Raw genomic sequence first — 55,288 nt, 5'->3', positions numbered from 1 at the left:
ATCAAGCTCAATGTCTCCAAGGGCTCGGCCTACGACTTCCGCGTTTCCACCTGCCCGACCCTGTGGGGCGAGAAGATCGTGCTGCGTATCCTGGATTCCTCGGGCGCCTTCCTGGGACCGGAAAAGCTGGGTTTCGAGCAAAAACAGCAGGACGACTACCTTGCGGCCATTTCCAAGCCCTACGGCATGGTGCTGGTCACCGGCCCGACAGGTTCGGGCAAGACGGTCACCCTTTACACTGCCCTGGGAATCCTCAACGACGAGGGCCGCAACATCTCCACGGTGGAAGACCCGGTGGAAATCCGCATGAAGGGCGTCAACCAGGTCCAGCAGAACGTCAAGCAGGGCCTGACCTTCGCCGCGGCACTGCGCTCGTTCCTGCGCCAGGATCCCGACATCATCATGGTCGGGGAAATCCGCGACCTGGAGACGGCAGAAATCGCCATCAAGGCCGCCCAGACCGGTCACCTGGTGCTTTCGACCCTGCATACCAACGATGCGCCGGCTTCCGTGGCCCGACTGATGAACATGGGGGTGCCCAGCTACAACATCGTCTCGACCGTGCACCTGGTGCTGGCCCAGCGCCTGGCGCGCACGCTGCACTCCTGCAAGAAGCCCGAGGAAGTGCCCGACGACGCCCTGCTCAAGCTCGGCTTTACAGAAGAAGAGGTCGGCGAAGGCATCAAGGTGTACCAGGCCGGCGGCTGCGACCAGTGCACCGGCGGCTACAAGGGCCGTTCGGGGGTTTTCCAGGTGATGCCCATCTCGGAAGAAATGGAACAGATCATCCTCGAAGGCGGCGGTTCGCTGGAACTCGAGAAGCAGTCCGCCGAGGACGGGGTGATCGACCTGCGCCGAGCGGCGCTTAACAAGGTCAAGGGCGGCAAGATCAGCCTGGCCGAGATGAACCGCGTAACCAAGGACTGAGGGTGCCGGGAGCTTGGGCTCTGGTATAGTCTACGGTTAGGGTGGCCGGGCCGAGGGGGACGGCAGCCAGCCCAATTGGAGAGATTGAAGGGGCCAACCGAAACCGAGGGATCGGCGCCGTGTGGGGATACGAGTACGAAGAACAGAAGAAAAAAAAGCGCAGGAAGGCGATTCTCTCGCTGATCCCGACGCTGATTGTCGTCGGTCTGGTGGCCTGGGGCATATCCATCTATTTCAGTATCAGCCTCGACGAACGCCAGCTTTTCTCGGCGGCGGAAAGCGGCGAGGTCGGCGAAATCTATGAAGCACTTGATGCCGGCGCCGATCCGAACGTGCAGAAGCGAAACGGACAAACGCCGCTACATGTCGCCGCATGGCACGACCAGACCGCCGTTGCAAGGGCCCTGATTTCAGCCGGGGCTGATCCGAACATCCGCGACGAGTCGGCGGGAGAAACCCCACTGCACACAGCGGTGCGCGCCAATAATCCGGAGATGGTGATCCTGCTGATGTCCGGCGGCGCGAGAACCAGCCTGCGAACTTTTGCCGAAAGCGAGCCGGATGTGCGCGGGAACGTGCACCTGCCCGGTAGCACGCCCTATCAGATGGCCGAAGCATCGGATTTCAGAGAGGTAACCCGTATTTTCCGAGGCGGCTAGGTTAACGACATCGCCTGCCGGCCTGCTTGAATTTGGCGCATAAACTGCGCAAAATCACCCGAGTACAAACCATTCTGCACGTTGAGCTTGATTACCACGGTGCAGGTCAACATCCAGGAGCGCGGCCAGATGGCAACAACCCAGGAACAGATGCAAACCTTCCTCTGGGAAGGCAAGGATCGGCGGGGCAAGAAGCTCAAGGGCGAGCGAGTCGGCCGCAACGAGATGATCGTCAAGGCCGAGTTGCGGCAGCAGGGCATCGTTCCCGGCCGGGTCAAGCGCAAGCCCAAGCCCCTGTTCGGCAGCACCGGCAAGCGCATCAAGCCGAAGGATATCGCGGTCTTCACCCGCCAGCTGGCAACGATGCTGTATTCCGGCATCCCGCTGGTTCAGGCTTTCGGCATCATCGGTCAGGCGGCCGAGAATCCGCGCCTGAAGAAGCTGATCAACGATGTTAAGACCGACGTGGAATCGGGCAGCACCCTGGCCGAAGCGTTGGACAAGCATCACTACTATTTCGACGATCTCTACGTCAACCTGGTCGAGGCCGGGGAGTCGGCCGGTGTGCTGGACAAGGTGCTGGACTCCATTGCGAGCTACAAGGAGCGCATCGAGACCATCAAGGGCAAGATCAAGAAGGCCCTGTTCTATCCGGCCGCCGTGATCACCGTGGCGATCGGCGTGACCGCACTACTGCTTGTGCTCGTCATCCCACAGTTTGAACAAGTGTTCCAGAGCTTCGGTGCGGATCTGCCGGCGTTTACCCGTTTGGTGGTCAGTATGTCGGAGTTCATGCGAGACCAGGGCTGGCTGATTCTGGTTGCCTTCATCGGCGCCATCGTCGGCATCATCCAGTTGCGCAAGCGCAATCAGAAGTTCGCGCACTTCATGGATCGAATGTCGCTCAAGCTGCCCGTGATCGGCATGGTACTGGAAAAGTCGGCCCTGGCCCGCTTTGCCAGCACGCTGTCGACCACTTTTGCCGCCGGCGTGCCGCTGGTCGAGGCGCTCAAGACCGTGTCCGGCGCGACGGGCAACGTCGTCTTCGAAGACGCCACGCTGCAGATCCGGGAAGACGTGGCTACCGGGCACTCGCTACAGCTGGCCATGCAACAGACGGGCCTGTTCCCGCCCATGATGATCCAGATGACGGCCATCGGTGAGGAAGCCGGTTCGCTCGATGCCATGCTCGACAAGGTGGCCAGCTTCTATGAAGAAGAGGTCAACAACACGGTCGATGCACTCTCCAGCCTGCTCGAGCCGGTCATCATCGTGTTCGTCGGCGTTGTTGTCGGCGGGCTCGTTGTCGCAATGTACCTGCCGATCTTCCAGATGGGTGCAGTAATTTAAAACCTTAGTGCTAAGTTTGAAGTGTTAAGTGTGAAGGTTTCGGGCGCCGGGGCGTTTGCTCCGGTGGCCAGTGATAGAGGGTGATTTGGGTGGAATTTCTTGAATCTTTGAATGCTCTGCCGCCGGCGGTCCTTGCGACCGCCGTTTTCGTTTTCGGGCTGGTTGTGGGCAGCTTTCTCAACGTCGTGATTCTGCGCCTGCCGGCGCGGCTGTTTCACGACTGGCGCTGTCAATGCCGCGAGCTGCTCGAGATCGACCAGGCCGAGCCGGCGCCGCCCGGGCTGGTGGTCCAGCGCTCGCACTGCCCGAAATGCGAGAAGGGCATTGCCTGGTACGACAATATTCCTGTCTTGAGCTGGCTGGTGCTGGGGCGCAAGTGCCGGCACTGCGGCGAGGCGATTTCCTGGCGTTATCCGCTGGGCGAGCTGGTCACGGCCGTTCTCTCGGCGGCGGTGATCCTGCATTTCGGCGCCACGCCCGAGGGGCTGGCCGCGCTGGTGTTCACCTGGATGCTGATCGTGGCCACCGGCATCGACTTCGACTACCAGTTGCTGCCCGATCAGATCACCCTGCCCCTGATGTGGCTGGGCCTGGGGCTGAACCTGTGGCTGGGGCTGTTCGCCAGCCTGGAGGACGCCGTGATCGGCGCGATTGCCGGTTACCTGTCGCTGTGGGCGGTGTTTCACCTGTTCAGGCTGCTCACCGGCAAGGAAGGCATGGGCTACGGCGATTTCAAGCTGCTGGCGGCCGTGGGCGCCTGGATGGGCTGGCAGGTGTTGCCGGTGGTCATCCTGCTGGCGTCGTTGGTAGGCGCGATCTCCGGCATCGCCATCATGATCGCCACGCGCCGGGGCAAGGAAGTGCCGATCGCCTTCGGGCCGTACCTGGCGGCCGCGGGGTGGATCGCCTTGCTTTGGGGAGAGCCGATTGTGGAGTTTTGGTTGTATCCCTGACGGGTTGGCTGGTTGGCTGGTTGGCTTGTTTGATGCGTTACGGCTTCGCCTTCATGCATCCTGCGGCACTGTGGGGAAAGCCGATTGTGGCGACTGGAAATGGGCGATAACATAGGCTCACCATCAAGATCCGGAGGTCCCATGGCCACAGAACCACTTCATCGATTACGTTCCGAGGTTCTGGCGCTTTCCGAAGCCGATAGGGCAGAGTTGGCTCATGAGTTACTTCAAAGCCTGGATGCGCCCCGAGACAACGATGTCGAAGACGCTTGGGATCGAGAGATCATGCTTCGCATCAATGAAATCGAGGAGGGGCAGGCTGAATTGATTGACCGGGCTGAGTTCCGACGACGGCTACAAGCCAAAATCGAGAGCGCTTAGTGCCAAGAGTCCGTGTTCTCAGGGAGGCCAGCGAAGAAGCAGAGGCAGCTGCTGCCTGGTACGAAACTGAACGACGCGGCCTGGGAACCGATTTCATCGACGCTGTTAATGCTGGGCTTTACTTAATTGAGGAGGGGATTGTCCCACTCTCCCCCATGCCGGGTCATGCCGGTTCGAAAGGTGCGAGACGACTAATTCTTCGGCGCTTTCCGTTCGACATTGTTGTCGTTGAAAGCGCTCAAGAAATTATTGTAGTTGCATTTGCGCACCACTCCAGAAAGCCGGGCTATTGGCGCAACCGGGTCAAGCCCTGAACTCAGACAGCGCCGTAGGATGGGTGGAGCGCAAGCGCAACGCATCTTTCCGGTTCTTCATTGAGGATCGCTCGGAGCGAGGGGATCAACTTCGAGGACAGCGGAGGGCCTCCCACTCATCTTGCGCAACCGAACTGAGGGGTTCCGAATAGATCACGACTGTATTACTCAGCCTTACGAGCGGCGCGGTTGCGCTGAATGCATGGTCCATATCGACCCGCTTTGTGGCTTTCTTTCCACCCCGGTTAACCTTCTCGGTAACTTCTCGATTGTCTGAGCGCATGCTATGTCCTGCCAAGCCAATATTGTGGATGTCGCCGCTGGTGTGCGACAGCCAGAATTTCAAACCCGTTCAACTGCTCTCGATAAATGATTGAAACGGGAAATCGTCGCAAGGGTGCGCTGCGAATATCTGGACGAAGTTCGACTTGCCAGGCCTTGGGTGACTCAGCAATCAGATTGGCAAGAGCCTCGAATTCCGCAATGAAAGCGGCACCCAAACCAAAGGCCCTGGATTCGTAGTAGCTAACTGCGTCCAGAAACTCAGCCTCTGCCGAGGGGTGAAACCTGTAGCTCATTCAGTCAATGAGCGTGCTTTCGTCAAGACCTCATCAGCCGGTACAGGCTTTACTGAGCCACGATCCAGTTCTTCGGCCCGGCGTTGAGCCTCTTCCAGCCATTCCGCACGCAACTCATCCGAAGACGGATCATCCAGGCTCAGGAGCAAGCGTTGAGCCAGTTTTGCCCGCTCCTGTCGTGGTAGGTGGAGAGCTTCGTCCTCAATTTTCTGTCGACTCATAAGAGCACCTCTCTGGAGCACATTTCCATTTTGGCACTTTGCCTGGACTGGTGCCACTCTGGCCGCAGTTCCTCCCTGTCATCCCGGCCTTGAGCCGGGATCTCACACCTATGCTGTTGCCGCTCAGTGGGGCCGTGCCCGCGGGTGCGTGCGGGGTCCCGGATATTTGCTGGCGCAAATTCCGGGACGACAGGGGTGGTTTAGACGTTGAAGCGGAAGTGCATGACGTCGCCTTCCTGGACGATGTATTCCTTGCCTTCCAGGCGGAGTTTGCCGGCGGCCTTGGCGCCGGCTTCGCCGTTGCAGGCGATGTAGTCGTCGTAGGCGGTGACTTCGGCGCGGATGAAGCCTTTTTCGAAGTCGGTGTGGATGCGCCCGGCGGCCTGCGGGGCCGTGGAGCCCTTCTTGACCGTCCAGGCGCGTACTTCCTTCGGGCCCGCCGTGAAGAAGGTGAGCAGGTCCAGTAGCGCGTAGCCGGTGCGGATCAGGCGATGCAGGCCCGGCTCGTCCTGGCCCAGGTCGGCCAGGAACTCGGCCTGTTCGTCCTCGTCGAGCTCGGCCAGTTCGGCTTCCATGGCCGCGCACAGCACGACCACCTCGGCATTTTCGGCCGCGGCATGCTCGCGTACCGCCCGGACGTGGTCGTTGTCCTCGCTCGCGCTGTCGTCGACGTTGGCCACGTAGAGCACCGGCTTGCGGGTGATGAACTGCCAGGTGCGCAGCATCTTGCGATCTTCGTCGTCCATCTCGAAGCTGCGCAGGGGCCTGCCCTCGCCCAGGTGGGCGACGACGCGCTCGAGCAGTTTCGCCTGGCGGATGGCTTCCTTGTCGCCGGACTTGGTCTGGCGGCTGACCTTGTCGAGCGCCTTTTCGGCAACGTCGAGGTCGGCCAGGCACAGTTCGGTGTCGATGGTCTCGATGTCGGAGACCGGGTCGACGCGGCCAGAAACGTGCGTGACGTCGTCGTCCTCGAAGCAGCGCACGATATGGGCGATGGCATCGGTCTCGCGGATGTGGGCCAGGAACTGGTTGCCCAGGCCCTCCCCCTTCGAGGCGCCGGCGACCAGCCCGGCGATGTCGACGAACTGCATCATCGTCGGGATGACCTTCTCGGGCTTGACGATGGCCGCCAGTTCATCCAGGCGCGGGTCGGGCACGGGCACCATGCCGACATTGGGCTCGATGGTGCAGAACGGATAGTTCTCGGCCTGGATGCCGGCTTTGGTCAGGCAGTTGAAGAGCGTCGATTTGCCCACGTTGGGGAGGCCGACGATGCCGCATTTGAAGCCCATGGGTTTTCTCGCGTTGCTCGATTGGTTGGTATTGATGATGCGTTACGGCCTGCGGCCTTCACGCATCCTACGACGACTTTCGTTGGAAAGCATTGTCGTCCCGGAAACGCCGCAGGCGTTATCCGGGATCTCGCACTTTTACGGCGGCAGTGAGCCAAATCGTGCCGCAATCCGGCGTGCGAGGTCCCGGCTCAAGGCCGGGACGACATATGTTCTTGCCGTGTTTCAGGTCCCGGCTCAAGAGCCTGCCCGGACCTGATCCGGGGCCGGGACGACACATCATTGTTGCCGGATTTCGGCGTGCGAGGTCCCGGATATTTGCTCGCGCAAATTCCGGGACGACAGAATCACGGCTTTGTATGCAACCTTTTCATGGCCTCGCCCGGGTTGCCCTCCAGCAGGTCCGGCAAGGCGTCTGCAGCGCGCTCTGCGGCGTTCTGGATGGCTTTTTCGTCCTCGGCTCCGGCGCGACTGAGCACCCACGGCGTTACGGCTTCCTTGATGCCGGGATGGCCGATGCCGATTCGCACGCGCCAGAAGTTCGGGCTGCCCAGGTGGCTGAAAGTGCTTCTCAGACCGTTGTGACCGCCATGGCCACCGCCCTGCTTGAGCTTGACGGTGCCGGGCGGCAGATCGAGATCGTCATAGGCCACGACCACGCGCTCGGGCACCACGTCGAAGTAGTCGGCCGCCGCACGCACTGCCCGGCCCGACTCGTTCATGAATGTGTCCGGGCGCAGGAACACGCAATCAGCCCCGGCAAATGGTGTCTTGGCCGCCTCGCCGTGGAGTTTCTTGTTGGGCTTGAGGCCCAGCGGCTGCTTGCGTTCGAGGGCGTCGAGAAACCAGAACCCGGCGTTGTGCCGGGTTCTTTCGTACTTGCTGCCCGGGTTACCCAGGCCGACGATCAGCCAGCGATCGCTCACTAGTGGTCCTTCAACTAGTGGTCCTTCTTGGACTCGTCGTCGTCCTCGGACTTCTCGCCTTCGGCTTCCTCGCCTTCCTCGCCTTCGGCTTCTTCGCCCTCGGCGGCTTCGGCTTCCTCTTCCTCGCCGATGGTCTCGACTTCGCCGGCTTCACCCATGGCGGCATCGGCCTCGGCGGCCATTTCGCCGGTACCCTGGCCGGCACGGATGTAGAGCGCGGAGACGAGGGAGTAGTCGTGCTCTTCGCCTTCGTACTCGAGTACCGGGAGGATCACGCCCTCGGGCAGCTTGATGTCGCTGAGCATCACGCTCTCGCCCGGCTCGAGCTTCGACAGGTCGACCTCGATGTACTCGGGCAGGTTCTGCGGCAGCGCCTCGACTTCGACTTCGACCACCTGGTGAGAGATGACCACACCGCCTTCCTTGCCGGCCGGCGACTGCTCTTCGTTGGTGAAGTGCAGCGGGATTTGCATGCGGATCTCGTGGTCTTCGGACACGCGCAGGAAGTCGGCGTGGGTCAGCAGCGGCTTGAAGGGATGGCGCTGCAGGTCACGCAGGACGACCTTCTCCTTCTTCTTGCCGACGCTGATTTCCAGGATGGAGGAATGGAACGCCTCTTCATGGGCCTCGTGCAGCAGGAAGTCGTGATCGACGGTAATGCTGGCAGGCTCGCGATCGCCGCCGTAAACCACGGCGGGGATCCGACCCGCACGGCGCAGGCGGCGGCTCGCACCTTTCCCCACGTCCGTACGCTTTTCTGCCGGAATCTTGTATTGCTTCGACATGACAGTTGTCTCTTTTCAGGGTTGACGAACCGGCAGCCCGCGACCAGGCCGCCGGAGCAAGCCCGCCATTGTAGCCGGTTTCACGTTCGCGGAAAAGTCCGATAGCACGCTGCCTGGCGGCCAGGATTTGTTGGCTGGTGGCAAGGCAATGTTGGCTGGTTTGCTTGTTGGCTTGTTGGCTGGTTCGGCGCGTCTGGGTGTGTTGCTAATCGGTATTCAGGTAGCGCTGAAATGCGCTGATCCGGCGCGCGGTTCCAATTGCCTGTTTTTGCAGGAATTCGAACTGTTCGGTTTCGATTTGACCCGTATCCAGTGCGGCGTACAAGTGGGATTGCACCTCGGCACACGATCCGCGTGCGACACGGAGGAAATGTCTGAATTCATTGGGATTCTTTCGCTCGAAGCCCTCGGCGATGTTGGCCATCACCGAAACCGCCGATCGCTGGAGCTGATCCCGCAGTCCGAAATCTCGGCTCAGAGCGGTGTTCCGACAGCAGCGATAGACGTGCTGTACCAACACCCGAGCCTCCTTCCAGGCCTCGATATCCTCGAACCGAGAAATCGTCCCCATACCAAGAGCTTACAGCCAATTTCGCCTTCAGTTTAGCAGCGGTATCCGACTGATCGCCACTCCGCGCGGCCGCCGAACCAGCCAACCAGCGAACAAGCTAACCAGCCAACCCGTTCCGTTGAAACCTTCCTGCTAGAATCACGGTCAGAATAGGCAGTTCACACACCACAACCTTGAGGATCAACGCCCACAATGAGCGAGAACCTTCGTGCACAGACAATCAGTCGCGGCCAGTCCGTCGAGATGGACGACAATGCGCGCCGCGTGCTGCGCAATACCTGGAACCTGCTGGCCCTGACGCTGCTGTTCAGCGCCGGAACGGCCGCCTTGTCGATGGTCAACAACTGGCCGCATCCCGGCCTGATCATCACCCTGGTCGGCTATTTCGGGCTGCTGTTCGCCACCCAGGCCCTGCGCAATTCCGCCTGGGGCATCGTCACCACGTTTGCCCTGACCGGCTTCATGGGCCTGACGATCGGCCCGATCATCAACGCCTACACCACGATGTTCAGCAACGGCAGCGAGATCGTGATGGCCGCCATGGGCACCACCGGCGTGGCCTTCATCGGCCTGTCGGGCTTCGCCATGGTGACGAAGAAGGACTTCAGCTTCATGGGCCCGATGCTGTTCGCCGGCATCCTGGTGGCGTTCATAGCCGGCCTGGCGGCCTACATCTTCAGCATGCCGGCCCTAAGCCTGGCGGTGAGCGGCATGTTCGCCCTGCTGATGTGCGGGCTGATCCTGTACCAGACCCAGCAGATCGTCCGGGGCGGTGAGACCAACTACATCATGGCCACGGTCACCCTGTTCGTGTCCATCTACAACCTGTTCCTGAGCCTGCTGCACCTGCTCGGCTTCTTCTTCGGCGAGGAGTAAGGCAGGCGGACGGATCATCTGGCAGTGGGCATCAGATATGCCTTGCCCGTTGATCGGTGCGGGGTCCCGGATATCGCCTGCGGCGATTCCGGGACGACATCGAGTTAGGATGCGTGAAGGCCGTCAGGCCGTAACGCATCATCCCGAACCGAAACCCCGGCCACCCGCCGGGGTTTTTGTATGTCGTCCCGGAATTCGCGCAAGCGAATATCCGGGACCCCGCACGACTCGGCAGGCACGGCCCTTCTCAATGCTGATGCCGGGCGCGAGATCCCGGCTCTTCGCTTTGCTCCGGCCGGGATGACACTCCGATCGACTTCTACCGAGAAACGACGCGCTCGACCAGTCGTTTCGCGAAGGAATCGGACTGATCCAGCGCTTCCCTCAACGGCCCGATTGACTCCACCACCCGGTTCAGATTGGCGGCATTCACTTCGGGCGCGTCGGGGTATTCGTGAGTCATCTTGTTGCGGATGGCACGCAGTTCGCTCCATTGCTGTGCCGACGGAATGGCGCCCAGCTTTTCCAGCAGATCGAGCCGATCTATGAACGTCTGATCTTCCCGCCAATCTCCACCCAGCATCAGTATGGCCGGAAAGAGCCGCTGCCCCTTGGCGTCCTGCAGTTTGTCATATCGGAACAGGAGCTGGTCGATGTCCGCCACGGTCTCATCGTCCAGAGATTCCCAGCCGGAGGCCGACAGCGGCAGTTGGTTGGCGAGTTGCGCTTGGGCGTAGGCCAATCGCCGTTCGTGCAGCCGGCATTCACGCAAAGCCGGTTCCAGATTGAGTTCAACGATTTCGCTGCTATTCATAGACGCACGCCCGAACTGCGAGCCTGGCGATCGATGGGTCGAACAGGCGCCCCGTGCGGATGTGTGACGATGTCGATCTTGCGCTCGCCCAGCAAACGCTGGAGTTTCGCCCAGAACCTGGCCTCGAGCCGGGTGCGTTCCCCACTACTGATTCGGCCGAGTTCGACATAAAGGTCGATATCACCACCCCGACGCGAGTCGTCGGCGCGCGAGCCGAACAGCCACACTTCAGCATCCGGACCGAACACTTCCGCCGCTGCGGCTTTTATGGCTTCAACTTGTTCCGGCGTCAATCGCATGGGCCGATTGTACAACGCGCGAGTGTCGCCTTTTCCGACAGCTCGCAACCTCAATTAGCCAGCCAGTTCTCGACGTCCAGACCGGGTACACGGTGGAATTCCCGCTCGTTGTCGGTAACCAGCACGGCGCCCAGGTCCAGGGCGTGAGCGGCAATCCAGAAGTCATTCGCCCCGATCGGGGTACCCTTCGATTCGAGGAAAGCGCGAACCTGGCCGTATCGGACGGCAACTTCAGGGCCCAACTCGACAATCCGCAACCCTTCCAGGACCGTCAGCAACCGCTTTCGGTTGGCGGATTTCCTTTGGCTTTTCTCGACCCCGGTGAGCAGTTCACCCAGAACGATGGGAGAAATCAGGATATTGGAGGCATCGATCGTTTCAAGCCGTTCGCGCACCGGGGAACGACCCTTGACCGCCGCAATCAACATGTTGGTGTCGAGCAGGTAAACCGCCATGCTCAGTCATCCCAGGTCGGCACGGGCTCCGGCGTCCGGTCCTCCGGCGATTCGATATCGAGCGGCTCATCCCAAAGCGGTGCCAACACATCGGCTGCCTTGAGTGGTTTCTGAGAGGAGAGCCGAGCAACCGCCCGGCCGCGACGGGTAATGACGATTTCCTCGCCGGCCTCCACGGACTTGAGCAGCTCGGAAAAGTGGGCCTTGGCTTCGGCGGCGGGTACCGTACGCATGGCAGGCTCCTGAAATGACTAATTGGTCATATAATGCCATACTCCCGCGTTTCGGTCATTCGAAAATTCGGATTTCGAATTTGTTTCGGATTTGGTGCTTCGAATTTCGAATTTGGCCCGGCGCACGCCGGGCTCACTCGTGATGATGAATGCGGCGGCCGGGGAGCAGGCTGTCGAGAAGCAGGAGGATGACGCCCACCACGATCGCCGAGTCGGCCACGTTGAAGGCGGGCCAGTGCCAGTCGGCGTAGTGGATGTCGATGAAGTCGACGACGTAGCCGAAGCGGATGCGGTCGACCAGGTTGCCGATGGCACCGCCGATGACCAGCGCCAGCGCGCTCGGCAGCAGGCGGGCGCGGTGCGGCAGGCGCCACAGCCACACCAGCAGCACGGCGACGATGATGACCGCCACCACCGACAGGAACCAGCGCTGCCAGCCGCTGCCGCCGGCCAGGAAGCTGAAGGCCGCGCCCGTGTTGTGCGCCAGGGTCAGGTTCAGCCAGGAGAACACCGCGTTGGGCCGGTAGAGCTCCAGGTGCTGCATGGCCAGCTGCTTGGTGGCCAGATCGAGCAGGACGATGGCTACTGCCAGCAGCAGCCACAGTCCGTACCGCGTCGGGCGCATCGGCAACATTGCCGCTAGCCCCAGCGCCGGGTCTCGCCCGGGCCTTTAATGTTTTCCACGCAGCGAGCGCAAATTTCCGGGTGGTCCGGGTTGCTGCCGACCGAGTCGCGGTGGTGCCAGCAGCGCACGCACTTGGCGTGTTCGCTCGGCTTGACGGCCACCTTGAGCGTGTCGCCATCGATCTCGGCGGTTTCCATCGGCTCGGCGACCGGCGCCAGATGCACGTCCGAGGAGATGAAGAAGAAACGCAGTTCGTCGCCGACGGCTTCCAGCTCCTCGGCCAGCTTGCCCGTCGCCTCCAGCGTGATTTCGGCCGCCAGCGAGGCGCCGATGGTCTTGTCGCGCCGCAGTTGCTCGAGCCAGGGGCCGACCACCTCGCGCACCTTGCGCAGGCGCTGCATGCTTTCCCGCGTGGCCTGGTCACCGGTCTCGAGCCCCTCGTACCAGGTCGCGAGCATGACCGACTCGTCGTGCCCGCCCGGCATTTCCTGCCAGATTTCCTCGGCGGTGAAGGAGCATACCGGTGCGAGCCAGCGCACCAGGGCCTCGAGGATGTGGTGCATGGCCGTCTGCGCCGAGCGGCGGGCCGGGTGGTCGGCCGGCAGCGTGTACAGGCGGTCCTTGATGATGTCGAGGTAGAACGCACCCATGTCGACACTGCAGAAATGGTGCACGCCCTGGTAGATGTTGAGGTAGCGATAGTTGCGATAGGCGTCGGTGACTTCGTCCTGCAATCGGGCGGCCATGTCGACGGCGTAGCGGTCGAGCGGCAACAGCTCGTCGAGTGACCGACTGTTCGACTGCGGATCGAAATCGTGCAGGTTGCCCAGCAAAAAGCGCGCGGTGTTGCGGATGCGCCGGTAGGCATCGGCCACGCGCTTGAGGATCTCGTCGGAGACGCTCATTTCCTGGCGGTAGTCCGCCGCGGCCACCCACAGACGCAGGATGTCGGCGCCGAGGGTCTTCATGACCTGCTGCGGGGCGATCACGTTGCCCTGCGACTTCGACATCTTCTTGCCCTCGGCATCGACGGTGAAGCCGTGGGTGAGCACCTGCTCGTAGGGCGCGATGCCGTGCATGGCCACCGAGGTCAAAAGCGAGGACTGGAACCAGCCGCGGTGCTGGTCGGAGCCTTCCAGGTAGATGTCGGCCGGGCGCTTGAGTTCGGGGCGCTGGTCGAGCACGCAATGATGGGTGACCCCCGAGTCGAACCACACGTCCAGGATGTCGGGCACCGCCTCATATTGCTCCGAATCGACGCCCAGGCGCTCGGCGATGTCGTCCGAATACCATGCGTCGACCCCGTCCTGTTCGACGATATCGGCAAATTTTTGCAGCAGTTCGGCGGTATCCGGATGCGGCTGCTGGCTGTCGCGGTCGATGAAGAAGCCCAGCGGCACACCCCAGGTCCGCTGGCGCGAAATGCACCAGTCCGGCCGGGTCTCGATCATCGAACGGATGCGCGCCTGGCCCCATTCGGGCACCCATCGCACCTGGTCGATGGCTTCGAGTGCCTGTTCGCGCAGGCCGGCCTGGTCCATGGCGATGAACCACTGCGGCGTGGTGCGAAAGGCGGTCGGCGTCTTGTGGCGCCAGCAGTGCGGGTAGCTGTGGCCGAAGTCCTCGTCGGCCAGCAGCGTGCCGTTGGCGCGCATGTGCTCGACCAGACTGGCGTTGGCCTTCCAGACGTGCTCGCCGCCGACCACGGGCGTGTCCTCGACGAACACGCCGCGACCGTCGATGGGGTTGACCACCGGCAGGTCGTATTCGAGGCCGACGTCGAAATCGTCCTGGCCGTGCCCGGGTGCCGTGTGGACCGCCCCGGTACCGGTTTCGGTCGTGACATGGTCGCCCAGGACCACCGGTACGTCGTAGTCGCGGAAAGGATGGTGGAGCTTCAGGTATTCGAGTTCCGAGCCCTTGATCGTGCCCAGCACTTCGACCTTTTCGAGACCGATACGCTCGGCGACGGACTCACGCAGCTCGCTGGCGATCACCAGGTCGCGCTGCTCGCCTTCGCGCTGGCCGCGCACCAGGTCGTAGTCCAGTTCGGCGTTGAGACAAACCGCCTGGTTGGCCGGGATGGTCCAGGGGGTGGTCGTCCAGATGACGATGCCGGCATCGGAGGCCAGGCCGGAGACGCCGAACAGCTTGCCCAGCTCGCCGACATCGGCGGCCGGGAACAGCACGTCGACTGCCGTGGACGTCTTGTCCTGGTATTCGATCTCGGCCTCGGCCAGGGCCGAGGAGCAATCGAAGCACCAGTGCACCGGCTTGACGCCGCGCTTGAGATGGCCGCGCTCGACGATCTTCGACAGCGCCCGCAGCATGTCGGCTTCGTACCTGAAGTCCTTGGTGGCGTAGGGATTGTCCCAGTCACCCAGCCCGCCCAGGCGCTTGAAGTCGGTGCGCTGGTTGTCGATCTGCTTTTCAGCGTACTCGCGGCATTTCTGCCGAAAGGTAGCGGCATCGACCTTCTGCCCGACCTTGCCCACCTTCTTTTCGACCTGCAGCTCGATCGGCAGGCCATGGCAGTCCCAGCCCGGCACGTAGGGCGCCCGGTAGCCGGCCAGCAGGGCCGAGCGCACCACGAAGTCCTTGAGGATCTTGTTGACCGCGTGCCCGATGTGGATATCGCCGTTGGCATACGGCGGGCCGTCGTGCAGCACGAAAGTCTCGCGCCCTTCCGTGCCCTTCTGGATACGCTCGTAGAGCCCGTCGGCATACCACTGCTCGAGCATGTTCGGCTCGCGCTGGGCGAGGGAGGCTTTCATCGGGAAGCCGGTCTTGGGGAGGTTGATGGTGTCTTTGTAGTCCATGGGGATGGAGTGTGAAGTGTTAAGTGTGAAGTGTGAAGTATTAATTTCAGGCTTCGTAGGTCGGGGTTACATCCCCGACGGACGCGGCTTCGGTCGACTCCATGAGAAAATTTTCAATCACCAAATTCCAATTGACAAACAAATTTCAATGTTCAATTTGCAATGATCGAAACCCGCTCAGCTGGGCCGGGGTTGTTTCGGTCATTGATTCATTCGGTCCTTGGTCCTTGTTTGAAAATTGTCATTTGGTACTTGGTCATTGTCGCGCGAGCACGTTCCTCGCCTTCTCGGCATCCTTCTTCATTTGCTCGGTCAACGTCTCGAGATCGTCAAAGTGTTCTTCGTTTCGGATGAACTCGACGAACTCCACTTCGAGATGCTTGCCGTACAGGTGGTCATCGTAATCGAACAGGTGCACTTCGAGGAGCCAGTCGGTACCGCCCAGGACCGGGCGACGGCCCAGGCTGGCCACGCCCGGGTGCGCGTCCAGACCGTCGCCGGAGACGCGCACGGCCAGGATGCCGGTCAGCGCTGGCGGCATCGGCGGCCGGATGTTGATCGTCGGAAAGCCCAGGTCGCGGCCCAGTGCCCGGCCCCGCAGCACCCGCCCCGATACCCGGTACGGCCGGCCCAGCAGACGTTCGACCTCGCGCAGGTCACCCTCGAACATGGCGGTGCGAATGCGCGTCGACGAGATTCTTTCATCGCCGTCGGCGACGGCCTCGACGCGCTCGACCGAGAAACCGTAGCGCCGGCCCAGCTTTTCGAGCATGGCCACATCTCCCGCGGCCCGCGAGCCGAAGCGGAAATCCGCCCCGACGACCACGCGCTCGGCGCGGGCACCGGCGACCAGCACGTCACGCACGAAGCGCTCCGGGCTCTGGCGCGCGAAGGCGGCGTCGAAGCGCGGCATGAACATCAGCTCCAGTCCGAAATCGCGAACCAGCCGGATCCGGTCCCGCACGCTGAGCAGGCGCGGCTGGGGCGCCTCCGGCTTGAAGAAGGTCGCCGGCAGCGGCTCGAAACACATCAGGGCGGGCACGAGTTTGCCCGCGCCGTCACGGGTGGCGTCGATCAGCGCCTGGTGACCGCGGTGCAGACCGTCGAAATTGCCCACGGTCACCGAGGTGGCGGGCAGGTCTTCGCGATCGGAATTGAGGTGTCGGATGAGTCGCATGGCAGGCGACGAATTCTACCGGGTTTCGAGCGCCGCGGCGCGGTTACTAATGAGCATGCATTGACAGCCGTCGCCCGGTGACCAATCCTTGGGGCGAATCGATCACCGCTTCACATCATGAACGCCATTGCCCTGCTGTTCATCGGACTGGGAATCTTCGCCCTCGGCTACCTGGTCTATTCGCGCTGGATCGCCGAGCGCATCTACCGCCTCGACGACAGCCGCCCGACCCCGGCGCACACCCTGCGCGACGACATCGACTACGTGCCAACCAACCGCTTCGTGCTGTGGGGGCATCACTTCACCTCGGTGGCCGGCGCCGCGCCCATCGTCGGGCCCGCCATCGCGGTCATCTGGGGCTGGGGGCCGGCTTTCGTCTGGGTGGTGCTGGGCACGGTCCTGATCGCCGGGGTGCACGACTTCGGCGCCATCTGGGCCAGCATACGCAACCGCGGCCAGTCGGTCGGGGCGCTCACCGGCGCGCTCGTCAGCGGCCGCACGCGGGCGCTGTTCATGATCGTCATTTTTTTGCTGCTGCTGATGGTCAACGCGGTGTTCGCGGTGGTCATCGCCCGCCTGTTCGTCGACTATCCGCAAAGTGTCGTGCCGGCCTGGAGCGCCATCGCCGTGGCCCTGGTGCTCGGCCAGCTCATCCGGCGCGGCCGCATCGGCCTGGCCTGGCTCTCCATCGCCGGCGTCGCCGTGCTGTACTTCACCATCTGGCTGGGCCAGTACGTGCCCGTGGCGCTGCCCGAGACGGCACTCGGGCTGGGCCCGAACGCGCAGTGGATCGTCGTGCTGTTCGCCTACGCCGCCATCGCCTCGCTGCTGCCGGTGTGGGTGCTGCTGCAGCCGCGCGACTACATCAACGGCCTGCAGCTGTTCATCGGGCTGGGCCTGCTGTTCGCCGCCGTGCTGCTGGCCAATCCGCAAGTGGTCGCGCCGATGATCAACACCGGCCTGCCCGACGACATTCCGCCCATGATCCCGCTGCTGTTCGTGACCATCGCCTGCGGGGCGATCTCGGGCTTTCACGGCCTGGTGGCTTCGGGCACGACTTCCAAGCAGCTCGATCGCGAATCCGACGCGCGCTTCGTCGGCTATTTCGGTGCCGTCGGCGAGGGCTGCCTGGCGCTGGCGGCCATCCTGGCCTGCACGGCCGGCTTCGCCACCCTGGGCGAGTGGAATGAACTCTATTCCAGTTTTGCCTCCGGCGGGCTGGCGGCCTTCGTCCAGGGCGGCGCCAACCTGATGAACACCGGCTACGGCCTTCCCGTGGCCGTCGGCACCACCCTGCTGGCGGTCATGGCGGTGCTGTTCGCGGCCACCACGATGGACACCGGGGTGCGACTCCAGCGCTACATCGTCCAGGAATGGGGCCAGATCTACGGTATTGGGCTGCTGCTTCGCAAGGGCCCGTCGACCGCGCTGGCGGTCGGCTGTTGCGTCGGCCTGGCCTTCGGCGCCGGGGGCACGGAAGGCACCGGCGGCCTGGTGATCTGGCCGCTGTTCGGCACCACCAACCAGTTGCTGGCCGCCCTGACGCTGCTGGTCGTCGGACTGCTGGTGGCGCGCCAGGGCCGGCCGTCCTGGCCGCTGCTGATACCCATGCTCGGCCTCATCGCCATGACCGTCGCCGCCCTGCTCTACCAGCTCGTCGACTTCTATCGCGCCGGTGAATGGTTCCTGCTGGGCATGGACGCATTGATCCTGGTCGCCGCGGTGTTCGTGGCCCTGGAAACCGCCGGCGCCCTGGTACGTGCCCGCCGCAGCGACGGACGGGAGGCGGCATGAGGCGGCTGATGCGTCGGCTCGACGCCTTTCTCGAGACGCTCTATCACGCCCGCCACAGCCGCGAGCTGGCCCGCATCCGGCGCGACCGCCACGACCTGCTGATGCTGCTGGTCCATGCCGAGGCGCTGGGCATCGATCACCCCGCCGCCGGTTTGCTGCTGGAACTCAAGCCCCTGCTGGCCGACGATTTTCACGACTGGCACCGACGCATGGGCCTGTCCCACTCGCCTTTGGATTGCCCGCGTTGTTGCTGAGCGATCAGCCGGTAGTTCTGGTCGCCGGCAAGGGCGGCGTGGGCAAGACCACCGTCTCGGCGGCCCTGGCGGTACAAGCCGCACGCGCAGGACATCGCACGCTGGTGGTCTCCACCGACCCGGCGCATTCGCTCGGCGACGTGCTCCAGACAACGCTGGGCCACGAACCTTCAACGGTCGAAGCCGGCCTGGACGCGATCGAGGTCGACGCCGAACGACTGGCCGCCGAACACGTCGAGCAGGTGGCCCGCGCCCTGCGCGACTATGCTCACCCCGATACCTGGCCCGACATCGACCGGCACATGGCGCTGGCGCACAACGCACCCGGCACCGTCGAGGCCGCGCTGATCGACTGGCTGGCCGGGCTGCTCGACGGCGTCGGTCGCGACTATGCGCGGATCGTGCTCGACACCGCCCCGGGCGGCCATACCCTGCGCCTGCTCCAGCTGCCCGAATCGCTGGGGCGCTGGACCGACGAGCTGCTCGATCAACAGCAGCGCCATGACCGGCTGAATGTAGAACGCGGCCACGACGAAAGCGTGTCGGAACGCAGCCGCCGCATTGCCGACCGCCTGCAGCGCCGTCAGGCGCGCCTGGAAACGGTGGGTCGCGCCCTGACCGACGCCGAGTGCTGCGGCGCGCTGCTGGTGTGTTCGCCCGAACGGCTACCGGTGCTCGAGAGCGTGCGCCTGGCCGGTCAACTGCAACAAACCGGCATCGAAGTGGCCGGCTGCATCGTCAACGGCGTATTTCCGGACGACGACCACGACTTCATCGCCCGCCGCCGGAAGCAACAGCAACGCTGGATCGACGAACTCGCGCGGCAGATTCCGGACCTGCCGCTGCACGAACTCGAGTTGCGCGCGGAATCTCCGACCGGGCCCGATGAGCTTGCCGAATTGCTGACTTTCCTGCGGCCCTGCCGGCCACGGACGTAGGTCGGCCTCACATGGCCGACGGACGACGTTTGGAATGCCGGCCAAGGTCAGCGATGCGTGTTCAGATTACGGACCTCGTCCGTCGCGGATGTTACCGCGACCTACGAATCGCTTGATTGGACCTTGTGCGGACGGGCGACATGATGCGGGCGGAGACCGGCGGCCAGGAGCACCAGCGCATAGGTGGCCGTACCGCCCCCGATCACGAGGGTGATCATGCCGATCCGCCAGGCCGTGCCGGCCTCGAGCCAGTGCACCGAATCCGGCTGCAACAGGTACAGGACCAGCGCCATGGCCAGGCAACCGGCCGCAACCTGGCCCACGCGCAGCCACGGCAGCCGCGGCGTCAGCGATTCATGCCGCAGGCCGCGCCAAAGCAATGATGCGTTGATCCAGCCCGACACACTCGAGGCGAGCGCCAGGCCGGCGTGCGCGCCGGGATGGTCCGACAGCATGGCGAGAAAGCCATTTTCGTAGCTGCCGCCGGCTAGCCACAGGGCGATGGAGACGGCAAACAGCACGTTCAGCACCATATTGGCCGCGAACGCGATGATGGCCACCTTGACCGGTGTCTTGGTGTCCTGTCGCGAGAAATACGCCGGCGCCAGGATCTTGACGCCGATGAACGCCGGCAGGCCCAGGGTGTAGGCCAGCAAGGCCGCCGCAGCCATGGCGGCATCGCGGTCGGAGAATGCGCCGTAGTGGAACAGCGTGATGACCAGCGGCTCGGCCACGATGGCCAGGCCGACCGCCGCCGGCATGGCAATGACCAACCCCAGCGTCATGGCCCAGTCGAGCGTGGCCCGGTATTCCTCGCGGCCGTCCCTGGCGTGCAGGGACGACAGCGTGGGCAGGATGACGACCGACAGTGCCACCCCGAACATCCCCAGTGGAAACTCCATCAGCCGGTCGCCGTAGTACAGCCAGGCCAGCGAGCCGGAGGTCAACAGCGAGGCGAAGAACACGTCGAACAGCAGGCTGACCTGGGCCACCGAAGACCCGAACAGGGTCGGCACCATCAGCTTCATGATGCGCTTGACACCGGCATGCCCGAAACCGGGCTTCGGCAGCGGAAGCACATCGTGCCGGGCCAGTATCGGCAACTGCACCAGCAATTGGAGGACGCCGGCGATCAGTACGCCCCAGGCCAGGGCCTTGACCGGCTGCTCGAACATCGGGCTGACGACCACCGCCGCGGTGATCAGCGAGATATTGAGCAGCGCCGGCGTCAGGGCCGGCAGGGCGAAGCGACCGAGGGTGTTGAGGATGCCGCCGGCCAGCGCCGTCAGGGCGATGAACAACAGGTAGGGAAAGGTCACCCGCAGCATGTCGGCGGCGAGCGCGAACGTCTCCGGGTCGTTGATGAAACCCGGCGCGAACAGGGTGACCACCCAGCCGGAAGCGAACATGCCCAGCGCGGTGACCACCAGCAACACGGCCAGAAGGCTGCCCGCGGTCGCGTCGATCAGGGATTTGAGCTGCGCGTGGTCGTGCTTTTCGCGGTACTCGTTGAGCACCGGCACGAAGGCGAGCGAGAACGAACCCTCGGCGAACAGCCGGCGCAGGAAATTCGGAATCTTGAAGGCGAAGACGAAGGCGTCCATCGCCGGCCCGGCCCCGAACCAGCGCGCGAAGACCACGTCGCGCACGAAGCCCAGAATGCGCGAGATGAGCGTCATCGAGCCGAAGCTGAAAACCGAGCGCAGCAAACTCATTGGCACGGCACCGGGCAACAGGCACCAGGGGCCGGCACGCCGGGGGCTGGCAGTTGTTGACTCTCGAGCCGATTCATCCGATAATTCCCTGCTTAATCTTTCAGCGACAGTATTTCAGGAGATTCCAACGTGGCCAATAGCGTATCCGCCCGCAAACGTGCCCGCCAGTCCGAGAAGCATCGGCAACACAATGCCTCGCAGCGTTCGCACGTGCGCACCAAGATCAAGCAGGTGCTGCGCGCCATCGAGTCGGGCGACAAGGCCGCTGCCGAGGAAGCCTACAAGGCGGCCGTGCCGGCTGTCGATCGTGCCGTGTCGAAGGGCATCATGCACGCCAACAAGGCCGCACGCCACAAGTCGCGGCTCAACCAGCATCTGCGCGACATGAGCTGAGAAGTCCCTGGAAAACTACTGCGCGTGCGCCTGACGGCGTCCGGCGGTGCTCAAAATCCTCATGTATTGACCATATACACTCCGGTTTTTCCGCTCCGGCGGCCACCGTCAGCCACCCGCTCGCTACGTTTTCCAGAGACTTCTTGGCGAAGCGTAAGTCGAACACGAAAAAGCCGCGCCATCGAGCGCGGCTTTTTCTTTGCAGTGCAATCGACTGGTCACTTGAAAGGATTGATCAGATCCAGTCCGCAGTCCTGGAAATCCCTGGTGTTGCGGGTTGCCAACTTGAGGCCCCGGCTCAAAGCAATCGAAGCAATCTGCCCATCCGGAACGCTCATCGGCCTGCCCTCACTACGTCGATGCGACATAATTTCCCCGTAAATGACGGCAGGCCGGAAACCGAATCCAAGCACACGGCCGGAGAACGCCGAATCGACGAAACCGTCGAATCGATGTTTCAGCATTGTCTTCCGCTCGCCGCCCGGCATCACCTGCAGGCCATACTCGAGCTCTGCAATCGTGATGGTGCTTAGCCACAACTGCGTCGTCTCCATTTCGTTCAACCAGGCAATCACCCCAGCCTGAGGACGAGCCTTCATCAATTCGGACAGCACGTTGGTATCGAGAAGGATCATGCATCCAGATCAATGGGCTCGTGGGGCTTACGCTCCGGCAATTCGATGGTCGCGCCGTACGATTCACCGAAAAACTCTAGCGCCAAATCGCCCAGGCGAGCGGGAGCAGAGACCGACTCGCGAATGATTCGACGCACCTCCTCTTCCATGGAAACACCATGCCGGGCTGCGCGAACCCGCAGCAGCTCCAGTGTTTCGTCGTCCAGCCGTCTAACGCTCAGGTTCGCCATGTGTGCTTCACCCCGCTTGTTGGTGAGAGCATATGATAGCATTGCCAGCGTACGCTAGCATGGGTGTGAACCTACCAGCCCTGGACGCCGGGCAGGTCTTTCGGGAATTTGAGCCGGTAGCCGAGAGTCAGTTCCAGCTCCTCTCCGGCCGAAAGCGCTCGATCCCAGGCCAGCACACCGGGACGATCGTCGACATCGCGGCGGTCGGGGTCGGTGGTCGACTCCGCCAGCGAGACTTCGATGCGCTCGTCGCGGGAGACGGGCATGGCGTCGAACACGGTCAGGTCGATTGCACGGGAATGACCGTTGCTGACCGAGATGCGGTGAGTGCGGATCAGCACGGTCGACTTGCTCAGCATGCCTTCGGTCGCGCGGTCGTCGCGAACGAGTTCGTACTCGACGGTGATGCGATCGTCCACGCCGAAACTCGAGGCCAGTTCCCCGCCCGGCGCCACACCGTCGAACCGGGCCTGTCCGACCAGGGTGCTGTCCTGGTAGAGCGTGACCGATCCCGGCGGCAGCGCCAGTTCGCCTTCCCAGGTGCCTTCGGCGTATAGCCAGGCGGTTTGCTGATAGCGCGGCACCGTTCGGGCACTGAGTGCGACGTCCACGCTGAATTCGTCGAGCCGGAAACGATGCGGCTGGTTGTCGGCAGCCACACTGGCGCGTCCGGGCACGCGATAAGCCTGGGTGTATTCGCTGCCGACCAGTTCGGCACCGTCCCACTGCGCCTCAGCCGCGGGCGCGGCCGCAAGCTCCATCTCGCTGCGCTGAAGCTGGTCGCCGGCCACCCGGGCCCGGTCGCCCGAATCCTTCTTCTCAGGGGGCTGGACATCCACCCACCAGGATGAGACTTCGGGCAATCTACCGCCCGCCGAGGGCCGCGAGAGTGAAAGATTGAGCTCGGCATCCGACCAGTCTTCGCCCGTACGCTGGCGCACTTCGGCGAACTGGACGACCTGCAGCTCGTCGGCTCCGGTATCCAGGCGCCACTCGTAAACCGGCCGCCAGTACGCGCCGCTAACGGTGTACTCGATGGTGAATGCCGTAGCGCCGGCCGATGCACTCTCATAGGCCAGGCTCAGGCGCAACGTGTCCTGTTGCTGCTGTCCCAGGTCGGCCAATTCCTGTTCGAGCCTTTCAATCTCCTCTTCCAGTTCGCGCTGTTCCAGACTGAGCTGCCGGCGCGCCGCGAGCACTTCCTCGGCGCCGCTGCCGATCATCTGCATGGCCTCGGACCAGCCGTCAACAGCAAGCTTCTCGTCGCCCTGCCCCGCGCCGCCGGCGAGCGAACGCAACAGAGCCAACTGCATCTCGCGCGCCTCGATGTCGTCGTCGACGGCATCGCGCCGGTCGCGCAATGACTGCAGGCGCTCCTCGATATCCCGCGCCCGCTCACTGACGCGCTCGCTGCCGCGGCGGGTCTCGAGCCGGTAGGCGCCCAGGCGCAGGCCGTCCGGCCCGGTGGCGGAGATGCGCAGGCTGTCGCGCGAGAGATTCGTCGGCAAGTCGGGCTGGACCAGTTCACCGGAACCGGCCTCGACGTTCATTTCGACGACGCGGGTGACGGTGGCGCGGTCCGGGAAGACGGTGACCGACTCGATCGCGGCCGAAGCCGGAATCAGCCAGAGAAAGGGAATAAACACCAACAAGCTTCTGATCATGGTCATGCTCCGTGAGGTGACACTGGCTTTGGAGGGTCGAAAATCGCCGCGGTTCAATCGCCCGCGAAACTGGCGCTCCCGCCCGCTTCCATCTGCCCCCGTTGCTCCAGGTAGTTCATCACGTCACCGCTGAGCCTGTCCAGCCCCTTGCGGGCAACCGAGGAAATGGCGTACCAGGGCGCGGTCCAGCCGAGCTGTTCGATGATCTCGGCCGAGATCTCGGTGACGAGTTCTTCGTCGAGCTGGTCGATCTTGGTCAGCACGAGCCAGCGCTCGCGCCCGGCCAGTGCTTCGTCGAAACGCGTGAGCTCACGCTCCAGGGCGCGGACCTGGTCGGCCGGGTCGCTGCCGTCGACCGGCGCGATTTCGACCAGGTGCAGCAGCAGGCCGGTTCGCTGCAGGTGCTTGAGAAACTGGATACCGAGGCCGGCGCCTTCGGCCGCACCCTCGATCAGGCCGGGAATGTCGGCGATGACGAACGAGCGCCCGGGCTCGAGGCTGACCACGCCGAGATTCGGGTGCAGGGTGGTGAACGGATAGTCGGCCACCTTGGGCCGGGCCGCGGATACGGCGCTGATCAGGGTCGATTTGCCGGCATTGGGGAAGCCCAGCAGGCCGACGTCGGCCAGCACCTTCAGTTCGAGATGGAGGCCGCGCTCCTCACCCGGCGTGCCGGGCGTGGACTGGCGCGGCGTGCGATTGGTCGACGACTTGAAGTGGATGTTGCCCCTGCCGCCGTGGCCACCGCGGGCGACCAGCAGGCGCTGGCCGTGCTCGAGCACTTCACCGATGAGTTCATCGGTCTCGGCGGCGCGAACGATGGTGCCCAAGGGAACGCGCACGACCACGTCGTCGGCCGACTTGCCGCTGCGCTGCTGCCCGGCCCCGGGCTGGCCGTTCTTTGCCTTGAACTGCCGGGCGTGGCGAAAATCCGCCAGGGTGTTCAGCCCGGAATCGCCCTCGAGCCAGACATCGCCGCCGTCGCCCCCGTCACCACCGTCAGGGCCGCCCTTGGGAATGTATTTCTCGCGCCGGAAACTGACACAGCCGTGCCCGCCGTTACCGGCAGTGACGCGAATACTGGCTTCATCAACAAACTTCATGCTGTCAGTTTACTCGGTCGTAGTCGGGTCGGCGGGCGCTGTAAGCAGGAAAACCTTTAAAACGCAAAGACGCTAAGCAGCAAAGAACGCTAAGGAAACGAAAAGGAAAAAATGTGGCCACGGAAAGCACGGAAGGCACGGAATAAAAAGTTCTCTAAATAGAAGGTTTCCGTGATCTTCCGTGTCTTCCGTGGTTTCATGTTTTTCTTTGCGTTCTTTGCTGCTTCGCTGCTTTGCGTTTTAAAGGTTTTAAGGACGGGCCCGCCATATACGAAAAAGCCCCGCACTCAGGCGGGGCCACGCTCGGCATCCGGTTTGGGGCGGGATGCTAAGTTTTTTCGCTGCCTCGTTACTTATTCGGCCGGTTCGACCGTCACGAACTTGCGTACGGGCTTGCCGCGCTGTTCGAACTTGACCTTGCCGTCGGACAGGGCGAACAGGGTGTGATCGCGGCCCACGCCGACGTTGTTGCCGGCATGGAAACGGGTGCCGCGCTGGCGGACCAGGATGTTCCCGGCCACCACGGCTTCGCCGCCGTAATGCTTGACACCCAGGTATTTCGGATTGGAGTCGCGGCCGTTGCGAGTGGAGCCGCCTGCCTTTTTATGAGCCATTGCTTAGCCCTCGATTCCGGTGATCTTGATTTCGGTGTAGTACTGACGGTGACCCATCTGCTTCATGTGGTGCTTGCGGCGCTTGAACTTGATGATGCGGATCTTGTCGCCGCGACCATGGTCGACCACTTCGGCGGTCACCTTGCCGCCCTCGACAGTCGGGGCACCGACGCGCACGTCGTCGCCTTCGCCAACCATCAGAACCTGGTCGATCTCGACCTTGGAGCCCTTCTCGGCCTCCAGCTTTTCGATGCGCAGAACGTCGCCTTCAGAGGCCCGGTACTGCTTGCCGCCGGTGGAAAATACCGCGTACATGGATGAATCTCCGCAAAAGCTCGCCAGTAAAGAGCGGGAATTCTACCGGAGTCGGTATTTCCAGTCAATGCTATCGGGCGGCGACCGCCCGATAGCGGTGATCGTGCCTACAGATCCTGCGGTCGCCCGGCGTCCGGAAGGCTGTAGTCACACACACCCTGCGGAAAGATTTCTTCGAGACGGTCGACCTGGTCGGCCGTGAACTCGCGATCACCATAGGTGCCGTCGTCCAGCGCCGCGTCGACGGATTTGCGCTGGCACTTGAACACATCGCCGTCAATCGGACCGCCTGCCTCGATGCGCGAGGTGGAATAGACCGGGAAGGTCTCGGCGCATTCGCCCATGGGACCATCGTCGAGAATGCCGTCCCATACCCCGTCGCCGGCCGCGAGCACCTCGCCATCGTAGCGGAAACAGGCATCAACCGCTTCTTCGGGTCGGTTGGCCACGATACCCGCATCCGGATCGGCGAGGATGTTCTGCATCCACTCGTCCATCACCGTCACCGCGGTCAGTTCGAGGTTGAACTCGCCGACATTGAACGGCGGTTCCTCGCCGATGCCCGCGAACCAGACCACCTGGTGATCGGCCGATCCCATGTGGTCAAGGATGCGTTGCCGCGCGGCAAAACTCTGGTGGGAATTGTGCATGTCCAGGATCGGCTCGAGCCAGTCGCGGATGTCGAGCACCGGAATGTCGATCTGGCCGTGGAATACCTGACCGGACTCGTACAAGGCGGCGATCGCCTCCACGTTGCCCTCGTGCCGCGGCGCGGGTGCTTCACCGTCGCCGAGCATCATGTTACGGCGGCTCCATGGGTCGAAGTTCTCCGGTGTCGGTTCACCGATGAATGGGTAACCCTCCTGGACCATTTCGGCGGAGGGCTTCCAGCCGCCAACCCGGGCATTGAGCTCGAGGAACTGTTCGGCATCGATGTCGCCATTCACGAAGGCCTGCAGCCCGTACTGCACGCCGACGTTGTCGACCGCACGACGGGCATACCCGTCATCGCCCACGCCGTAGATATTGCGCAGGTCATCCATGTGCGTCCACTCGATGGACTGGATGTCGGACAGGGGTTCGTAGTGCTCGGCGTTGTCCACGGCACCGAAATGCGGGTTCAGCGCCAGCGGCGAAAGCCCGCGCCAGGCCGGGACGCACTCGGTCATGCCCGGTGCGGCGGCATACCCCATGGCTTTCTGTGCTTCCTCGAACGGATTACCCAACAGGTCGGTCGCGTTCATCCCCACCAGCAGGCTGCGGTTCTTCGTGGTCTGCCAGAAGGGATTGTCCCGGTCGGTCACGTCCATGTAGTGCTCGAGCAGTTCGCAATCGCCGACATGAATGGTCTGGGTGACCATGTCGGGGTAGGAGCGTTCGGGGATCGCCGCGTCGATCAGCCCCGGGTGATTCTGGCCGTAGACGTACTGTTGGATCGCACCCCCGGACGCGCCGAGTCCGACGGTGTAAATCGGCACGCCGTAGCGTTCGACGAAGCCTTCCTTGGTCATCAGCGCGGTCTCGCCGCCGACTTCCAGGTTGTAGTGCTCACCGGTGCGCGTTCCGGTGGAATAGGCGATGGCGTGGCCGAGGCCGAGCACGTCGGCCTTCATGGCCCGGCTGGCAGCCCAGCCACCCTGGGTGTGGCCGATGCCGACGCCGCCCTGGAAATGATAGAGCAATCGCCCGTTCCACCGGCTGGTGTCGGTTTCGCTGTCGGCCTCGCCAATGGTGGCCGGATCGACCAGCATGGCGTAGCTGTAGATAAAGCGATTGATGGTGCCGCGCTCGACACGGACGACGAACTCGACTTCATCGCCGTCAATGGTGACGGTCGTGGCGAGATCCTCCGGCGTGGATCCGTCCTCCGGCCAATCGGCCCACTGGTCATCGGTGGTTCGATAGTGGTACGTGACGAAGGAATCGATCGAGCAGTTGGTGCTGTAGCCGACGACATTTCCGGATTCATCGTAGACCCGGAAGCCCGGGGGGCTGCTGCCATCGATTTTCGGCTCGATCCCGAACTCGGAGGCAACGGTACAGACAAAAGGCTGCTGTTGCGGCCCGGAAAAGAGCGGCCCCGTGATCGGGTGGTTGACCAACTCGGTCGTTCCCCCGCGCTCGAGGAAGAAAAGACCTTCATTGAAGCGGAAATGCCAGACTCCGACGGTATTGCTGCCGACATCGAGCCCTTTGATCATGCCTTCAAGCCGATTGCCCTTCTTCTGAAGACTGGTCACCCCGATGCTGCCGTTGACCATGACAAGGCTGCCGACATGCCCCGGCGGCAACTCGATGGCTACCCGGGCGTCTCCCCCGGTGACCTGGTCGGGCGCGCTCGACAGCACGCGAATTGAGCCAGCGTTCTCCGAACCCTCCTGAAGCGGCGTCTGCCAGAAGCCCGAAGTCGCTGCCGATGCCGACAGACAAAAGCCGACAGTCAAGGTCGCGACGCCGATGGTAAGGATGCTGCGGCAGGTCCACCGCTGAAGTTTTCTAGCCATGAATTTCTCCCTCGTTTGGTCTCGTTGCCACCCTCCCGATTCGTCCTTGCCGGGGCAGGACCGTTTGTGGCGCACATCACAGTTTTGAAAACATTAGCGCTCCCGGAACTCGTCCGTCAAGCGAGCCGGATGGCCAAATGGAGACAGCCGTTGACGACTCCATTCATAACTACGTCGATTTTGCTCTGTTCATGCCAGACGCGATATATTAGACGGCTTGTCCCAAAATTCCTGTTCACGACCATGAAGTCGATCAGCGTCCGCGGCGCGCGCACCCACAACCTGGCCAATATCGATGTCGAGCTCCCCCGCGACCGGCTGATCGTTTTTACCGGCCTGTCGGGCTCGGGCAAGTCATCGCTGGCTTTCGACACCATCTACGCCGAAGGCCAGCGGCGCTATGTCGAGTCGCTGTCGGCCTACGCCCGGCAGTTCCTCTCGATGATGGAAAAACCCGATGTCGACAGCATCGAGGGACTCTCGCCGGCGATTTCGATCGAACAGAAGGCGGCCAGCCACAATCCGCGCTCGACCGTCGGCACCGTGACCGAGATCCACGACTACCTGCGCCTGATGTACGCGCGCGTCGGCACGCCGCGCTGCCCGGAACATGGCGAGGAGCTCGACGCCCAGACCGTCTCGGAGATGGTCGATACCGTGCTCAACCTGCCCGAGGGCAGCAAGCTGATGCTGCTCGCCCCCATCGTGCGCAACCGCAAGGGCGAGCACGTGCAGGTACTGCAGGAACTGCGCGCCCAGGGCTTCGTGCGCGCCCGCGTCAACGGCGAGGTGATCGATCTCGACGACGAGCTGCCGAAGCTCGAACTCAGGAAGAAGCACACCATCGAGGCGGTGGTCGACCGCTTCCGCGTGCGCGAGAATCTGGCCCAGCGCCTGGCCGAGAGCTTCGAGACCGCACTGGCGCTGGCCGACAACCTGGCCGTGGTCGCGCCGATGCCCGCCCCGGACTCCGATCCGGGGGATAGCGACAGCGCCATCGAGGAGATGCTGTTCTCGGCCCGCTACGCCTGCCCGGTATGCGACTACAGCCTGCCCGAGCTCGAGCCGCGCATGTTCTCCTTCAACAACCCCAACGGGGCCTGCGAGACCTGCGACGGCCTGGGCATGAAGCAGTACTTCGACCCCGACCGCGTCGTGGCCAACCGCGAGCTGTCGCTGGCCGGCGGTGCCATCCGCGGCTGGGACCGGCGCAACGCCTATTACTTCCAGCTGATCCAGTCCCTGGCCAAGCACTACGGCTTCGATATCGAGACACCCTTCGGCGAATTGCCCGAGGAGCTGCAACAGATCATCCTGTTCGGCAGCGGGGACGAGAAGATCGCCTTCCGCTACCTGTCCGAGCGCGGCACGCAGACGCGCAAGCATCCCTTCGTGGGCATCATCCCCAACCTGGAAAAGCGCTACCACGAGACCGATTCGCGCATCGTGCGCGAGGAGCTCTCACGCTACATTTCCACGCGCGCCTGCCCCGAGTGCCACGGCCAGCGCCTGGGCCGCGCCGCGCGCCATGTCTACATCGCCGACAAGTCGCTGCCGGATGTCTCGAGCTGGTCGGTGGAGCGCTGCCTGGAATTCTTCGACCGGGTGGAACTGGGCGGCTGGCGCGGCGAGATCGCCGGGCGGATCCTGAAAGAGGTCCGCGAGCGCCTGCATTTCCTGGTCAACGTCGGCCTGGACTACCTGACCCTCGACCGCCAGGCCGATACGCTGTCCGGCGGCGAGGCCCAGCGCATCCGTCTGGCCAGCCAGATCGGTGCCGGCCTCGTGGGCGTGATGTACGTGCTCGACGAGCCCTCCATCGGCCTGCACCAGCGCGACAACGCCCGCTTGCTCGAGACCCTGTTCCGCCTGCGCGACCTGGGCAACACCGTGATCGTGGTCGAACACGACGAGGAAGCGATCCGCTCGGCCGACCACGTGGTCGACATCGGCCCCGGGCCCGGCGTGCACGGCGGGCAAATCGTCTACAACGGCACGCCCGAGGGCCTGGTCGACTGCGAGGACTCGTTGACCGGCGACTACCTGGCCGGCCGCCGCGAAATCGCGGTGCCAAAGAAACGCCACAAGCCCGATCGCAATCGCATGCTCCGGCTCGAAGGCGCCACCGGCAACAACCTCAAGTCGGTCGACCTGGAACTGCCCGCCGGGCGCTTCGTGTGCGTGACCGGCGTATCGGGCTCGGGCAAGTCGACGCTGATCAACGACACGCTCTACAAGCTGCTCGCGCGCGAGCTCAATAAAGCCTCCGAGACCCCCTCGCCGCATCAGGGCCATTCCGGGCTGGATCTCTACGACAAGGTGGTCGACATCGACCAGAGCCCGATCGGGCGCACGCCGCGCTCGAACCCGGCGACCTACACCGGCATGTTCACGCCCATCCGCGAACTGTTCGCCGCCACCCAGGAAGCCCGTACGCGCGGCTACAAGCCGGGACGGTTCTCCTTCAACGTCAAGGGTGGTCGTTGCGAGGCCTGCCAGGGCGACGGCGTGATCCGCGTGGAAATGCACTTCCTGCCCGATATCTTCGTGCCCTGCGACGTCTGCAAGGGCAAGCGCTACAACCGTGAAACCCTGTCGGTGACCTACAAGGGCAAGAACATCCACGAAGTGCTGAACATGACCGTCGAGGAGGCGCTGGAATTCTTCGAGCCGGTACCGGCGATCGCGCGCAAGCTCCAGACGCTGATGGATGTGGGCTTGAGCTACATCACGCTCGGCCAGAGCGCGACCACGCTGTCCGGCGGCGAAGCCCAGCGCATCAAGCTCGCCCGCGAACTGTCCAAGCGCGATACCGGCAACACGCTCTACATCCTCGACGAACCGACCACGGGCCTGCACTTCCACGACATCAAGCACCTGCTCGAAGTCCTCCATCGCCTGCGCGACGAGGGCAACACGGTGGTCGTGATCGAACACAACCTGGACGTGATCAAGACCGCCGACTGGATCATCGACCTCGGCCCGGAAGGCGGCGAGCGCGGCGGCCGGATCATCGCCACCGGCACGCCCGAGGAAATCGCGAGAGCGGAAGGGTCGTGGACCGGGGAGTATCTGGCCGATATGCTGGGCATAAAGAGGAAGAAGACGGCCTGACGGCCGAAGCACGAAATACGAAGCATCAAATCCGAAACAAATTTGAAGCACGAAAACCCAAACGATTTAAGACGTCGCACAGCGGGGATGCGCTCATTTCGGATTTCGTGCTTGTTTCGAGTTTGGTGCTTCGAATTTCGAATTTGCGAGTTCCAACCGACGCCACGGCGCTACAATCCATTGGATATTCCACCGGAAGCCACCGGATGTCCGAATTCAAGATAAAACTCGCAGTCCGCTGGGGCGACATGGATGCCTTCGGCCACGTCAGCAACGTGGTCTTCCTGCGCTATATCGAGGACTGCCGGGCGCACTGGATGGAATCGGTGCCCAGTCACTGGCAGGAAGGCGAGACCGGGCCGGTGGTGGCCAATATCAACATCAATTTCCGCCAACCGATGTACTGGCCGCAGGATATCGAGGTGACGCTCAATCCCCTGTCACCGGGGCGCTCGTCGATCAAGCTCGAGCACGAGATCCGGTCGGTTCCGAAAGACGGTGGTGAGGCGACGGTCTACGCCGACGCGACCTGCACGCTGGTATGGATCGACAAGAACAAGGGCGAACCGGTGCCGCTTCCGACCTGCATCCGGGAACTGGGCCACTAAAACCTCTGGAAAAACTGCTCTCAACTGAACTCGAGGCCGAGTTTCACCACATCATCGTCGATGGCGTCCATCCAGCGGATTTCGGCCGCCTGAAGCCCCAGGTTGGCCACCTGTATAACGCAGCGTGCGCCCTTCTCCACTGACCGGATCGGACCGCGCGTGAGAACGACTACGCGCAGGCCGCCGCGCGATTCCTCGCACACCAGGCCGGCGGTCTCGGGTTCGAAGACTTCCTCGCTGGGCGTGGTATTGGAAAACTGCAGAAGGACGACTTCGGTCTCGTCCGGCGGGTAGCGCAGATAACGCCTGCGATCATCGACCTGGGCCTGTGCCATGACACACCTCCCGGAGCAGCCACTCCGGTTTGTTGGGGTCAATTCAGCATAGCCCCCGCGCGCTGCGGGAGCAACAAGAGTTCGCTCAGCCTTTGAGTCGCTCGACCAGCTTCTTGAGCGTTGCCTGAGTCTGCTCGTCGAACCAGCCGGCGACGAAGGCGTCGATATCCAGCGCGTCGCGATCGTCGAACAACGCCCCCAACTCCGCACGGCAGAGTTGGCGCGTGGCCGACATCGAATGCCTGGGCAGCTTGAGCAGTTCGCGGCACCAGACGACGGAACGCTCGACCACATCGGCCGGTGGCGCCAGTTCGTCGACCATGCCCAACTCCAGCGCTTCGGCCGCGGGGATCATCTCGCCGGCGACCAGATGGCGCTCGGCCGGGTACGGTCCGATCAGTCGCACCAGGGCGCGATGAATGGCCGGCGGCACGACCAGGCCGACCTGGACCTCGTTGAGACCGAGCCGGAAATCACCCTCGGCCTGAACCCGGTAGTCGGCGAACAAGGCAATGACGGTGCCGCCGGCGGGGCTGTGCCCGGTCAAGGCGGTCACGATCGGGACGGGGCTGCGGGCGATGCGCTCGAGCAAGCCGAAAAGCGACTCCCAGAATTCGCGCATCCCTTGCTCGTCGAGGGTAAGCAGCTCGGGTACGTCCAGCCCGGCGGAAAACAGGCCCTCGCTTCCCGATATGACCAGAGCGCGGGCGCCGTCGTCGGTGGCTTTCCCGATGGCCTCGTCCAGTGCGGTCACGAGGGCCGGGTTGAGTGCATTGACCGGCGGCCGGTCGAGGCGAATTTCGGTGATGCCGTCGCCGTGATCGATGTTCTTCAGCATTCCGATGACGTCCTGTGTTGGGTACATTGGGAAGTTTACCGCTGTGTCCATGCCGATGGGTAATCAACCCATCATGCCTTGCACCGTCATCGCCACGGTCGATCTGTCATCACCTGCGGTTATGATGAATGGCAAGTGAGAAATGGGAGTGACAGGGCGTGTTCGAATCGGAGCCGGGCAGTACGGCATTGGCACTGACCGCAGCCGGTTTGCTGCTGGTCCTGAGCGTGCTGTTCAGCCGACCATCGGAACGCATCGGCATCCCGGTGGTGCTGGTCTTTCTGCTCATCGGTCTCGTGGTCGGTTCACGCTTCGGCCACGACCTGATCGATTTTGACCTGGCCTTTCGCATCGGCACCATGGGCCTGGTCCTGATCCTGTTCGACGGCGGGCTGAACACACCCTTCCGCCAGGTCCGCGAACACTTGCTGCCCGCATCCCTCCTGGCCAGTCTGGCCGTGGTGGGCACCGCCTTCGTGGTCGCCCTGACGGCCTGGCTGCTGGGCCTGGACTGGATGATGGCCCTTTTGCTGGGCGCCATCGTTTCCTCGACCGACGCGGCCGCGGTATTTTCTTCCCTGCGTGGCTCGGATGTACAGCTGCGCCGACGGGTCGGTGCCACCCTGGAGCTGGAGTCGGGTCTCAACGACCCCATGGCCGTGATCCTGACACTGACCCTGACCGCTCAGCTGATCGGCAGCGAGCCATTCAGCTGGCCCGACTTCCTCGGCCACGTGGCCATTCAGCTTGCCGTCGGCCTGGGTGCGGGGCTGGCGATGGGATGGCTGGGCTCGCAGATGCTCGCGCGCATCCGGGTGCCGGCCGCCGGTCTCTACCCGGCGCTGACGCTGGCGCTGGCCATGCTCGCCTTCGGTATTCCAACGCTGTTCATGGGCTCGGGGTTTCTGGCGGTCTACATCACCGCCATGATGCTGGGCAACCAGCGCCTGCCCTACCGCTCTGGCATCCTGCGCGTACACGACGCCCTGGCCTGGCTGGCGCAGATTTCGATGTTTTTGGTACTCGGCCTGCTCGCCGTGCCGCAGATCCTGGTGTCATTCGGCTGGCGCGGCCTGGTGGTGGCCCTGGCACTGGCGCTCGTCGCCCGTCCACTGGTGGTGACGCTGTGCCTGCTGCCGTTTCGCTATAGCGCCCGCGAGACCGCCTTCATTTCCTGGGTGGGGCTACGCGGTGCGGTGCCCATTCTTCTGGCCACCTATCCGGTCATGGCCGGCGTCGAGAACGCGATGACCCTGTTTCACCTGGTGTTCTTCGTGGTGGTGGTCAACGCCCTGATTCCGGGCGCCACGGTGCGTTGGGCCGTATCGCTCTTCGGCGTCGAACGCGGCAGCGTGCAGCGGCCCGCCCCGGTGCTGGAAATCAACGCCATCGACAGCCTGCCGGTGCAGATCATTTCCTTCAACCTGCACCCGGCCGCCCTGGCGACCGGACAACCGGCACGCATGCTGCCGCTACCGGCCGGTGCCGACATCCTGCTCGTGGTGCGCGAAAAACAGGCGCTGCCGGTCACACCCGACACCGTGCTGCAGGCGGGTGATCATGTCCACATCATGGTTCAACCTGAGGACAAGCGGTCGGTGGAACTGATGTTCGGCCTGCGAGAGGATGATTAGCCGATGTAGGCGCCGGAATTTCCAATCATCAAGCACCAATTTACAAACAATGTTCAATGATCAATTTTCAATGCAACAGACCTGGCCGTTACGGTTTCGATCATTCATCAATTGATCATTGGTTCTTGTTTGAAAATTGGAATTTGGTACTTGGTCATTGCGGGCAACACGGCCTGGCAAGTCGCCCTCAGTCGTTAGGGACGGTCATCTTCAAGTGAAACTGGTGGAGGATGGCGGCGGTGGCGCCCCAGATCATCCAGCGGGGATGCGCCATGGTGACGAGGTCGTGGCTGTGGCCACCGCGGGTGACGCGGTGGTGCCGATAACTGTCGGGGTCGAGTACCGTCGCCATGGGCAACGTGAAGATCGTTTCAACCTCTCGCGGGCAGGGGCGCATCTCGGGCGTACCGTCAATCGTGGCCACCACGGGCACGATGCGGTAGCCGGTGATCGTGTCGAAACGATCGAGCAGGCCGTGGACGGACACCATGCCGGCATCGATTCCGATCTCCTCGCTGGTCTCGCGCAGGGCCGTTGCCAGGGGAAAGGATTCCTTCGATTCCCGTCGGCCGCCGGGCAGTGCCACCTGGCCGGCATGCAGCGCCATGCGGCGGCTGCGAACGGTCAGGATGATCGCGGGCTCGGGTTCCTGGACGATGGGAATGAGCACGGCCGCCGGCCGTGGGTTCCAGCGGTCATGTACTGGCCGGAAACCGCCCAGGGGAAGACGCTCGTGGGGGGTATCGGGAGAATGCAGCCGCGCCACCAGCTCATCGAGCTGGAGCGCGGCTTCAGTCTTCATCGAACAGGCAATCCGCCCGGGCAGGCAGGGCCTGCATGATCTCGCGGCGCTTTTCAGGCGAATAGCCCAGCCAGCCGGCGATCTCCGTGGCGGAACGGAAGCAACCCACGCACAGGCCGCCGGGACCCAGCGTACAGGTTCCGATGCAGGGCGACTCCACTTCGGGAATCGCTCGTGCGGGGTCGCTCATCGAGACCTTCTTCTGCTTCTTCTACTGGGCCTCGCCCGGGGCCTGGGTCTGGCCCTCGTAGTCTTCCGGCGCACCGATCTGCTCGAGCTTGATATCGAACTTCAGCGCTTCGTTCGGGCCGATGACCGGCGGATCGCCGCGTACACCGAAGGCGAGCTCGGGCGGCAGGAACACCTGCCATTCGGCGCCTTCGCGCATCAGCGGCAACACTTCCTGCCAGCCTTCGATGACCGAGTTGACCTCGAAGACCGCGGGCACACCGCGGCGGAAGGAACTGTCGAACTCGCGACCGTCGATCTTCGAGCCGCGGTAATGCACGGTGACCGTGTCGTCGAGCGTGGGACGTTCGCCATCGCCTTCAACGATCACGCGGTACTGGACGCCGCTGGGAAGGACCTCGATGCCATTCTTGTTTTGGTTCTCGGCGAGGAATTCCTCGGCCTTGACCTTGTTCTCTTCGGCCATGGCTTCGAAAGCTTCCATGCGTTCCTGGCGCAGCCTTTCCTGCAGCTCGGTCATGCGATCACGCATGATCTCCATGTCGACTTTCGGTTCTTGCTGATTGTAGGCGTCGCGAACCGCCTGCAGGACAGCCTCGAGCTCCACGTCGATTTCATAACTGTTGAGTTCTGCACCGAACTCATAACCGATGGAATAGCCCAACTGTCCCTGCTCACTTTCCAGGTCCTGGGCTGCAGCCGGCGCGGCCAGAAAAAGGGCCAGTGCCGCTGGTAGGAAAAACTTCTGCATGTTGCCTCCGTTGAAGGAAAGTTGTTTGAAAGCGGAAATTGCGAAAGCCGGCATTGTACCCGACCACTACCCTGCTGGCCACGGGCGCCGGAGCGCGAAAATTGACAGCGTGAAATTCCACTGTGCGCCTGAATGGACCACCCGCGCCCGACGATGGTTCAACTCGAATGTGTGGTTATATTTACCAAAATAAGAGCAAATTTAACCATATCGGATACCCGGTTCGTCCGTAAATCCCTGATTTTCCTCGCGGCCGTGGGCTGGCACGAGGCTTGCTTAGTCCAGTGCAGGCAACAACCAAACCGCACAGGAGTCACACATGGGCATCTTTTCCCGCATGGGCGACATCATCAACGCCAATCTCAACTCTGCCCTCGAAAAGGCGGAAGACCCCGAGAAGATGATCCGCCTGATGATTCAGGAAATGGAAGACACGCTGGTCGAAATCCGCTCGGCCACGGCCAAGTGCATTGCCGAGAAGAAGGAACGCACGCGCCTGCTCAAGCGCCTGGAACAGCAGCAGATCGAATGGGAACGAAAGGCCGAACTGGCCCTGGAAAAGGACCGCGAGGACCTTGCCCGTGCCGCGCTGGCCGAGAAAACCGCGTTGGGCGATCGAATCGCCTACCTGAAAGAGGAACTCGAGCAATACGAGGAGCAGCTGACCAAGTACGACGAGGACATCGGCAAGCTGCAGGCCAAGCTGACCGACGCCCGCAATCGGCAGCGAGCGCTTGTCATGCGCCACCGTTCGGCCAATCACCACCTCAAGACGAAAAAGCACGTCTACAACGACAAGATCGATGAGATGCTGCATCGGTTCGATGCCGCCGAGGAACGCATCGAGCGCATCGAATCCGAGGCGGAGTCGCTGGACATGGGCCGCAAGGGCCAGACCCTCAGCTCGGAATTCGAGGCGCTCGAGCGCGACGAACGGGTCGAGGAAGCCCTCACCGAACTCAAGTCTCGCCGCAACAAGGAGTAATTCGCGATGACGTTCAGCGAAATCCTGTTCGTGCCGATCGTCCTGTTTCTGGTCATCGTGGCGCCGATCTGGCTGATCCTCCACTACGCCACCCGCAACTCGGCCAACCGGCGCCTCAACAGCAAGGATGAAGCGCTGATGGAGGAACTGCACGAGAGCGCTCGAAAGATGGAGGAACGTATCCACACCCTCGAGCGCATTCTCGACGCCGACAGCCCGAACTGGAGAAACCGCACATGAAACACGGACACGTCGAATACGAACGACCCAGCCGCAATCGACTGTATCGCAACAAGGAGCGCAGCATCCTCGGCGGCGTATGTGCCGGCATCGCCGACTGGACCGGCTTCAACCTGACGGCCCTGCGTGTCATTACCGTCCTGCTGGCCCTGCCCTTCACCGCGGTGATGCTCATCGGCTACATCGTGCTGTGGATTCTGCTGCCCAGGCGTCCGGTCAACCTGTATCGCGACGAACACGACGAGGCCTTCTGGCAGGAAGTGCGAAAGGGCCCCAAGGACGGCGTCAGCAGCCTCAACCATCGCTTTCGTGAACTGGACAAGCGACTGCAACGCATGGAAGCCTGGCTGACCTCCAGCGAGTATCGCATCGACCGCGAGCTGCGCGACTGATTGCTTGAATCCACATTCGCCGTGCACTTGATACTGACAATCGTGCTCTTGATTCTTCTGATTCCGGCCGCCCTGGCCGGAATCGGCGAAGGTCTGGTTGGCGCGATTGCAAACTCCGAGTGTCTTTCCAACGCCCTGCCCCACGCCAGCGCCCTGCTGGCGGAATTGGCGCCGATTGCGCCAGCGGTGGCCCTGCTTCTGGCAGGAGTGACCACTCTGGGGTTTGCGACCTGGCTGATCATGCGGGTAGTCGAGAGCAACTAAAGCACCAAATCCGAAGCACCAAATCTCAAACAAATTCGAAATATCAATGCTCGAATGACAGAAACGGGCGGCCGCCGAGCCGCCCGTCGCTACTCCAACCGCACCGTCCTTCCCGAACCCGAAACCTGAAACCGACGCGAAGCGTCGTCCCGGCCTACGAGCCGGGACCTCGCACTCATCCGAAACCAAGGCCTCGCTCACTGCCACCCGCACCGTGCGAGGCCCCGGATAATCACGCGCTACCGGCATTCCGGAAGCCCTTACACTATCGGGCTCCAACCGAACCAAACCGGGAGCTCCACACCCATGCCATTCGATAATCTCCTGATCGACGATCGCGACGCCGTGCGCACGATCACCGTCAACCGGCCCGACAAACTCAACGCCCTAAACCGGCAGACGGTCGGGGAACTGCAGCAGGCGATGATGGATGCCGACGATGCCGACGAGGTCCGCGTGGTCGTCATCACCGGCGCCGGCGAAAAGGCCTTCGTGGCGGGCGCCGACATCAGCGAAATCCGCGAACAGACCGCGGTGGAAGCCCGCACTTTCTCGGCGACGGGCCAGGCACTGATGAGCCGGATCCAGAGCTCGGAAAAGCCGGTCATTGCCGCCATTAACGGATTCGCGCTCGGCGGCGGCATGGAGCTGGCGCTGGGGTGCCACCTGCGCATCGCCTCGAACAATGCCCGGCTGGGCCTGCCGGAGATCAAGCTCGGGATCATGCCTGGTTTCGGCGGCACGCAACGCCTGCTACGCCTGGTCGGCACTACCCGCGCGCTGGAGATGGCGCTGACCGGAGAGCCCGTCAAGGCCGAACGCGCCGAGCAGCTCGGCATCGTCAATCGCGTGGTTGAACCGGGTGAACTGGAATCGGCCGTGAACGACCTGGCCGGTCAGTTGGCCAATGCGGCCCCGGAGGCCGTGCGCGGCATCCTGCAGGCCATCAACCAGGGTGCGGACACCGACCTGCAGACCGGCCTGGCGCTGGAGACCGCCCGCTTTGCCCTGTGCTGCGCCACCGAAGACATGCAGGAAGGCACCGGCGCGTTCCTCGAGAAGCGCACACCGGAATTCAAAGGTCGCTGAATTAAAAGAACCAATTCAACCACGGAAGGCACGGAAGTTCACGGAAAGAGAAGAGAAACTCCCCACTTGAAATCGGCGAGCCATTAGTCCTGAACCAGAGGCCGGATGGCATACCTGTCGATTCCGTGTATTCCGTGATTTCCGTGGTTATTCGCTTTTTTTCAGACGATTTCAGTGGCCATTACTTCAGGTAGCCGGTCTCTCCCGCGTAGTCCTTTTCACCCGCGGTGATGCGCACGTCGAGGCGGTTTTCCGGCGGCGGCAGGGGGCAGGTGGAATACTCGGTGAAGGTGCACGGCGGGTTGTAGGCGCGGTTGAAGTCCAGCACCGTGCGGTCGTTTTCGTCGGGCATGGGCGCATAGAGCATGCGCCCTGCCCCGTAGGTTTCGCGATCCGTGGTCCGGTCGGCGAACACGAAGAACAGTTCTTCATCGTCAGCGGAGGCCTGGGCTTCCAGGCGGTAGGTCTCACCTTCGTATTCGAAAACCGCCGTGCCCAGGTTGGGTTCCTGCGTGACGTCACCCAGCACGCTGCCGACCGGCATGGTCGTGCCCGGCGGGTGGTAGTCGAAACGCGCCTCGACCCGCCAGTCCGGGTCGAAGGGAAAATAGTCCAGGCCCTTGAATTCGGTGCGGGATTCCGCGCGGGGCCAGCGGGTGCGCACCGCCAGGCGCTCGTTGCGCTCAATGATCTGGAAACGGACGTCGGCGGCCTGTACCCACACCGGCTCGTCACGACCGGGCTGGACGAGCGTGCCGGCCACCCCGGCGCGCCCGTCGACACGCACGGCATCGGAAGCCGGCTCGAAGCGCGCTTGCGTGCCCTCGACGATCAACTCGCCCCAGTACCGAGGACCTGCCGGCATGGTTATATCCGCTCCCTCGGCTGCTCCGACAATCCAGCGACCGTCGTCGACGAAATCGAGTCCGACCAGGCTCAGCCATCCGTAGGGGTCGGTCAGTCGATCATGACGGCGCTGCCGCCAGTCAATCGCCTCCGCCCGCCAGGCCGCCACGTCCTCATCCGATCGGGATGCATCCCGCGGCGCTTCCGGCCTGGGTTCGTTAACGGCACAGGCAGCAAGCAGCAGCACGCCTGCCGCGATGGCAACCACCCAACGGCTTGCGGAAAACGCTCTATGAATCCGCCTCATGACCTTCGCTCCCGATTGAACTGAGGAGTCTCTGAAAGAACTACCCCATGAGTTTCGATCATTCGAATTTCGGCCATTCGAATTTGTTTCGTATTTGGTGCTTGGAATTTCGAATTTGCAGTTGCTCAAGTTCGTCCATACACATCTTCCAACCGCTCGATATCATCCTCACCGAAATAGTTCCCGGTCTGCACCTCGATGATATGCACGTCCTCGGTGCCGGGGTTTTCCAGCCGGTGCAGATTGCCGACCGGAATCTCGACCGTCTCGTTGGCACCGTATATGCGTTCCTCGTCACCGACGCGCACTTTTGCCTGCCCGGAGACGACCGTCCAGTGCTCACTGCGATACTGATGCCGCTGCAGCGACAGGACACCGCCGGGCTTGACGACCAGGCGCTTGACCTTGCAATCCTCGGCGTCCTCCAGCACGGTGAAACTGCCCCAGGGACGGTGGACGGTACGGTGGAAGACCGCCAGCTGGTCGTTGTTGCGGGTCAATTCCTCGACCACCGCCTTGACTTCCTGCGCGCGGTCCCTGCTGGCCACGAGTACGGCATCGCCGGTATCGACGATGACCAGATTCTCGACGCCGACGGCGGCCACCAGCCGCTTTTCGCCCTGCACGAACGTATTGCGGGCGTCGACCAGGACGGCCTCGCCCTGGACGCGATTACCCAGGGCGTCGGTTTCGTAGAGATCGCTGATGGCCTGCCAGGAACCGATATCGCTCCAGCCACAGTCGACCGGCACCACGGCGCGACGCTCGGCCTTTTCCATGACGGCGAAATCGATCGAGTCGGCCCGCACCTGCGCGAATCGCTCGGCGTCGAGCTCGATCGGCGACACGTCTGCATCGGTCTCCGCCCAGGTGTTCCGAACCCGTTCCAGGATATCCCCGGCGTGCGATTCGAGTGCCGCCAGGATGGTATCGGCGCGGAAACAGAACATGCCGGCATTCCAGAGATAGTCGCCGGATTCGAAGTAGCGTCGCGCGGTCTCCTGGTCGGGCTTTTCCACGAAGGCGCGGATTTCGCGGCCGTGATCGCCGATCGGCTCACCGGAGCGGATATAGCCGTAGCCGGTTTCGGCATGGGTGGGCGTCACCCCGAGACAGGTCAGCCAGCCATCCGCGGCCAGGGCATCGGCATGCGTGACGGCTGCGGAGAAGGCCTCCAGGTCACGAATCAGGTGATCGGCCGGCATCACCAGCAAGCGGGTCTCGGGGCCATAGAGCTGCTCTGCCCAAAGCGCGGCCGCGGCGATGGCCGGCGCCGTATTGCGGCCTTCGGGCTCGAGCAGGAAGCGGTGCTCGGCCGAAGTGTCGACGGACAGATATTCGTCGCGCGTGAGAAAATAATAGTCGCGCCCGGTGACAGTCAGCGTGACCGGCGAATCCCCCACCGCCAGCGCCCGGCGAATGGTGCTGGCCGCCAGGGTCTGCCCGTCGGCCAGACGCATGAAGGGTTTGGGATGTGCCTTGCGCGACACCGGCCACAACCGGGTGCCGGCGCCGCCGGACATGATCACGGGTATCAGCATGGGACGTTGCTCCATTGGTCCAGGCACTCGGCCAGCGCCTGCTCGCAATCGGGCAGCGGCCGGCCGGTGAATTGTTCATAGCGCGATCCGTCGAGTACCGACCAGGCGGGGCGCTGCGCCTTCTGCGGCCACTGGTCGCTGCCGATCGGCTCGACGTCGACGATGCCGGGAATGATGCCACGCTCCGCGGCCAGCTGCACGGCCCGCCCGGCCAGGTCATACCAGGTCATCGCGCCCTGCCCGGCCACATGCAGCAACTCGGGTCGGTCGACGACCTCGCCACGGGACAATAGCCGGCGCGTGGCCTGCGCCAGCGTACCGGCCCAGGTCGGCGAGCCGGTCTGGTCGGCCACGACCTTCAGATCCTGCCCTTCACCGGCCCGATTGAGAATGGCGGAGACGAAGTTGCCCGGCAGGGCACTGTAGACCCAGGCCGTGCGCAACACCAGGGCCCGGCAGCCGCTGGTCGCGATTGCCTGTTCGCCGGCCAGCTTGGTGCGGCCATAGGCGGATTCCGGTGCCACCGGATCTTCCTCGCGCCAGGGTCGTCCAGGCTCGCCGCTGAAGACGTAGTCGGTCGAGTAATGCACCAGCAAGGCCTCGTGGCCGCGGCACCACTCGGCCAGCGCGGCGGGAAGATCGTGATTGAGGCGAAAGGCTTCGGATTCATGATCCTCGGCATCGTCCACCGCGGTCCAGGCGGCCGCATTGACGATGACGTCCGGCCGCACCCGATCGAGCAGTACCGGAACAGACTCGATATCAGACAGGTCCAGCGAGTGATCGGCCCGGCTGCGGGCACAGGTCACCATACTGGCGATTTCGGTGCGCAGATGGCGGCCGAGCTGACCGTTGGCGCCCAGCAGCAGCGTGGTCATGACGGCAGGTGATCGCGCTGGATCTCGGCCAGGCGGGGCGCGGCTCGGTCCTTGTCCGACAACCCGGCCGGATCCAGCGGCCAGTCGACGGCAATGTCCGGGTCGTCCCAGGCGATCGATGCGTCATGCTCGCCGCGATACGGGCGTGTGCAGAGATAGTTGAACGTGGCCGTGTCGCTGAGCACCTGGAAACCGTGCGCGAAGCCTTCGGGGATCCACAGCTGCTGATGGTTTTCGGCGTCGATTTCCAGCGCCGTCCAGCGTCCGAAGTGGCTCGAGCCGGGGCGGATGTCGACGGCCACGTCGAATACCCGGCCGCTGCTGACCCAGACCAGCTTGCCCTGCGGCTCGGGCCACTGGTAGTGCAGTCCGCGCAACACGCCGCGCCCGGATTGCGAGCAGTTGGCCTGGACGAAGGCCGGGCCGATACCGTGTTCGCGATAGCGCTCCTCGCGCCAGGTCTCGAGAAACCAGCCGCGCTCGTCACCGAACACGCGCGGTTCCACGAGCTTGACGCCGGGGAGATCGGTATCGGTCACTTTCATGAGGGTTCGGCCGTGCGTGCAATCATGCGCAGGTAATCGCCATACCCGCTCTTGGTCAGCGGTTCGGCCAGTTCCAGAAGTTGACCGGTGGTGATCCAGCCCTGGCGAAAGGCGATTTCCTCGGGGCAGGCCACGCGCAGGCCCTGGCGCGATTCCAGCGTCTCGATGTAGCTCGATGCCTGCTGCAGCGAGGCATGCGTGCCGGTATCGAGCCAGGCGTAGCCGCGGCCCATGCGCTCGACGGTCAGGTCACCGGCCTCGAGGTAGCGCCGGTTGAGATCGGTGATTTCCAGCTCGCCGCGTTCGGACGGCGCCAGGTCGGCGGCGAAATCGCAGACGCGCTCGTCGTAGAAGTACAGGCCGGTCACCGCGTAGTTCGACTTGGGCTGTTCGGGCTTTTCCTCCAGCGAGAGCACTCGGCCGTCGGCATCCATCTCGGCCACGCCGTAGCGCTGCGGATCACTGACCCAGTAGCCGAACACCGTGGCGCCGTGCTCGCGGGCGTTGGCGCGCTCGAGCAGCTCGCGCAAACCGCCGCCGTGGAAGATGTTGTCACCCAGGATCAGGCAGGAGGGATGGCCGTCGATGAAGTCACGCCCGATGATGAAGGCATCGGCCAGCCCGCGCGGCTCGTCCTGCACGGCATAGGAAAGCTCGATCCCCCACTGGCTGCCGTCACCGAGCAGGCGCTTGAACAGGGCCTGTTCGTGCGGGGTGGTGATCATCAGGATCTCGCGAATACCCGCCTGCATCATGGTCGACAGCGGGTAGTAGACCATCGGCTTGTCGTAGACCGGCAGCAGCTGCTTGCTGATCACCTGCGTGAGCGGGTAGAGCCGTGTACCGGAGCCGCCGGCCAGGATGATGCCTTTTCTTGTCATTGAGTGTTAAGTGTGAAGTGTGAAGTGTGAAGTAAGACCTCAGGATTTTACCCGGGCGACGCCCAACCGCTCGGAGCGGTAGCGGCCGTCGCGGATGCGTTGCCACCAGTCGCGGTTTTCGAGGTACCAGTCGACGGTCTTTGCCAGGCCTTCGGCGAAGTCGACCGAGGGTTCCCAGCCGAGTTCGTCGCGGATGCGGGTGGCATCGATGGCGTAGCGGCGGTCGTGGCCGGGGCGGTCGGTGACGTATTCGATCAGTTCGCGCCGCGGTTGCTCGGCCGCCACGCGCTCGTCGAGCAGGTCGCACAGGAGATGGACGACATCGAGGTTGGCCATTTCGGCATTGCCGCCGATGTTGTAGACCCGGCCCGGCTCGCCGTCTTCGAGCACCCGCTCGATCGCGCGGCAATGGTCGGTGACGAAAAGCCAGTCGCGGTGCTGCTGGCCGTCGCCGTAGACCGGCAGCTTCTCGCCCTCGAGGGCATTGATCAGCATCAGCGGAATGAGCTTTTCGGGAAACTGGAAGGGGCCGTAGTTGTTCGAGCAGTTGGTGATCATCACCGGCAGGCCGTAGGTGCGGTGCCAGGACCGGGCGAGATGATCGGCGGCGGCCTTGGAGGCGGCATACGGTGAGTTAGGTGCGTAGCGATGTGTCTCGGTGAAACCCGGCTCGTCGGGACCGAGCGTGCCGTAGACCTCGTCGGTGGACACATGCACGAAGCGGAAGTCGCTCGCCCCGCCCTGCCAGTATTCCAGCGCGGCATCGAGCAGGGTCTGGGTGCCGGTGACGTTGGTGCGGATGAAAGCACCCGGGTCGTCGATCGAACGGTCGACGTGGCTTTCGGCCGCGAAATGCACGATGGCGTCGGGCCGGTGCTCATCCAGCAGCCGGCGCACCAGAGGCCCGTCGCAGATATCGCCCTCGACGAACACGTGCCGATCGTCCGGCAGGCCGGCCAGCGACTCGCGGTTGCCGGCGTAGGTCAAAAGGTCGAGGTTGACCACCCGGGTGTCGCCCGACGCGAGCACGTGGTGGACAAAGTTGGAACCGATAAAACCGGCGCCACCGGTGACAAGGATCGTACTCATTCTCAGATCGTCTCTCAGGAAAAACTAACCGCAAAGACGCGAAGAGCGCAAAGAAAAAGCTGGAACCACGGAAGTCACGGAAGGACACGGAAAGAGAGGGAAAACCCTTCTGAATGTTCTTGATTCCGTGCCATTCCGTGTTTTCCGTGGCTAGCGGCTTTATCTTTTTCGTTCCTTCGCGTTCTTCGCGTCTTTGCGGTTAATGTGCTTTTACGCGGTTCGGCCCATTCAGAACGGAATATCGTCTTCCAGGCCGCCGCTGTTGTCGCTGGGCGGGCCGTCGTAGTTCTGCTGGGACTGGTTGTTGTCGTCGAATGGCGCGCTGCCGCCGCGGCTGTCGAGCATCTGCATTTCATTGGCGACGATTTCGGTGGTCCAGCGGTCCTGGCCGTCCTGCCCCTGCCACTTGCGGGTCTGGATGCGACCTTCGATGTAGACCTTGGAGCCCTTGCGCAAGTACTCACCGGCAATCTCGCCGAGCTTGCCGAACATCACCACGCGGTGCCACTCGGTCCGCTCCTGCTGCTCGCCGGTCTGCTTGTCGCGCCAGTTCTCCGATGTGGCAATGCGGATGTTGGTCACGGCGTTGCCGCCGGCGGTGTGTCGGGTTTCAGGATCGGCGCCGAGGTTGCCGATCAGGATCGCCTTGTTGATTCCACGGGCCATGGCGCAGGCCTCTCCTTTCTGTGTGTGAAGATGCGCGAAAGTCTAGCACAGGCACCCGGCCACGCCCCTGCCCGAATCGCGCGCCACGGCGTAAGACATCGACCCGTATAATTGTCAGCCATGAACGATTTTTCCTCGCCCACGGCGCCGTCCCGCCTGGATGACATTCTCGAGCTGACCCGCGCCGACCGCCGGGCGGTCGACCGCCTCATCATCGACCGGCTGGCCTCCGATGTCGTGCTGGTCAACCAGATCAGCCGGCACATCATCAGCGGCGGCGGCAAGCGCATGCGGCCGCTGGTCCACCTCCTGTGCGCCCGGGCGGCAGGCTACGACGGCCGCGATCACCTCAAGCTGGCGGCGATCATCGAGTTCATCCACACCTCCACCCTGCTCCACGATGACGTGGTCGACGAGTCCTCCCGTCGACGCGGACAGGTAACGGCCCATCGTCTCTGGGGTAACGCGGCCTCTGTGCTGGTCGGCGACTTCCTGTACTCGCGCAGTTTCCAGTTGATGGTCGAACTCGACCGGATGCGCATCATGAACATCCTGGCCGACACCACCAACACGATTGCCGAAGGCGAAGTTCTGCAGCTGATGCACATGGGCAACCCGGACCTCGGCGTGGAAGACTACTACCAGGTCATCTCCGACAAGACGGCCTGCCTGTTCGCCGCCAGCGCCCGGCTGGGCGGCGTGCTGGGCGAGATGGATGACGACGCCTGCGAACGACTGGCCGAATACGGTCTTTACCTGGGCCAGGCCTTCCAGATCGTCGACGATGTACTCGATTATCGCGCCGACGGCGACGACCTCGGCAAGAATACCGGCGACGACCTGGCCGAGGGCAAGGTCACCCTGCCCCTGATCCTTGCCCTGGAGGCCGCCGACAGTGATGAGCGAGCCCTGATCCGGGAGATCATCGAGGCCGGCGGCAGCGACCGTATTACCGACGTTCGCCGGACCATGGAGCGTACCGGCGCGCTCGATCTGGCGATGTCCCAGGCCCGGGAACTGTCGCGAAAAGCGACACTGGCCTTGTCGGTGTTGCCCGAAAGCGAGGAGCGCAGCGCCCTGGAATTCCTGGCCGGCTACGCCGTCAATCGGGCTTACTGACAGAGGCTCCTTCCGCTTACCAGCTCGCGGAAACGTTCACCACGCTGTTCGAAATCGCGAAAGCGGCTGAAACTCGGGGCGCCGGGCGAAAGCAGCACCACGGCACCGCTTTGCGCCAGCTCGCGAGCACGCGCAACTGCGAGATCGAGCCCGTCCAGGTTTTCGATCGTGCCGACCCGATCCCTGACCGTTTCTCGAAAACATCGGGCAATGTCCGCCCCATTGTCGGGAATCGTCAACAAGGCCTCGAGTCCGTGCTCGCCAACCCGATCGAGGACCGGCTGCCAGTCGGCCGGCCGGGACTGGCCGCCGGCGATCAGGATCACGGGTGCATCGCCGAGCGCATCCAGCGCCGCGACCGTGGCCCAGGGGCTGGTCGAAATCGAATCATTGATGTAGCGCACGCCGTCGAGGGTCGCCACCGGCTCGAGGCGATGGGGCAGTGGCCGGAAAGTCGCGAGGGCATCGACCAGTTCTCGGCTGTCGTTCCCGAGCATGATCGCGGCCTGCAGGGCCAGTGCCGCGTTGTCGAGGTTGTGTTGACCGATCAGGGGCAGCACGCCCTCGGGGCAAAGCGGGGCGTCGCCGATCATCAGTCGATTGCCGTCGCGCCACACACCCGGCGGGCGATTGGCGAGCACGCGGCCGGGCAACGACCCGGTGGCGGCGACCAGGCGCTCGTCGCCACCGTTGACCAGTAGCGGGCGACCGTCCAGCAGTTCGGCGATCCTGAGCTTGGCGGCGATGTAGGCCGCCTCAGTGCCGTGCCAATCGAGGTGTTCGGGAAACAGTCGCGTGAACAAACCGAGATCCAGGCTTCCCTGCAGGTCTGCCAGCTGGTAGCTCGATAATTCGACAACGGCGATTTCGGCCGCCGTGTCGAGATGATCGAGCAACGGCACCCCGATATTGCCGCCCAGCAGAACCTCGTGCCCCTGTGCCCGCAGCAGGTGGGCCAGCAGCGAGGATGTCGTGCTCTTGCCCTTCGAGCCGGTCACGCCGACGACCGTCAGCTCGCCGCCCTTCTCGGCCAGCCAGATCGAGGCCGGATTGACGACGGGCACCCCGGCCTCGCGTGCGGCTCTCAGTGCGGGATGATCCACCGGCACACCCGGCGAGCGAACCAGCACGTCAAAATCCTTCAGGCGCGAGTCGAAGGGACCATTGACGACCGGCAGTTCGGAATCGGCCTCACCGCCCTCGACCAGGACCGTCAGACTCGCACCGGGATCGCGGGCCAACAACGCCCGGGCCGTCGCCCGACCGTCGCGGCCGTAGCCGAGCAGTCCGATTCGCTGCGCCAGCAGCCAGTCAAGCGTGGGTGAGCAGGTCATCGGGAATGCGGTGTGACCGGCCGGGCCGGCAGAGTTCGTCGATATCGGGCACATCCAGGCCCACCAGGAGTGGTGCCAGGCCGGCTACCACCGCGCAATCACGCCAGCGCGGATCGCGGGCCAGGGCCGCCAGGGCCGCACGGGCCTCGCCGGCCTCGCCGACGCACTCGAAAGGCTTGGCGCCGTCGACCGCGAGCAAGTCTCGGAATCCCGGAAGCTGGGATTCGTCCTCGAGCAGATTGGCGCCGAAAATTCCGTTCAGTGACTCGGGGTCCATAAAGGGCGCCAGGGCCAGAAACACGAAATGGCACTTCGGGCAGCGACCGCACCAGCGCTCCGTCCGGGCGCCGTCGAGATGGAAGTTGCGGTTGCAGGAGGAAAAAACGTCGTGATAGCGCTCGAGGTCGGCAAACTCGCGGCACACCGCCAGTTCGCGATCACGACGGAGCAGCGAGAACACGGCCAGGTCGGGCGTGATGTAACGCTCGATCCACTCGCCCAGCATCGCTTCGAAAGCCAGCGACTTGGAGAACTGGTGGTTGACCGGCCTGCCCTGCGCGTCGTGCAGCGTGGCCTCGTCGGCCGAGCGTTCGTTGGCGAACACCACCCGGTCGAAACCCTGCACCAGCGCCAGAAAGATCAGCACACAAGCATTGATGGCGGTGATCGGCACATGCCCGTTCCAGGCGCCAAGACGGTTAAACTCGGCCAGCTTCGGGTCGACATGCCGTTCGACGACCAGGTGGTGCGTATCCGCCGCACCGGCCACCTGGCGAATCAGCGCTGCCTGTCCGACCTGAACCGTGGCAAGCTCCCCGCCCCGGCGACGCAATCGCTCCAGCGCCACGAGTGAGTCCTTCCCGCCGCCCATCGGCACAAGTGAACGGCGCGGCAGGGCACAAGGCTCCGCGGCCGCAGCGGCTCGCTCGGATATCGGAAATTCAGCCCACCGGGACTGGTCCAGCCCGTTGCGCCAGGCGAATTCGGCCAGTCCCTCGCGATACAGCCGGGCCAGCCATACTGCCTGCCACTCGTCCGGGCGGTGATCGGCGAAGTCGATGGAGGGCGGGCAGCTCGCCTTCCAGTAACTGATACCGGCCGTCCAGTGCAGCAGATCCAGCGCGGCATCGAGCGCCCGAGGGCAATCGATACGTTCACCGTTGGCCGGCAGCCGGAAACGTTCGAGCAGTTCGATGCCGTCGAGCTGATAGGCCAATTCGATCCACCCGGTGGCCGGATCGAATCGACGTGCGCCGAAGCTAAAGGTCTGGCTGTCTTCGCGCCGCCACCCCACCGGGCTCGATGTCGGCCGGGCCGAATCAGACGGGGGCATCCGCCGATGCTTCCTGTTCGCTCTTCCCGTCGTCGTCATCCGGCAATCGCGGCCAGGCGCGCAACACTGCATTGACCAGGGTCGCTAGGGGAATGGCGAAAAACACGCCCCAGAAACCCCAGATTCCGCCGAAGATGAGAACGGCAGTGATGATGGCGACGGGATGGAGGCTGACGACCTCGGAGAACAAAATGGGAACCAGCAAGTTGCCGTCCAGCGCCTGGATGATGGCATAGGCGATCAACACGTACCAGAAGGTCGCCCCCGGGCCGAACGCGACCAGCGCGACCAGCGCCACGGGCACGGTCACCACGGCGGCACCGATATAGGGAATGATGACCGAGAAGCCGACCAGCATGGACAGCAGCATCAGGAAAGGCATTTCGAACAGCGCGAAAACCGCATAGGTCACGACCCACACGATCAGGATTTCGAGCACCTTGCCGCGAACGTAATTGCCGATTTGTGAATCCACTTCGTGCCAGACACTGGTGACCAGGTCGCGATCGCGCGGCAGGTACTGGCCGGCCCAGGCGACCAGCTTGTGCTTGTCCTTGAGGAAAAAGAAGACCAGCACCGGCATCAGCACCAGGAAGATCAACAGGTTGACGGCACTCATCACGCCCGAGAAGGAAACCAGCGTGGCGCCGTAATTGACCAGTTCGGCACCGATGTTGTCGAGCCAGCGGGAGAGCTGCTCCTGCGAAATCAGGGCAAGCTCGCGCTCGGCCTGGTCGGCCACCAGCTCGGAACCCGTGCCGGCCACAGCCTCGGTTTCCGCTTCCGACTCGGCTGGCGCTACCAGTTGGGGATATCGTTCAGGCAGCTTGGCAACCCAGTCCTGTGCAAGGGCCACATAACTGGGCAGGTCCCGAACGATGGCGGCAATCTGGCGCGTGAGCATCGGCACCAGGCCGAAGAGCAGGTAGACGAGTGCCGCCATGAAACCGGTGAACACACTGATGACGCTGAGCAGCCGGGGTACGCCGATCCGTTCGAGCCGCTGGACGCCGCCTTCGAGCAGATAGGCGAGCACCAGGCTGGCCAGCACCGGCGCAAGCATCTTCCCGAACAGGGCGATGGCCAGCACGCCCAGGGCCAGGAATAGCGCCAGGATGACGACCTGCGGGTCGGAAAAATGCCGTTGGAACCAGTCGGAGACGCGCGCGATCATGCTTGAATTATACAAGCCCTGCCCGGTGGACCTTCCCCGCAAGAAGGCCACCGGGCAACGTGCCGATCAGGAGTGTTGTTGCTGCGGGTAAGGAAAACTGTTCAAGCCGGGCGTCAGAAATCAAGGCTCAGCATGGCCTGTACCTCGAAGTCCTGGTCGAGCTCATTGCTGACCACGCCCAGGAAGTTGCCGCCGAAGGCGTATTCGGGCGGCGCATAGGCCGCGTTCAGGTGCAGCCGGGTGGCTTCGCCGACTCCTTTTGAAACCCCGGCAATGAGGGCATTGCTGGCCAGCTCCGACCTCAGCGCGGCTGCCAGCTTGGGTGCCGTCGGGCGCGGTTGCGTGCGCGTTCGGTAATCGACGAACAACTCGACATCATCGTCGGACGCCTGCCAGCGCCAGCCCAGGCTGTAGACGGTCAGGTCATCCCAGGCGAAGCTGGGACTGTTGCGATCGCCCAGGAGTGCAGTGAATCGCGCCGGCAACGAGCGGCTCGGGAAAGCGCCGACGTCGCTGTAGAAAATCTGCGAGACACCGAAGTTCACCCACGAACGTGGCGTGGTATGGAGTTCCAGGCCCAGCTGGACGCGCGGCGGAATATCGAGTTCGGCGCTGGCGCCGTGGACGCCGCGAACGGTGGCGAATTCGTCCATATTGATGCGCGACTGAAAGGCTGCTTCGAGCCGCACGCCGTTAACCACCTGACTGCTCAGGGCGAATCGCAGGCCAGTGCCATTCGAAACCTCGGTTCGTGACGGATCGAGTATGAGCGGATCGGCCGGGTCGGTCTGGCCGAGCCGGGAGGACGAAGACTCGAAGTTCATGGCCGCGGTACCGTAACGCTGGCTGGCCAGCACGGCACTGACGGTCAAGTCGCTGTTGGGCCCGACACGGTGCGAAAGCCCCGGCATCACGACCGACTGCTGAAAGCGATTGGCATTGCGCATGCTGTCCATCAGGGGTTCGCTGAGCAGCAGGCCCGCGCGACCCTGCCGGAACGACAGCCTGAGCGGCGAGCGCCCCTGGGAGTTCATCAGCGGCAGCGCGAAATCCGGGAGGATGATGGTTTCATCGATCTGCAGCCAGCTGACGTGCGGCAACCTGCGCTTCGACAAGCGTTCGAGATCGGGCGTGATCTCGTGGACCAGATACTGATCCCAGGGCCCGAGCTCAAAACCAGCCACGTACCAGGCCAGGCCGGCGTAGGGAGATAGGTGCATCGAGCCGGACATGCGCGGCATCGACCAGCCCGGCGAGGCCACCACCAGGGCAACGGTCAGGACAACGATGGACAAGAGTCGGCGCATCAGGATCAGGTCTGCGACATGGTCACGGCGCAAGTGTACCGTCACACATGGCAAAAATACAACGCCCGCGTGCATGGACAGCCCCGTGATTTCCGCTATCCCCTGGCATCACTGTTCCTGCGCCGGCCGCCGGATTGTTGCACATGAGCAACAAGCCGATCAGTCACGCTTCGGGCGGTCAGCCCAGGCGTTCGCAGATGGCGTCGGTGAAGCTTTCGGTGGTGCCGCTGCCGCCCAGGTCCGGCGTGGTCCGGTCACCGTCTTCGATGACCTCGGCAATGGCCTTTCGGAGACGCCCGGCGCGATCGTTCTGATCGAGATGCTCGAGCATCTGGGCCGCCCCCAGCATCAACGCACAGGGATTGGCAACGCCCTTCCCTGCGATATCGGGCGCCGAGCCGTGCACGGCTTCGAACATGGCCACCTTCTCGCCGATGTTGGCGCCCGGCGCCAGACCCAGCCCGCCGACCAGGCCGGCACACAGGTCGGAAATGATGTCACCGAACAGGTTGGTCGTGACGATCACGTCGAACTGCTCGGGTCGCATCACCAGTTGCATGCAGGCGTTGTCGACGATCAGGTCGTTGCTTTCGATGTCCTTGTAATCTTCGGCCACCTCGTGGGCCACGCGCAGGAACATGCCGGTCACGTCCTTGAGGATGTTGGCCTTGTGCACGATTGTGACTTTCTTCCGGCCCGTTCGACGGGCCAGGTCGAAAGCGAAACGCACCACGCGTTCACAGCCCTTGCGCGTGACCACCATTTTCGATTCCGCCCGGCTGTCGTCGGCCGCGGTCCAGGCACCTTCGCCCAGGTAGGCACCTTCGGTGTTCTCGCGCACCGTGATCAGGTCGATATCCTCGTAACGCGAGTTCGAGCCCTTGAAGCTGATCGCCGGGCGAACATTGGCATAGAGGTCGAAATGCTTGCGCAGCGCGACATTGAGCGACTTGAACCCCCCGCCCACCGGCGTGGTCAGCGGCGCCTTGAGCGCCACACGGTTCTTGTCGATCGAATCGAGCGTTGCCTGGGGCAGAAGTTCACCCGTCTCTTCCTGGGCGGCCATGCCGGCAAGCTGAAAGTCGTAGCTCAGATCCGCGCCGATGGTATCGAGCATGCGGAGTGTCGCATCCATGATCTCGGGGCCGATGCCGTCGCCCCGAATGACGGTAATCTGCTGCGTCACGCGATGGTTCCTGTAGTGATCAAGCGGTTGAATCCAAGCCGTCCATTATAATTCCTATAGTGAGCCGGCATCACACCCGGAATGCCTCGGTGGCCCGCGCCGACGACCCGGCGGCGTCAAACCAATCGCAACCACCAGGCTTCTGGCACTCGACCGTTTGGATCATTCAAATTTCGGTCATTCGAATTTGTTTGGTACTTGGTGCTTGGAATTTGAGATTAGAAACCCAGCATTCGGTCGAGCGCGCCTTCCTGCTCCAGCGCGTCGAGATCGTCGAAACCGCCGACATGGTCGTCGCCGATGAAAATCTGCGGCACCGTGCGGCGCCCGCTGCGTTCAATCATCTCGTCGCGCCGCTCGGGCTCGGCCCCGATGTCGATCTCCGACCATGCCACGCCTTTTCGCCGAAACAGATCGGCCGCAGCCCGACAGAACGGACAGGTGGACTTGGTGTACATGACGATTTCCTTGCTCAATGTTCAGGCTCCTCTATTCGTGATGTCCGTTGCCCAATGGCGAAGAACGGGCTGTCGCGCAACCGTTCATCAATCCATGGGAATACTGTGGGCCAGCCGATCACCGTTGAAGAATTCGATCCGGTCTTCTTCCGGGTTGTAGCGCAACCGGATACGACCGGCGGCGCCGTCCAGGCTGATGAAATTTCCGGCGGCAATCCGGAGGGCCTCTCCGGAATCGATGGAATCGACCACGATACCGGCCTCGGAAGCCGGCGCATGGTCACTGTAGCCGAACTCCGGTCCGCCTAGCACAATTCCGTATTGCGGTTTTCCCTCAGGCTGTGCGTTGCTGGTCATGACGCTCAAACCCAGTTCGGTGGGCGCTGAACCGCCGTTTATGATCTCCATGCCCCGGACCAGCGCGAAATCGTCGGAGTAGTTGAAGCCGTTTATCTCGGCACCGACGGCCGGTCGGCCGGTCCAGGTCACTCCCATGCTGTTCAGGCCCCACACGGTTCCGCTGTCGCCGTCGTTTTCGGCATACAGCGTGGCTCCGACGCCGCGACCGCCACCTTCCATTCGCGTCGAGGCGCCGAGTGCTCCGGCATCGAGCGACTTCCCTTCCGGCATCACCGTGTAAAAGGCAGAGTTGTCGACACCTTCAGCCGCGGTCGTGCTGACCAGTAACGGTGGATCGTCGACGAACGGCTCGAGTCCGAGAATGCGCAACACGGGTTCGGTGCCGTCTCCCAGCACCAGGCTGGTGGCGGTCAGCGCTCCGGCCATGGCCGAAGCCGCCGCCACGCCGGCCACGCCGGCTAGTTGAATCATCCGCATATCCTGCTCCTTGTTGCCACCAATGTCGGGATCATCCCAAGTAAGGAGCCACTAAACAACTCTGCGCGGGCGCGTTTCAGTCGGAAATGCCGCAGATCGTGTGGTGCGACCCGAGTGACAGTAGCCGTAGCT

At 63.3% G+C, this 55,288-nt stretch carries 60 protein-coding genes (1 of these 60 cut by a window edge); 20 read left to right on the top strand and 40 right to left on the bottom strand.

All coding sequences use genetic code 11. The features are described from left to right. The 6 genes from pilB to DZK26_RS00370 form a co-directional block, all read left to right on the top strand. Positions 1 to 927 carry the 3' portion of a type IV-A pilus assembly ATPase PilB gene (gene pilB / locus DZK26_RS00395; protein WP_116897808.1) on the top strand. 795 nt of this gene lie to the left of the window's left edge, so only the last 927 of its 1,722 coding nucleotides appear in the window; the start codon falls outside the window, past its left edge; the stop codon is at positions 925 to 927. A gap of 119 nt (positions 928 to 1,046) precedes the next feature. Beyond that, positions 1,047 to 1,586 carry an ankyrin repeat domain-containing protein gene (locus DZK26_RS00390; RefSeq protein WP_181918336.1) on the top strand — a complete coding sequence of 180 codons (540 nt, stop codon included), beginning with the start codon at positions 1,047 to 1,049 and terminating at the stop codon, positions 1,584 to 1,586. A 129-nt stretch (positions 1,587 to 1,715) separates the two neighbouring features. Next, a complete protein-coding gene (locus tag DZK26_RS00385) occupies positions 1,716 to 2,936 on the top strand; it encodes a type II secretion system F family protein (protein ID WP_220337095.1) in 1,221 nt (406 codons plus the stop codon). 89 nt (positions 2,937 to 3,025) lie between these two features. Further along, positions 3,026 to 3,889, top strand: a complete 864-nt coding sequence (locus DZK26_RS00380) for an A24 family peptidase (protein WP_258870844.1) — start codon at positions 3,026 to 3,028, stop codon at positions 3,887 to 3,889. 141 nt (positions 3,890 to 4,030) lie between these two features. Next, positions 4,031 to 4,270: an addiction module protein gene (locus DZK26_RS00375; RefSeq protein WP_116897810.1), complete on the top strand. Its 240-nt coding sequence runs from the start codon at positions 4,031 to 4,033 to the stop codon at positions 4,268 to 4,270. Next, a complete protein-coding gene (locus tag DZK26_RS00370) occupies positions 4,270 to 4,584 on the top strand; it encodes a hypothetical protein (RefSeq protein ID WP_116897811.1) in 315 nt (104 codons plus the stop codon). Before DZK26_RS00375 ends, DZK26_RS00370 begins: the two co-directional genes overlap by 1 nt. Positions 4,585 to 4,868: 284 nt before the next feature. Here DZK26_RS00370 and DZK26_RS14690 read toward each other — a convergent pair whose 3' ends face one another. The 6 genes from DZK26_RS14690 to DZK26_RS14685 form a co-directional block, all read right to left on the bottom strand. Continuing rightward, positions 4,869 to 5,162, bottom strand: a complete 294-nt coding sequence (locus DZK26_RS14690; RefSeq protein WP_116897812.1) for a type II toxin-antitoxin system RelE/ParE family toxin — start codon at positions 5,160 to 5,162, stop codon at positions 4,869 to 4,871. Further along, a complete protein-coding gene (locus DZK26_RS00360) occupies positions 5,159 to 5,383 on the bottom strand; it encodes an addiction module protein (RefSeq protein ID WP_116897813.1) in 225 nt (74 codons plus the stop codon). Before DZK26_RS00360 ends, DZK26_RS14690 begins: the two co-directional genes overlap by 4 nt. Before the next feature lie 200 nt (positions 5,384 to 5,583). Further along, positions 5,584 to 6,675: a redox-regulated ATPase YchF gene (gene ychF / locus DZK26_RS00355; RefSeq protein WP_116897814.1), complete on the bottom strand. Its 1,092-nt coding sequence runs from the start codon at positions 6,673 to 6,675 to the stop codon at positions 5,584 to 5,586. Positions 6,676 to 7,022: 347 nt separating this feature from the next. Continuing rightward, positions 7,023 to 7,601, bottom strand: coding sequence for an aminoacyl-tRNA hydrolase (gene pth, locus DZK26_RS00345; protein ID WP_116897816.1), 579 nt, complete (start codon positions 7,599 to 7,601; stop codon positions 7,023 to 7,025). Positions 7,602 to 7,615: 14 nt separating this feature from the next. Next, a complete protein-coding gene (locus tag DZK26_RS00340) occupies positions 7,616 to 8,386 on the bottom strand; it encodes a 50S ribosomal protein L25/general stress protein Ctc (RefSeq protein ID WP_116897817.1) in 771 nt (256 codons plus the stop codon). A 205-nt stretch (positions 8,387 to 8,591) separates the two neighbouring features. Then, positions 8,592 to 8,957 (bottom strand): four helix bundle protein, encoded by a 366-nt coding sequence (locus DZK26_RS14685; RefSeq protein WP_116897818.1) that lies wholly within the window; start codon positions 8,955 to 8,957, stop codon positions 8,592 to 8,594. A gap of 243 nt (positions 8,958 to 9,200) precedes the next feature. Here DZK26_RS14685 and DZK26_RS00330 point away from each other — a divergent pair, with 243 nt between their 5' ends. After that, on the top strand, positions 9,201 to 9,833 hold the full coding sequence (locus DZK26_RS00330; protein ID WP_309545071.1) for a Bax inhibitor-1/YccA family protein: 633 nt from the start codon (positions 9,201 to 9,203) through the stop codon (positions 9,831 to 9,833). Between the two features lie 319 nt (positions 9,834 to 10,152). Here DZK26_RS00330 and DZK26_RS00325 read toward each other — a convergent pair whose 3' ends face one another. The 7 genes from DZK26_RS00325 to DZK26_RS00295 form a co-directional block, all read right to left on the bottom strand. Then, on the bottom strand, positions 10,153 to 10,647 hold the full coding sequence (locus tag DZK26_RS00325) for a hypothetical protein (RefSeq protein ID WP_116897820.1): 495 nt from the start codon (positions 10,645 to 10,647) through the stop codon (positions 10,153 to 10,155). Further along, complete coding sequence (locus DZK26_RS00320; protein ID WP_116897821.1) at positions 10,644 to 10,946, bottom strand: nucleotidyltransferase family protein; 303 nt, start codon at positions 10,944 to 10,946, stop codon at positions 10,644 to 10,646. The genes DZK26_RS00325 and DZK26_RS00320 overlap by 4 nt, the downstream gene beginning before the upstream one ends. 50 nt (positions 10,947 to 10,996) lie before the next feature. Next, the gene (locus DZK26_RS00315; RefSeq protein WP_116897822.1) at positions 10,997 to 11,401 is read right to left on the bottom strand and encodes a PIN domain-containing protein; all 405 of its coding nucleotides are present in this window, start codon (positions 11,399 to 11,401) and stop codon (positions 10,997 to 10,999) included. 2 nt (positions 11,402 to 11,403) lie between these two features. Continuing rightward, positions 11,404 to 11,634 carry a type II toxin-antitoxin system Phd/YefM family antitoxin gene (locus DZK26_RS00310; protein ID WP_116897823.1) on the bottom strand — a complete coding sequence of 77 codons (231 nt, stop codon included), beginning with the start codon at positions 11,632 to 11,634 and terminating at the stop codon, positions 11,404 to 11,406. Positions 11,635 to 11,767: 133 nt separating this feature from the next. Continuing rightward, positions 11,768 to 12,259, bottom strand: a complete 492-nt coding sequence (lspA, locus tag DZK26_RS00305; protein WP_116897824.1) for a signal peptidase II — start codon at positions 12,257 to 12,259, stop codon at positions 11,768 to 11,770. Positions 12,260 to 12,273: 14 nt separating this feature from the next. Beyond that, complete coding sequence (gene ileS / locus DZK26_RS00300; RefSeq protein ID WP_116897825.1) at positions 12,274 to 15,078, bottom strand: isoleucine--tRNA ligase; 2,805 nt, start codon at positions 15,076 to 15,078, stop codon at positions 12,274 to 12,276. Positions 15,079 to 15,334: 256 nt separating this feature from the next. After that, positions 15,335 to 16,255, bottom strand: coding sequence for a bifunctional riboflavin kinase/FAD synthetase (locus tag DZK26_RS00295; RefSeq protein WP_116897826.1), 921 nt, complete (start codon positions 16,253 to 16,255; stop codon positions 15,335 to 15,337). Between the two features lie 117 nt (positions 16,256 to 16,372). Between DZK26_RS00295 and DZK26_RS00290 the strand changes: the two genes are divergently transcribed. Genes DZK26_RS00290 through DZK26_RS00285 form a run of 3 tightly spaced genes read left to right on the top strand, consistent with a single transcriptional unit; the run spans position 16,373 to position 19,241 of the window. Continuing rightward, positions 16,373 to 18,049: a carbon starvation protein A gene (locus tag DZK26_RS00290; RefSeq protein ID WP_116897827.1), complete on the top strand. Its 1,677-nt coding sequence runs from the start codon at positions 16,373 to 16,375 to the stop codon at positions 18,047 to 18,049. Beyond that, positions 18,046 to 18,303 (top strand): cory-CC-star protein, encoded by a 258-nt coding sequence (locus tag DZK26_RS14210; protein WP_181918337.1) that lies wholly within the window; start codon positions 18,046 to 18,048, stop codon positions 18,301 to 18,303. The genes DZK26_RS00290 and DZK26_RS14210 overlap by 4 nt, the downstream gene beginning before the upstream one ends. Then, positions 18,294 to 19,241 (top strand): ArsA family ATPase, encoded by a 948-nt coding sequence (locus DZK26_RS00285; protein WP_181918338.1) that lies wholly within the window; start codon positions 18,294 to 18,296, stop codon positions 19,239 to 19,241. Before DZK26_RS14210 ends, DZK26_RS00285 begins: the two co-directional genes overlap by 10 nt. Before the next feature lie 101 nt (positions 19,242 to 19,342). Here the strand turns inward: DZK26_RS00285 and murJ are convergent, their stop codons facing one another. After that, positions 19,343 to 20,956, bottom strand: coding sequence for a murein biosynthesis integral membrane protein MurJ (gene murJ, locus DZK26_RS00280; protein WP_116897829.1), 1,614 nt, complete (start codon positions 20,954 to 20,956; stop codon positions 19,343 to 19,345). A 129-nt stretch (positions 20,957 to 21,085) separates the two neighbouring features. Here murJ and rpsT point away from each other — a divergent pair, with 129 nt between their 5' ends. Then, positions 21,086 to 21,349 carry a 30S ribosomal protein S20 gene (gene rpsT / locus DZK26_RS00275; protein WP_116897830.1) on the top strand — a complete coding sequence of 88 codons (264 nt, stop codon included), beginning with the start codon at positions 21,086 to 21,088 and terminating at the stop codon, positions 21,347 to 21,349. Positions 21,350 to 21,567: 218 nt separating this feature from the next. Here the strand turns inward: rpsT and DZK26_RS00270 are convergent, their stop codons facing one another. From DZK26_RS00270 to DZK26_RS00240, 7 genes are all read right to left on the bottom strand, one after another. Then, entirely contained in the window at positions 21,568 to 21,984 is a 417-nt protein-coding gene (locus tag DZK26_RS00270; protein WP_116897831.1) for a type II toxin-antitoxin system VapC family toxin, read from the bottom strand. After that, complete coding sequence (locus tag DZK26_RS00265) at positions 21,981 to 22,214, bottom strand: FitA-like ribbon-helix-helix domain-containing protein (protein WP_116897832.1); 234 nt, start codon at positions 22,212 to 22,214, stop codon at positions 21,981 to 21,983. Before DZK26_RS00265 ends, DZK26_RS00270 begins: the two co-directional genes overlap by 4 nt. 71 nt (positions 22,215 to 22,285) lie before the next feature. Continuing rightward, the gene (locus DZK26_RS00260; RefSeq protein ID WP_181918339.1) at positions 22,286 to 23,878 is read right to left on the bottom strand and encodes a DUF4139 domain-containing protein; all 1,593 of its coding nucleotides are present in this window, start codon (positions 23,876 to 23,878) and stop codon (positions 22,286 to 22,288) included. A 53-nt stretch (positions 23,879 to 23,931) separates the two neighbouring features. Beyond that, entirely contained in the window at positions 23,932 to 24,981 is a 1,050-nt protein-coding gene (cgtA, locus tag DZK26_RS00255; protein ID WP_116897834.1) for an Obg family GTPase CgtA, read from the bottom strand. Positions 24,982 to 25,334: 353 nt separating this feature from the next. Then, entirely contained in the window at positions 25,335 to 25,595 is a 261-nt protein-coding gene (rpmA, locus tag DZK26_RS00250; protein ID WP_116897835.1) for a 50S ribosomal protein L27, read from the bottom strand. Between the two features lie 3 nt (positions 25,596 to 25,598). After that, positions 25,599 to 25,910, bottom strand: a complete 312-nt coding sequence (gene rplU, locus DZK26_RS00245) for a 50S ribosomal protein L21 (protein WP_116897836.1) — start codon at positions 25,908 to 25,910, stop codon at positions 25,599 to 25,601. Between the two features lie 107 nt (positions 25,911 to 26,017). Further along, positions 26,018 to 28,414: a DUF6351 family protein gene (locus DZK26_RS00240; RefSeq protein ID WP_147306630.1), complete on the bottom strand. Its 2,397-nt coding sequence runs from the start codon at positions 28,412 to 28,414 to the stop codon at positions 26,018 to 26,020. A gap of 243 nt (positions 28,415 to 28,657) precedes the next feature. Between DZK26_RS00240 and uvrA the strand changes: the two genes are divergently transcribed. Both uvrA and DZK26_RS14680 read left to right on the top strand, forming a co-directional pair. Further along, positions 28,658 to 31,528: an excinuclease ABC subunit UvrA gene (uvrA, locus tag DZK26_RS00235; RefSeq protein WP_116897838.1), complete on the top strand. Its 2,871-nt coding sequence runs from the start codon at positions 28,658 to 28,660 to the stop codon at positions 31,526 to 31,528. Between the two features lie 206 nt (positions 31,529 to 31,734). Beyond that, entirely contained in the window at positions 31,735 to 32,136 is a 402-nt protein-coding gene (locus DZK26_RS14680; protein WP_116897839.1) for a thioesterase family protein, read from the top strand. 20 nt (positions 32,137 to 32,156) lie between these two features. Here the strand turns inward: DZK26_RS14680 and DZK26_RS00225 are convergent, their stop codons facing one another. Continuing rightward, positions 32,157 to 32,471, bottom strand: coding sequence for a hypothetical protein (locus DZK26_RS00225; protein WP_116897840.1), 315 nt, complete (start codon positions 32,469 to 32,471; stop codon positions 32,157 to 32,159). Between the two features lie 85 nt (positions 32,472 to 32,556). Then, positions 32,557 to 33,336, bottom strand: coding sequence for an enoyl-CoA hydratase/isomerase family protein (locus tag DZK26_RS00220; RefSeq protein WP_220376490.1), 780 nt, complete (start codon positions 33,334 to 33,336; stop codon positions 32,557 to 32,559). 131 nt (positions 33,337 to 33,467) lie between these two features. Between DZK26_RS00220 and DZK26_RS00215 the strand changes: the two genes are divergently transcribed. Further along, positions 33,468 to 34,943 (top strand): potassium/proton antiporter, encoded by a 1,476-nt coding sequence (locus tag DZK26_RS00215; protein WP_116897842.1) that lies wholly within the window; start codon positions 33,468 to 33,470, stop codon positions 34,941 to 34,943. Positions 34,944 to 35,130: 187 nt separating this feature from the next. Here DZK26_RS00215 and DZK26_RS00210 read toward each other — a convergent pair whose 3' ends face one another. The 3 genes from DZK26_RS00210 to DZK26_RS00200 are packed head-to-tail and all read right to left on the bottom strand — an operon-like array spanning position 35,131 to position 36,685. Continuing rightward, a complete protein-coding gene (locus tag DZK26_RS00210) occupies positions 35,131 to 35,745 on the bottom strand; it encodes a CoA pyrophosphatase (RefSeq protein WP_116897843.1) in 615 nt (204 codons plus the stop codon). Further along, a complete protein-coding gene (locus DZK26_RS00205; RefSeq protein ID WP_181918340.1) occupies positions 35,735 to 35,935 on the bottom strand; it encodes a DUF1289 domain-containing protein in 201 nt (66 codons plus the stop codon). Before DZK26_RS00205 ends, DZK26_RS00210 begins: the two co-directional genes overlap by 11 nt. Before the next feature lie 21 nt (positions 35,936 to 35,956). Continuing rightward, positions 35,957 to 36,685, bottom strand: coding sequence for an FKBP-type peptidyl-prolyl cis-trans isomerase (locus tag DZK26_RS00200; RefSeq protein ID WP_181918341.1), 729 nt, complete (start codon positions 36,683 to 36,685; stop codon positions 35,957 to 35,959). A 319-nt stretch (positions 36,686 to 37,004) separates the two neighbouring features. Here DZK26_RS00200 and pspA point away from each other — a divergent pair, with 319 nt between their 5' ends. The 5 genes from pspA to DZK26_RS00175 all read left to right on the top strand — a co-directional run bounded on the left by pspA (position 37,005) and on the right by DZK26_RS00175 (position 39,655). Continuing rightward, positions 37,005 to 37,670, top strand: a complete 666-nt coding sequence (gene pspA, locus DZK26_RS00195) for a phage shock protein PspA (protein ID WP_116897846.1) — start codon at positions 37,005 to 37,007, stop codon at positions 37,668 to 37,670. A 6-nt stretch (positions 37,671 to 37,676) separates the two neighbouring features. Then, positions 37,677 to 37,910 carry an envelope stress response membrane protein PspB gene (gene pspB, locus DZK26_RS00190; protein WP_116897847.1) on the top strand — a complete coding sequence of 78 codons (234 nt, stop codon included), beginning with the start codon at positions 37,677 to 37,679 and terminating at the stop codon, positions 37,908 to 37,910. After that, on the top strand, positions 37,907 to 38,302 hold the full coding sequence (gene pspC, locus DZK26_RS00185) for an envelope stress response membrane protein PspC (protein WP_116897848.1): 396 nt from the start codon (positions 37,907 to 37,909) through the stop codon (positions 38,300 to 38,302). The genes pspB and pspC overlap by 4 nt, the downstream gene beginning before the upstream one ends. Positions 38,303 to 38,344: 42 nt before the next feature. Beyond that, entirely contained in the window at positions 38,345 to 38,566 is a 222-nt protein-coding gene (locus DZK26_RS00180) for a hypothetical protein (RefSeq protein ID WP_147306631.1), read from the top strand. 306 nt (positions 38,567 to 38,872) lie between these two features. After that, positions 38,873 to 39,655: an enoyl-CoA hydratase/isomerase family protein gene (locus tag DZK26_RS00175; RefSeq protein WP_116897850.1), complete on the top strand. Its 783-nt coding sequence runs from the start codon at positions 38,873 to 38,875 to the stop codon at positions 39,653 to 39,655. A gap of 181 nt (positions 39,656 to 39,836) precedes the next feature. On the opposite strand, the gene DZK26_RS00170 is transcribed toward DZK26_RS00175, so the two are convergent. The 7 genes from DZK26_RS00170 to ssb form a co-directional block, all read right to left on the bottom strand. Then, positions 39,837 to 40,808 (bottom strand): DUF1684 domain-containing protein, encoded by a 972-nt coding sequence (locus DZK26_RS00170; RefSeq protein ID WP_116897851.1) that lies wholly within the window; start codon positions 40,806 to 40,808, stop codon positions 39,837 to 39,839. A 125-nt stretch (positions 40,809 to 40,933) separates the two neighbouring features. Further along, positions 40,934 to 42,349: a mannose-1-phosphate guanylyltransferase/mannose-6-phosphate isomerase gene (locus DZK26_RS00165; RefSeq protein ID WP_116897866.1), complete on the bottom strand. Its 1,416-nt coding sequence runs from the start codon at positions 42,347 to 42,349 to the stop codon at positions 40,934 to 40,936. Continuing rightward, positions 42,343 to 43,227, bottom strand: a complete 885-nt coding sequence (rfbD, locus tag DZK26_RS00160) for a dTDP-4-dehydrorhamnose reductase (protein WP_116897852.1) — start codon at positions 43,225 to 43,227, stop codon at positions 42,343 to 42,345. Before rfbD ends, DZK26_RS00165 begins: the two co-directional genes overlap by 7 nt. Continuing rightward, entirely contained in the window at positions 43,224 to 43,772 is a 549-nt protein-coding gene (gene rfbC, locus DZK26_RS00155; protein WP_116897853.1) for a dTDP-4-dehydrorhamnose 3,5-epimerase, read from the bottom strand. The genes rfbD and rfbC overlap by 4 nt, the downstream gene beginning before the upstream one ends. Beyond that, positions 43,769 to 44,653 (bottom strand): glucose-1-phosphate thymidylyltransferase RfbA, encoded by an 885-nt coding sequence (gene rfbA, locus DZK26_RS00150; RefSeq protein WP_116897854.1) that lies wholly within the window; start codon positions 44,651 to 44,653, stop codon positions 43,769 to 43,771. Before rfbA ends, rfbC begins: the two co-directional genes overlap by 4 nt. 39 nt (positions 44,654 to 44,692) lie before the next feature. Then, positions 44,693 to 45,742, bottom strand: coding sequence for a dTDP-glucose 4,6-dehydratase (gene rfbB, locus DZK26_RS00145; RefSeq protein ID WP_116897855.1), 1,050 nt, complete (start codon positions 45,740 to 45,742; stop codon positions 44,693 to 44,695). Between the two features lie 228 nt (positions 45,743 to 45,970). Beyond that, a complete protein-coding gene (gene ssb, locus DZK26_RS00140; RefSeq protein ID WP_116897856.1) occupies positions 45,971 to 46,408 on the bottom strand; it encodes a single-stranded DNA-binding protein in 438 nt (145 codons plus the stop codon). Between the two features lie 120 nt (positions 46,409 to 46,528). Between ssb and DZK26_RS00135 the strand changes: the two genes are divergently transcribed. Then, positions 46,529 to 47,527, top strand: coding sequence for a polyprenyl synthetase family protein (locus DZK26_RS00135; RefSeq protein ID WP_116897857.1), 999 nt, complete (start codon positions 46,529 to 46,531; stop codon positions 47,525 to 47,527). Here the strand turns inward: DZK26_RS00135 and murD are convergent. The 7 genes from murD to DZK26_RS00100 all read right to left on the bottom strand — a co-directional run bounded on the left by murD (position 47,521) and on the right by DZK26_RS00100 (position 55,150). Then, positions 47,521 to 48,861 (bottom strand): UDP-N-acetylmuramoyl-L-alanine--D-glutamate ligase, encoded by a 1,341-nt coding sequence (gene murD, locus DZK26_RS00130; RefSeq protein ID WP_181918342.1) that lies wholly within the window; start codon positions 48,859 to 48,861, stop codon positions 47,521 to 47,523. The genes DZK26_RS00135 and murD overlap by 7 nt on opposite strands. Then, positions 48,839 to 50,194 carry an endonuclease domain-containing protein gene (locus DZK26_RS14085; RefSeq protein WP_147306632.1) on the bottom strand — a complete coding sequence of 452 codons (1,356 nt, stop codon included), beginning with the start codon at positions 50,192 to 50,194 and terminating at the stop codon, positions 48,839 to 48,841. Before DZK26_RS14085 ends, murD begins: the two co-directional genes overlap by 23 nt. After that, a complete protein-coding gene (locus DZK26_RS00120; RefSeq protein ID WP_116897860.1) occupies positions 50,181 to 51,368 on the bottom strand; it encodes an AI-2E family transporter in 1,188 nt (395 codons plus the stop codon). Before DZK26_RS00120 ends, DZK26_RS14085 begins: the two co-directional genes overlap by 14 nt. Before the next feature lie 113 nt (positions 51,369 to 51,481). Further along, positions 51,482 to 52,708, bottom strand: a complete 1,227-nt coding sequence (locus tag DZK26_RS00115) for a hypothetical protein (protein WP_116897861.1) — start codon at positions 52,706 to 52,708, stop codon at positions 51,482 to 51,484. Between the two features lie 145 nt (positions 52,709 to 52,853). Next, positions 52,854 to 53,861 carry an isocitrate dehydrogenase gene (locus DZK26_RS00110; protein ID WP_116897862.1) on the bottom strand — a complete coding sequence of 336 codons (1,008 nt, stop codon included), beginning with the start codon at positions 53,859 to 53,861 and terminating at the stop codon, positions 52,854 to 52,856. 218 nt (positions 53,862 to 54,079) lie between these two features. Then, on the bottom strand, positions 54,080 to 54,337 hold the full coding sequence (grxC, locus tag DZK26_RS00105) for a glutaredoxin 3 (RefSeq protein WP_404976170.1): 258 nt from the start codon (positions 54,335 to 54,337) through the stop codon (positions 54,080 to 54,082). Positions 54,338 to 54,406: 69 nt separating this feature from the next. Beyond that, positions 54,407 to 55,150 (bottom strand): hypothetical protein, encoded by a 744-nt coding sequence (locus DZK26_RS00100; RefSeq protein ID WP_147306633.1) that lies wholly within the window; start codon positions 55,148 to 55,150, stop codon positions 54,407 to 54,409. Between the last annotated feature and the right edge of the window lie 138 nt (positions 55,151 to 55,288).

Source organism: Wenzhouxiangella sp. 15190, assembly GCF_003417465.1.
In the GTDB taxonomy this organism is placed as follows: Bacteria; Pseudomonadota; Gammaproteobacteria; order Xanthomonadales; family Wenzhouxiangellaceae; genus Wenzhouxiangella.
This window is presented reverse-complemented; position numbering and strand designations above follow the sequence as displayed.

Bases quoted from the DNA above. Each gene is read 5' to 3' on its own strand.
- DZK26_RS00385 (WP_220337095.1), top strand. From the start codon at position 1,716: ATGGCAACAACCCAGGAACAGATGCAAACCTTCCTCTGGGAAGGCAAG.
- DZK26_RS00375 (WP_116897810.1), top strand. From the start codon at position 4,031: ATGGCCACAGAACCACTTCATCGATTACGTTCCGAGGTTCTGGCGCTT.
- DZK26_RS14690 (WP_116897812.1), bottom strand. From the start codon at position 5,162: ATGAGCTACAGGTTTCACCCCTCGGCAGAGGCTGAGTTTCTGGACGCA.
- DZK26_RS00360 (WP_116897813.1), bottom strand. From the start codon at position 5,383: ATGAGTCGACAGAAAATTGAGGACGAAGCTCTCCACCTACCACGACAG.
- ychF (WP_116897814.1), bottom strand. From the start codon at position 6,675: ATGGGCTTCAAATGCGGCATCGTCGGCCTCCCCAACGTGGGCAAATCG.
- DZK26_RS00340 (WP_116897817.1), bottom strand. From the start codon at position 8,386: ATGTCGAAGCAATACAAGATTCCGGCAGAAAAGCGTACGGACGTGGGG.
- DZK26_RS14685 (WP_116897818.1), bottom strand. From the start codon at position 8,957: ATGGGGACGATTTCTCGGTTCGAGGATATCGAGGCCTGGAAGGAGGCT.
- DZK26_RS00330 (WP_309545071.1), top strand. From the start codon at position 9,201: ATGGACGACAATGCGCGCCGCGTGCTGCGCAATACCTGGAACCTGCTG.
- DZK26_RS00325 (WP_116897820.1), bottom strand. From the start codon at position 10,647: ATGAATAGCAGCGAAATCGTTGAACTCAATCTGGAACCGGCTTTGCGT.
- DZK26_RS00320 (WP_116897821.1), bottom strand. From the start codon at position 10,946: ATGCGATTGACGCCGGAACAAGTTGAAGCCATAAAAGCCGCAGCGGCG.
- DZK26_RS00315 (WP_116897822.1), bottom strand. From the start codon at position 11,401: ATGGCGGTTTACCTGCTCGACACCAACATGTTGATTGCGGCGGTCAAG.
- DZK26_RS00310 (WP_116897823.1), bottom strand. From the start codon at position 11,634: ATGCGTACGGTACCCGCCGCCGAAGCCAAGGCCCACTTTTCCGAGCTG.
- lspA (WP_116897824.1), bottom strand. From the start codon at position 12,259: ATGCGCCCGACGCGGTACGGACTGTGGCTGCTGCTGGCAGTAGCCATC.
- ileS (WP_116897825.1), bottom strand. From the start codon at position 15,078: ATGGACTACAAAGACACCATCAACCTCCCCAAGACCGGCTTCCCGATG.
- DZK26_RS00295 (WP_116897826.1), bottom strand. From the start codon at position 16,255: ATGCGACTCATCCGACACCTCAATTCCGATCGCGAAGACCTGCCCGCC.
- DZK26_RS00290 (WP_116897827.1), top strand. From the start codon at position 16,373: ATGAACGCCATTGCCCTGCTGTTCATCGGACTGGGAATCTTCGCCCTC.
- DZK26_RS14210 (WP_181918337.1), top strand. From the start codon at position 18,046: ATGAGGCGGCTGATGCGTCGGCTCGACGCCTTTCTCGAGACGCTCTAT.
- murJ (WP_116897829.1), bottom strand. From the start codon at position 20,956: ATGAGTTTGCTGCGCTCGGTTTTCAGCTTCGGCTCGATGACGCTCATC.
- DZK26_RS00270 (WP_116897831.1), bottom strand. From the start codon at position 21,984: ATGATCCTTCTCGATACCAACGTGCTGTCCGAATTGATGAAGGCTCGT.
- DZK26_RS00265 (WP_116897832.1), bottom strand. From the start codon at position 22,214: ATGGCGAACCTGAGCGTTAGACGGCTGGACGACGAAACACTGGAGCTG.
- DZK26_RS00260 (WP_181918339.1), bottom strand. From the start codon at position 23,878: ATGATCAGAAGCTTGTTGGTGTTTATTCCCTTTCTCTGGCTGATTCCG.
- cgtA (WP_116897834.1), bottom strand. From the start codon at position 24,981: ATGAAGTTTGTTGATGAAGCCAGTATTCGCGTCACTGCCGGTAACGGC.
- rpmA (WP_116897835.1), bottom strand. From the start codon at position 25,595: ATGGCTCATAAAAAGGCAGGCGGCTCCACTCGCAACGGCCGCGACTCC.
- rplU (WP_116897836.1), bottom strand. From the start codon at position 25,910: ATGTACGCGGTATTTTCCACCGGCGGCAAGCAGTACCGGGCCTCTGAA.
- DZK26_RS00240 (WP_147306630.1), bottom strand. From the start codon at position 28,414: ATGGCTAGAAAACTTCAGCGGTGGACCTGCCGCAGCATCCTTACCATC.
- uvrA (WP_116897838.1), top strand. From the start codon at position 28,658: ATGAAGTCGATCAGCGTCCGCGGCGCGCGCACCCACAACCTGGCCAAT.
- DZK26_RS14680 (WP_116897839.1), top strand. From the start codon at position 31,735: ATGTCCGAATTCAAGATAAAACTCGCAGTCCGCTGGGGCGACATGGAT.
- DZK26_RS00225 (WP_116897840.1), bottom strand. From the start codon at position 32,471: ATGGCACAGGCCCAGGTCGATGATCGCAGGCGTTATCTGCGCTACCCG.
- DZK26_RS00220 (WP_220376490.1), bottom strand. From the start codon at position 33,336: ATGTACCCAACACAGGACGTCATCGGAATGCTGAAGAACATCGATCAC.
- DZK26_RS00210 (WP_116897843.1), bottom strand. From the start codon at position 35,745: ATGAAGACTGAAGCCGCGCTCCAGCTCGATGAGCTGGTGGCGCGGCTG.
- DZK26_RS00205 (WP_181918340.1), bottom strand. From the start codon at position 35,935: ATGAGCGACCCCGCACGAGCGATTCCCGAAGTGGAGTCGCCCTGCATC.
- DZK26_RS00200 (WP_181918341.1), bottom strand. From the start codon at position 36,685: ATGCAGAAGTTTTTCCTACCAGCGGCACTGGCCCTTTTTCTGGCCGCG.
- pspA (WP_116897846.1), top strand. From the start codon at position 37,005: ATGGGCATCTTTTCCCGCATGGGCGACATCATCAACGCCAATCTCAAC.
- pspB (WP_116897847.1), top strand. From the start codon at position 37,677: ATGACGTTCAGCGAAATCCTGTTCGTGCCGATCGTCCTGTTTCTGGTC.
- pspC (WP_116897848.1), top strand. From the start codon at position 37,907: ATGAAACACGGACACGTCGAATACGAACGACCCAGCCGCAATCGACTG.
- DZK26_RS00175 (WP_116897850.1), top strand. From the start codon at position 38,873: ATGCCATTCGATAATCTCCTGATCGACGATCGCGACGCCGTGCGCACG.
- DZK26_RS00170 (WP_116897851.1), bottom strand. From the start codon at position 40,808: ATGAGGCGGATTCATAGAGCGTTTTCCGCAAGCCGTTGGGTGGTTGCC.
- DZK26_RS00165 (WP_116897866.1), bottom strand. From the start codon at position 42,349: ATGCTGATACCCGTGATCATGTCCGGCGGCGCCGGCACCCGGTTGTGG.
- rfbD (WP_116897852.1), bottom strand. From the start codon at position 43,227: ATGACCACGCTGCTGCTGGGCGCCAACGGTCAGCTCGGCCGCCATCTG.
- rfbC (WP_116897853.1), bottom strand. From the start codon at position 43,772: ATGAAAGTGACCGATACCGATCTCCCCGGCGTCAAGCTCGTGGAACCG.
- rfbA (WP_116897854.1), bottom strand. From the start codon at position 44,653: ATGACAAGAAAAGGCATCATCCTGGCCGGCGGCTCCGGTACACGGCTC.
- rfbB (WP_116897855.1), bottom strand. From the start codon at position 45,742: ATGAGTACGATCCTTGTCACCGGTGGCGCCGGTTTTATCGGTTCCAAC.
- ssb (WP_116897856.1), bottom strand. From the start codon at position 46,408: ATGGCCCGTGGAATCAACAAGGCGATCCTGATCGGCAACCTCGGCGCC.
- DZK26_RS00135 (WP_116897857.1), top strand. From the start codon at position 46,529: ATGAACGATTTTTCCTCGCCCACGGCGCCGTCCCGCCTGGATGACATT.
- murD (WP_181918342.1), bottom strand. From the start codon at position 48,861: ATGACCTGCTCACCCACGCTTGACTGGCTGCTGGCGCAGCGAATCGGA.
- DZK26_RS14085 (WP_147306632.1), bottom strand. From the start codon at position 50,194: ATGCCCCCGTCTGATTCGGCCCGGCCGACATCGAGCCCGGTGGGGTGG.
- DZK26_RS00120 (WP_116897860.1), bottom strand. From the start codon at position 51,368: ATGATCGCGCGCGTCTCCGACTGGTTCCAACGGCATTTTTCCGACCCG.
- DZK26_RS00100 (WP_147306633.1), bottom strand. From the start codon at position 55,150: ATGATTCAACTAGCCGGCGTGGCCGGCGTGGCGGCGGCTTCGGCCATG.